The organism is Rubrivivax benzoatilyticus JA2 = ATCC BAA-35 (genome assembly GCF_000190375.1).
Classification (GTDB): Bacteria; Pseudomonadota; Gammaproteobacteria; order Burkholderiales; family Burkholderiaceae_C; genus Rubrivivax; species Rubrivivax benzoatilyticus.
Genome location: NZ_AEWG01000159.1, coordinates 1 through 54,373 on the forward strand (window position 1 = coordinate 1; position 54,373 = coordinate 54,373).

General features: G+C 73.8%; 53 protein-coding genes and 1 tRNA gene (1 of these 54 cut by a window edge). 27 read left to right on the plus strand and 27 right to left on the minus strand.

The genetic code is table 11. The annotated features are described in order from the left end of the window. Positions 1-211 precede the first annotated feature (211 nt). Complete coding sequence (locus tag RBXJA2T_RS18520) at positions 212-1,138, minus strand: septal ring lytic transglycosylase RlpA family protein (RefSeq protein WP_009858961.1); 927 nt, start codon at positions 1,136-1,138, stop codon at positions 212-214. A 153-nt stretch (positions 1,139-1,291) separates the two neighbouring features. Between RBXJA2T_RS18520 and RBXJA2T_RS18525 the strand changes: the two genes are divergently transcribed. Beyond that, positions 1,292-2,581, plus strand: coding sequence for a solute carrier family 23 protein (locus RBXJA2T_RS18525; RefSeq protein WP_009858962.1), 1,290 nt, complete (start codon positions 1,292-1,294; stop codon positions 2,579-2,581). A 134-nt stretch (positions 2,582-2,715) separates the two neighbouring features. Here RBXJA2T_RS18525 and RBXJA2T_RS18530 read toward each other — a convergent pair. Next, positions 2,716-2,790 (minus strand) — tRNA-Arg (locus tag RBXJA2T_RS18530). A gap of 114 nt (positions 2,791-2,904) precedes the next feature. On the opposite strand from RBXJA2T_RS18530, the gene RBXJA2T_RS18535 reads away from it, so the two are divergent. Next, positions 2,905-3,429, plus strand: a complete 525-nt coding sequence (locus tag RBXJA2T_RS18535; RefSeq protein WP_009858963.1) for a c-type cytochrome — start codon at positions 2,905-2,907, stop codon at positions 3,427-3,429. A gap of 49 nt (positions 3,430-3,478) precedes the next feature. On the opposite strand, the gene RBXJA2T_RS18540 is transcribed toward RBXJA2T_RS18535, so the two are convergent. The 4 genes from RBXJA2T_RS18540 to purU are packed head-to-tail and all read right to left on the minus strand — an operon-like array spanning position 3,479 to position 6,348. Next, complete coding sequence (locus RBXJA2T_RS18540; protein ID WP_009858964.1) at positions 3,479-3,997, minus strand: DUF2946 family protein; 519 nt, start codon at positions 3,995-3,997, stop codon at positions 3,479-3,481. 14 nt (positions 3,998-4,011) lie between these two features. Next, positions 4,012-4,980, minus strand: a complete 969-nt coding sequence (locus RBXJA2T_RS18545) for a YheT family hydrolase (RefSeq protein WP_009858965.1) — start codon at positions 4,978-4,980, stop codon at positions 4,012-4,014. A gap of 23 nt (positions 4,981-5,003) precedes the next feature. Beyond that, a complete protein-coding gene (locus RBXJA2T_RS18550; protein WP_009858966.1) occupies positions 5,004-5,456 on the minus strand; it encodes a YybH family protein in 453 nt (150 codons plus the stop codon). A 7-nt stretch (positions 5,457-5,463) separates the two neighbouring features. Continuing rightward, positions 5,464-6,348: a formyltetrahydrofolate deformylase gene (gene purU / locus RBXJA2T_RS18555; RefSeq protein WP_009858967.1), complete on the minus strand. Its 885-nt coding sequence runs from the start codon at positions 6,346-6,348 to the stop codon at positions 5,464-5,466. Positions 6,349-6,492: 144 nt separating this feature from the next. Here purU and RBXJA2T_RS18560 point away from each other — a divergent pair, with 144 nt between their 5' ends. From RBXJA2T_RS18560 to RBXJA2T_RS18580, 5 genes are read left to right on the plus strand one after another with little or no spacing between them, the layout of a single operon-like run. Further along, positions 6,493-9,660: a hybrid sensor histidine kinase/response regulator gene (locus tag RBXJA2T_RS18560; RefSeq protein ID WP_009858968.1), complete on the plus strand. Its 3,168-nt coding sequence runs from the start codon at positions 6,493-6,495 to the stop codon at positions 9,658-9,660. Continuing rightward, entirely contained in the window at positions 9,657-11,402 is a 1,746-nt protein-coding gene (locus RBXJA2T_RS19635) for an ATP-binding response regulator (protein WP_009858969.1), read from the plus strand. The genes RBXJA2T_RS18560 and RBXJA2T_RS19635 overlap by 4 nt, the downstream gene beginning before the upstream one ends. Further along, positions 11,392-12,546, plus strand: a complete 1,155-nt coding sequence (locus RBXJA2T_RS18570) for an HD-GYP domain-containing protein (RefSeq protein ID WP_009858970.1) — start codon at positions 11,392-11,394, stop codon at positions 12,544-12,546. The genes RBXJA2T_RS19635 and RBXJA2T_RS18570 overlap by 11 nt, the downstream gene beginning before the upstream one ends. 20 nt (positions 12,547-12,566) lie before the next feature. Then, positions 12,567-13,868, plus strand: coding sequence for a hypothetical protein (locus RBXJA2T_RS18575; RefSeq protein ID WP_009858971.1), 1,302 nt, complete (start codon positions 12,567-12,569; stop codon positions 13,866-13,868). A gap of 11 nt (positions 13,869-13,879) precedes the next feature. Continuing rightward, complete coding sequence (locus RBXJA2T_RS18580; RefSeq protein WP_009858972.1) at positions 13,880-14,296, plus strand: type 2 periplasmic-binding domain-containing protein; 417 nt, start codon at positions 13,880-13,882, stop codon at positions 14,294-14,296. Here the strand turns inward: RBXJA2T_RS18580 and RBXJA2T_RS18585 are convergent, their stop codons facing one another. The 8 genes from RBXJA2T_RS18585 to alr are packed head-to-tail and all read right to left on the minus strand — an operon-like array spanning position 14,297 to position 21,081. Continuing rightward, the gene (locus RBXJA2T_RS18585) at positions 14,297-15,862 is read right to left on the minus strand and encodes a PAS domain-containing sensor histidine kinase (RefSeq protein WP_009858973.1); all 1,566 of its coding nucleotides are present in this window, start codon (positions 15,860-15,862) and stop codon (positions 14,297-14,299) included. 14 nt (positions 15,863-15,876) lie between these two features. Next, the gene (locus RBXJA2T_RS18590) at positions 15,877-16,080 is read right to left on the minus strand and encodes a zinc-finger domain-containing protein (RefSeq protein ID WP_009858974.1); all 204 of its coding nucleotides are present in this window, start codon (positions 16,078-16,080) and stop codon (positions 15,877-15,879) included. Positions 16,081-16,086: 6 nt separating this feature from the next. Further along, on the minus strand, positions 16,087-17,010 hold the full coding sequence (locus tag RBXJA2T_RS18595) for a branched-chain amino acid transaminase (protein WP_009858975.1): 924 nt from the start codon (positions 17,008-17,010) through the stop codon (positions 16,087-16,089). A 44-nt stretch (positions 17,011-17,054) separates the two neighbouring features. After that, positions 17,055-17,462 carry a hypothetical protein gene (locus RBXJA2T_RS18600; RefSeq protein WP_009858976.1) on the minus strand — a complete coding sequence of 136 codons (408 nt, stop codon included), beginning with the start codon at positions 17,460-17,462 and terminating at the stop codon, positions 17,055-17,057. After that, positions 17,459-18,217 (minus strand): metallophosphoesterase family protein, encoded by a 759-nt coding sequence (locus RBXJA2T_RS18605; RefSeq protein ID WP_050801799.1) that lies wholly within the window; start codon positions 18,215-18,217, stop codon positions 17,459-17,461. The genes RBXJA2T_RS18600 and RBXJA2T_RS18605 overlap by 4 nt, the downstream gene beginning before the upstream one ends. A 2-nt stretch (positions 18,218-18,219) precedes the next feature. Continuing rightward, complete coding sequence (radA, locus tag RBXJA2T_RS18610; protein WP_009858978.1) at positions 18,220-19,572, minus strand: DNA repair protein RadA; 1,353 nt, start codon at positions 19,570-19,572, stop codon at positions 18,220-18,222. 13 nt (positions 19,573-19,585) lie between these two features. Then, complete coding sequence (gene arfB, locus RBXJA2T_RS18615) at positions 19,586-19,993, minus strand: alternative ribosome rescue aminoacyl-tRNA hydrolase ArfB (RefSeq protein WP_009858979.1); 408 nt, start codon at positions 19,991-19,993, stop codon at positions 19,586-19,588. Beyond that, the gene (gene alr / locus RBXJA2T_RS18620) at positions 19,993-21,081 is read right to left on the minus strand and encodes an alanine racemase (protein WP_009858980.1); all 1,089 of its coding nucleotides are present in this window, start codon (positions 21,079-21,081) and stop codon (positions 19,993-19,995) included. The genes arfB and alr overlap by 1 nt, the downstream gene beginning before the upstream one ends. A gap of 140 nt (positions 21,082-21,221) precedes the next feature. Between alr and lplT the strand changes: the two genes are divergently transcribed. Continuing rightward, positions 21,222-22,499 (plus strand): lysophospholipid transporter LplT, encoded by a 1,278-nt coding sequence (gene lplT / locus RBXJA2T_RS18625; protein WP_029718422.1) that lies wholly within the window; start codon positions 21,222-21,224, stop codon positions 22,497-22,499. Beyond that, positions 22,489-23,382, plus strand: a complete 894-nt coding sequence (locus tag RBXJA2T_RS18630) for a DMT family transporter (RefSeq protein ID WP_009858982.1) — start codon at positions 22,489-22,491, stop codon at positions 23,380-23,382. Before lplT ends, RBXJA2T_RS18630 begins: the two co-directional genes overlap by 11 nt. A 4-nt stretch (positions 23,383-23,386) precedes the next feature. Here the strand turns inward: RBXJA2T_RS18630 and RBXJA2T_RS18635 are convergent, their stop codons facing one another. Next, positions 23,387-24,118, minus strand: a complete 732-nt coding sequence (locus tag RBXJA2T_RS18635) for a response regulator (RefSeq protein ID WP_009858983.1) — start codon at positions 24,116-24,118, stop codon at positions 23,387-23,389. A gap of 108 nt (positions 24,119-24,226) precedes the next feature. Between RBXJA2T_RS18635 and RBXJA2T_RS18640 the strand changes: the two genes are divergently transcribed. Next, complete coding sequence (locus RBXJA2T_RS18640; protein WP_009858984.1) at positions 24,227-24,715, plus strand: glutathione peroxidase; 489 nt, start codon at positions 24,227-24,229, stop codon at positions 24,713-24,715. Beyond that, positions 24,712-25,908 (plus strand): amino acid aminotransferase, encoded by a 1,197-nt coding sequence (locus RBXJA2T_RS18645; RefSeq protein ID WP_009858985.1) that lies wholly within the window; start codon positions 24,712-24,714, stop codon positions 25,906-25,908. Before RBXJA2T_RS18640 ends, RBXJA2T_RS18645 begins: the two co-directional genes overlap by 4 nt. Before the next feature lie 3 nt (positions 25,909-25,911). Here RBXJA2T_RS18645 and RBXJA2T_RS18650 read toward each other — a convergent pair whose 3' ends face one another. Then, the gene (locus RBXJA2T_RS18650) at positions 25,912-26,856 is read right to left on the minus strand and encodes a LysR family transcriptional regulator (RefSeq protein WP_009858986.1); all 945 of its coding nucleotides are present in this window, start codon (positions 26,854-26,856) and stop codon (positions 25,912-25,914) included. 130 nt (positions 26,857-26,986) lie between these two features. Here RBXJA2T_RS18650 and RBXJA2T_RS18655 point away from each other — a divergent pair, with 130 nt between their 5' ends. The 14 genes from RBXJA2T_RS18655 (at position 26,987) to RBXJA2T_RS18720 (ending at position 39,377) form a co-directional block, all read left to right on the plus strand. Next, positions 26,987-27,223, plus strand: coding sequence for a hypothetical protein (locus RBXJA2T_RS18655; RefSeq protein WP_230247228.1), 237 nt, complete (start codon positions 26,987-26,989; stop codon positions 27,221-27,223). A gap of 107 nt (positions 27,224-27,330) precedes the next feature. Then, entirely contained in the window at positions 27,331-28,287 is a 957-nt protein-coding gene (locus RBXJA2T_RS18660) for an ABC transporter permease (RefSeq protein WP_009858988.1), read from the plus strand. Continuing rightward, entirely contained in the window at positions 28,284-29,171 is an 888-nt protein-coding gene (locus RBXJA2T_RS18665) for an ABC transporter permease (protein ID WP_029718423.1), read from the plus strand. The genes RBXJA2T_RS18660 and RBXJA2T_RS18665 overlap by 4 nt, the downstream gene beginning before the upstream one ends. 21 nt (positions 29,172-29,192) lie before the next feature. Next, entirely contained in the window at positions 29,193-29,717 is a 525-nt protein-coding gene (locus tag RBXJA2T_RS18670) for a class IV adenylate cyclase (RefSeq protein ID WP_009858990.1), read from the plus strand. Positions 29,718-30,069: 352 nt separating this feature from the next. Then, positions 30,070-31,071, plus strand: coding sequence for a porin (locus RBXJA2T_RS18675; protein ID WP_009858991.1), 1,002 nt, complete (start codon positions 30,070-30,072; stop codon positions 31,069-31,071). A 125-nt stretch (positions 31,072-31,196) separates the two neighbouring features. Next, positions 31,197-32,168 carry an ABC transporter ATP-binding protein gene (locus tag RBXJA2T_RS18680; RefSeq protein ID WP_029718424.1) on the plus strand — a complete coding sequence of 324 codons (972 nt, stop codon included), beginning with the start codon at positions 31,197-31,199 and terminating at the stop codon, positions 32,166-32,168. Beyond that, positions 32,165-32,980, plus strand: coding sequence for an ATP-binding cassette domain-containing protein (locus tag RBXJA2T_RS18685; RefSeq protein WP_009858993.1), 816 nt, complete (start codon positions 32,165-32,167; stop codon positions 32,978-32,980). The genes RBXJA2T_RS18680 and RBXJA2T_RS18685 overlap by 4 nt, the downstream gene beginning before the upstream one ends. Continuing rightward, positions 32,964-34,466, plus strand: coding sequence for an ABC transporter substrate-binding protein (locus RBXJA2T_RS18690; protein WP_009858994.1), 1,503 nt, complete (start codon positions 32,964-32,966; stop codon positions 34,464-34,466). Before RBXJA2T_RS18685 ends, RBXJA2T_RS18690 begins: the two co-directional genes overlap by 17 nt. Next, positions 34,466-35,854 (plus strand): amidase, encoded by a 1,389-nt coding sequence (locus tag RBXJA2T_RS18695; protein ID WP_009858995.1) that lies wholly within the window; start codon positions 34,466-34,468, stop codon positions 35,852-35,854. Before RBXJA2T_RS18690 ends, RBXJA2T_RS18695 begins: the two co-directional genes overlap by 1 nt. Positions 35,855-35,970: 116 nt before the next feature. After that, positions 35,971-37,323 carry a tetratricopeptide repeat protein gene (locus RBXJA2T_RS18700; RefSeq protein ID WP_009858996.1) on the plus strand — a complete coding sequence of 451 codons (1,353 nt, stop codon included), beginning with the start codon at positions 35,971-35,973 and terminating at the stop codon, positions 37,321-37,323. A gap of 10 nt (positions 37,324-37,333) precedes the next feature. After that, the gene (locus RBXJA2T_RS18705; protein ID WP_009858997.1) at positions 37,334-37,714 is read left to right on the plus strand and encodes a DnaJ family domain-containing protein; all 381 of its coding nucleotides are present in this window, start codon (positions 37,334-37,336) and stop codon (positions 37,712-37,714) included. A gap of 61 nt (positions 37,715-37,775) precedes the next feature. Further along, positions 37,776-38,243: an OsmC family protein gene (locus RBXJA2T_RS18710; RefSeq protein ID WP_009858998.1), complete on the plus strand. Its 468-nt coding sequence runs from the start codon at positions 37,776-37,778 to the stop codon at positions 38,241-38,243. Further along, positions 38,240-38,743 carry a GNAT family N-acetyltransferase gene (locus RBXJA2T_RS18715; protein ID WP_009858999.1) on the plus strand — a complete coding sequence of 168 codons (504 nt, stop codon included), beginning with the start codon at positions 38,240-38,242 and terminating at the stop codon, positions 38,741-38,743. Before RBXJA2T_RS18710 ends, RBXJA2T_RS18715 begins: the two co-directional genes overlap by 4 nt. A 325-nt stretch (positions 38,744-39,068) precedes the next feature. Further along, the gene (locus RBXJA2T_RS18720; RefSeq protein ID WP_009859000.1) at positions 39,069-39,377 is read left to right on the plus strand and encodes an H-NS histone family protein; all 309 of its coding nucleotides are present in this window, start codon (positions 39,069-39,071) and stop codon (positions 39,375-39,377) included. Between the two features lie 19 nt (positions 39,378-39,396). Here the strand turns inward: RBXJA2T_RS18720 and glpK are convergent, their stop codons facing one another. Further along, positions 39,397-40,896 carry a glycerol kinase GlpK gene (gene glpK / locus RBXJA2T_RS18725; RefSeq protein WP_029718426.1) on the minus strand — a complete coding sequence of 500 codons (1,500 nt, stop codon included), beginning with the start codon at positions 40,894-40,896 and terminating at the stop codon, positions 39,397-39,399. A 93-nt stretch (positions 40,897-40,989) separates the two neighbouring features. Here glpK and RBXJA2T_RS18730 point away from each other — a divergent pair, with 93 nt between their 5' ends. Continuing rightward, positions 40,990-41,841 carry an AraC family transcriptional regulator gene (locus RBXJA2T_RS18730; RefSeq protein WP_009859002.1) on the plus strand — a complete coding sequence of 284 codons (852 nt, stop codon included), beginning with the start codon at positions 40,990-40,992 and terminating at the stop codon, positions 41,839-41,841. A 279-nt stretch (positions 41,842-42,120) separates the two neighbouring features. Here the strand turns inward: RBXJA2T_RS18730 and RBXJA2T_RS18735 are convergent, their stop codons facing one another. Further along, on the minus strand, positions 42,121-43,938 hold the full coding sequence (locus RBXJA2T_RS18735) for a DUF885 domain-containing protein (RefSeq protein WP_009859003.1): 1,818 nt from the start codon (positions 43,936-43,938) through the stop codon (positions 42,121-42,123). 145 nt (positions 43,939-44,083) lie between these two features. Here RBXJA2T_RS18735 and RBXJA2T_RS18740 point away from each other — a divergent pair, with 145 nt between their 5' ends. Continuing rightward, positions 44,084-45,055 (plus strand): DMT family transporter, encoded by a 972-nt coding sequence (locus tag RBXJA2T_RS18740; RefSeq protein ID WP_009859004.1) that lies wholly within the window; start codon positions 44,084-44,086, stop codon positions 45,053-45,055. Between the two features lies 1 nt (position 45,056). Here the strand turns inward: RBXJA2T_RS18740 and glcF are convergent, their stop codons facing one another. The 9 genes from glcF to RBXJA2T_RS18785 form a co-directional block, all read right to left on the minus strand. After that, positions 45,057-46,301 (minus strand): glycolate oxidase subunit GlcF, encoded by a 1,245-nt coding sequence (gene glcF, locus RBXJA2T_RS18745; RefSeq protein WP_009859005.1) that lies wholly within the window; start codon positions 46,299-46,301, stop codon positions 45,057-45,059. Further along, a complete protein-coding gene (locus RBXJA2T_RS18750; RefSeq protein WP_009859006.1) occupies positions 46,301-46,936 on the minus strand; it encodes a class I SAM-dependent methyltransferase in 636 nt (211 codons plus the stop codon). Before RBXJA2T_RS18750 ends, glcF begins: the two co-directional genes overlap by 1 nt. 2 nt (positions 46,937-46,938) lie before the next feature. After that, positions 46,939-48,033: a glycolate oxidase subunit GlcE gene (gene glcE / locus RBXJA2T_RS18755; protein ID WP_009859007.1), complete on the minus strand. Its 1,095-nt coding sequence runs from the start codon at positions 48,031-48,033 to the stop codon at positions 46,939-46,941. A gap of 2 nt (positions 48,034-48,035) precedes the next feature. After that, positions 48,036-49,562: an FAD-linked oxidase C-terminal domain-containing protein gene (locus tag RBXJA2T_RS18760; protein ID WP_009859008.1), complete on the minus strand. Its 1,527-nt coding sequence runs from the start codon at positions 49,560-49,562 to the stop codon at positions 48,036-48,038. A 99-nt stretch (positions 49,563-49,661) separates the two neighbouring features. Further along, on the minus strand, positions 49,662-51,002 hold the full coding sequence (locus tag RBXJA2T_RS18765) for a serine/threonine-protein kinase (protein ID WP_009859009.1): 1,341 nt from the start codon (positions 51,000-51,002) through the stop codon (positions 49,662-49,664). 105 nt (positions 51,003-51,107) lie between these two features. Then, a complete protein-coding gene (locus RBXJA2T_RS18770; RefSeq protein ID WP_009859010.1) occupies positions 51,108-52,289 on the minus strand; it encodes an FIST signal transduction protein in 1,182 nt (393 codons plus the stop codon). A gap of 11 nt (positions 52,290-52,300) precedes the next feature. Next, positions 52,301-52,864, minus strand: coding sequence for a PhaM family polyhydroxyalkanoate granule multifunctional regulatory protein (locus RBXJA2T_RS18775; protein WP_009859011.1), 564 nt, complete (start codon positions 52,862-52,864; stop codon positions 52,301-52,303). Between the two features lie 46 nt (positions 52,865-52,910). After that, entirely contained in the window at positions 52,911-53,840 is a 930-nt protein-coding gene (locus RBXJA2T_RS18780) for a TraB/GumN family protein (RefSeq protein WP_009859012.1), read from the minus strand. Then, positions 53,837-54,373, minus strand: the 3' portion of a protein-coding gene (locus tag RBXJA2T_RS18785; protein ID WP_009859013.1) for a fumarylacetoacetate hydrolase family protein. Its footprint extends 417 nt past the window's final position; only the last 537 of its 954 coding nucleotides appear in the window; its start codon lies off the right edge, out of view; it ends in the stop codon at positions 53,837-53,839. Before RBXJA2T_RS18785 ends, RBXJA2T_RS18780 begins: the two co-directional genes overlap by 4 nt.

Below are 54,373 nucleotides of genomic sequence, written 5' to 3' on the forward strand. Positions count from 1 at the left end.
ACACGCACCGAGTCGCGCACGCGGCCTGGCAGCGGCGTGGCGGCGGCACAGGCGCCGGCCGGGCCGGCGGTCCCGCGCTGCAGGCGGCCGGGAACGATGAAGGTGATGCTGCGGTCCACGGTGCCCATCTCGCGCCTCTCGTCGTCTCGTCGATGTCGCGGACGAGCATCCGGGAAAGGCTGTGGGCGGACAAGGCGCCGCCGCCGCCAGCCTAGGGGCGGCGTTCGACGACCAGCGGCACGATCAGCAGCCGCGCGCGCACCCGCTCGGCCGCGGCCTGGGCCTCGGCGCGCGTGGCGTAGGGGCCGGCCTGCACGCGGAACGCGACGACGTCGTCGAAGACCGCGACGGCGAGCTCGCCGGCGGCGTCGAGCACCTGGCGGCGCAGCGTCGCGGCGCCCTCGGCCTGGCGGAAGGCGCCGAGCTGCAGCCAGAAGCCCGGCGCGGCGTCGGCCGTCGTGCCGTTCGTGCGGGCTGCCGCGTCGCTCGCCGGCGGGCGCTCGGCGCTGGCGGCCACCAGCGCCATCAGCGGGTCGTCGGCGTCCGGCGGCGCGGCTGCCGGCGCCGGCACGCTCTCGGGCGGCGGCGCGCCGCGGCGCCACAGCCCGGCGCGGATCTCGTCGTGCGTCAGGCGGCGCACCTCGACCGGCGCCACGCCGGCCAGCAGCCCCAGGCGCAGCGCCGCGGTGTAGCTCAGGTCGATGATGCGCCCGGCGACGAAGGGGCCGCGGTCGTTGACGCGCACCACGACCTCGCGGCCGTTGGCCGGGTTGCGCACGACGGCGTAGCTCGGCAGCGGCAGCGTCTTGTGCGCCGCCGTCATCGCGTACATGTCGTAGGGCTCGCCGCTGGAGGTGGACTTGCCGTGGAAGGCGGTGCCGTACCACGAGGCCAGGCCGCGTTCGCTGTACGGCAGGTCGGCGTCCATCGGCACGTAGCGCTTGCCGAACACCTCGTAGGGCTTGTTCGGGCCGCCGCGGCGCAGCGGCTCGACACGCGGCAGCGCGTCGGGGGTCGAGGCCAGGTCGCCGGGCGGCCGGGCCGGCGGGCCGTCACGGCCGGGTTTGGTCGCGCACGCGGCGACCAGCGCGGCGGCGGCGACGACGGCGAGGCGGCAGAGGCGGCGGGTGGCGGACATCGGCGTGCCGCACTGTAGCGGCCGCCGCAGGGCACGCAAGCGTGGCCCGCCCCCGACCGCGCGGGCCGCTGACCTGGCTGCGGGCCGCTGCGGCCGCGGCGGGCCTAGACTCGCGCCCGGCCACGAGCCGAGACCACACGAGAGCAACCCCCGATGAGTTCGATCTTCCGCTGGCGCGAAGTGCGCCCCGCCCCCGGTGCCGTCGTCGCCCCCGACGAGCGCCTGCCCTGGCCGCAGACCGCGGCGATGGGCGTGCAGCACGTCATCGCGATGTTCGGCGCCACGGTGCTGGCGCCGATCCTGATGGGCTTCGATCCCAACCTCGCGATCCTGATGAGCGGCATCGGCACGCTCGTCTTCTTCCTGATCACCGGCGGCAAGGTGCCGAGCTACCTCGGCTCGAGCTTCGCCTTCATCGGTGTCGTCATCGCCGCCACCGGCTACGCCGGGCAGGGCGCCAACGGCAACCTGGGCGTGGCGCTCGGCGGCATCATCGCCTGCGGCGCGCTCTACACGCTGATCGGCCTGATCGTGATGGCCGTCGGCACGCGCTGGATCGAGGCGCTGATGCCGCCGGTCGTCACGGGCTCGGTGGTCGCCGTCATCGGCCTGAACCTGGCGGGCGTGCCGATCAAGAACATGGCGCCGACCTCGTTCGACGCCTGGATGCAGGGCGTGACCTTCGTCTGCGTGGCTGGCGTCGCGGTCTTCACGCGCGGCTTCACGCAGCGGCTGCTGATCCTCGTCGGCCTGATCGTCGCGAGCATCGTCTACGCCGTGCTGACCAACGGCATGGGCCTGGGCAAGCCGATCGACCTGTCGGGCGTGGCCAACGCCGCGTGGTTCGGCGCGCCGTCGTTCACCTCGCCGGTGTTCGACGCCAGCGCGATGCTGCTGATCGCCCCGGTGGCGATCATCCTCGTCGCCGAGAACCTGGGCCACCTGAAGGCCGTCGGCGCGATGACCGGCCGCGACATGAACCCGCTGATGGGCCGCGCCTTCGTCGGCGACGGCGTCGCGACGATGATCTCCGGCTCGGCCGGCGGCACCGGCGTGACGACCTATGCCGAGAACATCGGCGTCATGGCGGCGACCAAGATCTACTCGACCGCGATGTTCGTCTGCGCGGCGCTGATCGCGCTGCTGCTGGGCTTCTCGCCGAAGTTCGGCGCGCTGATCCAGGCCATCCCGCTGGCGGTGATGGGCGGCGTGTCGATCGTCGTCTTCGGCCTGATCGCGGTGGCCGGCGCCAAGATCTGGGTCGACAACAAGGTCGACTTCTCGGACAACCGCAACCTCGTCGTCGCCGCGATCACGCTGGTGCTGGGCACCGGCGACTACACGCTGAAGTTCGGCGGCTTCACGCTCGGCGGCATCGGAACCGCGACCTTCGGCGCCATCCTGCTGTGGGCGCTGCTGGGCAAGAAGGAAGCGCACGGCTGAGTCTCGCCGTCGCCAGTCCGGGGTCAGGTCTCGCGAGACCTGACCCCGTCTTCACGTCTTCAGGAAACGACAACGGCTGCCCGATGGGCAGCCGTTTCATTTTTGGGGCTTTCGGGCGCTGAGAAGCCCGGTGTTGGCGCGACCGGCAAGAATCGAACTTGCGACGCGGCCTTCGGAGGGCCGCATGATATCCACTTCACCACGGTCGCCAGGTGAGCCGGCATTCTAGCCTGGGCCGTCGAGTCCCGGCGCGGCGGCGGCCCGGCCCCGACTGTGGTTGATCACCAGCGAACCCGGCCGGCCGGCCGATGCGACGAATACCGATGAGCGACCACGCCGATCCCACCGCGCCCGAGGGCCCCGCCAAGACCCCGCGCAGCATGACGCAGACCGTCGTGCTGGCCTTCCTGGTGCCGCTGACGCTGCTGCTGCTCGTCGCCGGCTACTTCGGCGCCCAGCCGCGCATGGATGCCGCCGGCGACGCCTTCGAGGAGCAGGCGATCGCGCTGCGCCTGCAGCCGGTGGGCCGCGTCGCGCTGGCCGACGCCGCTCCAGCCGGCGGCGGCGAGCCGCGCAGCGGCGAGCAGGTCTACCAGGCGGTCTGCAGCGCCTGCCATGCCGCCGGCACGCTGGGCGCGCCCAAGTTCGGCGACAAGGCGGCCTGGGCGCCGCGCATCGCGCTGGGCTACGACACGCTGCTGAACTCGGCGCTGAAGGGCAAGAACGCGATGCCGGCGCAGGGCGGCGGCGTGACGTCCGACGAAGAGATCGGACGTGCCGTGGTCTACCTGGCCAACGCCGGCGGCGGCAAGTTCGCCGAGCCGCCGTCGGCCGCCGCGGCGAACTGACGCCGCCGGTCCGCTGCCTGACGGCCGCCTGCGGGCGGCCGTCGCCGTTTCAGGCCGGCTGCGGCGTCAGCACGTAGCCGAAACGCGCCGGCATCTCGGCGAAGGCCAGCTCCTGCGGCAACCAGCGCCCGGCCTCCACCGCCTCGGCGGCGTGGCCCATGTCCAGCGTGTGCACGAGGCCGAAGCCGAGCGGGGTGTCGAGGAACAGCCGGCCGTGTTCGTCCAGCCAGGCGCCGCGCGGCTCGGCCGCCGCGCCGGTGTGGGCCTGAACCCCGAAGCCGGGGTCGACGCGCCAGACGAAGGGCGCGGCCTCCAGCTCGACGTAGACACGCTGCGGCCCGTTCTGGAAGAACCAGGCGCCGGCCTCGTCGGGCAGGTAGTTGCGGTGGATGAACTCGCGCAGCTTGTCGTGCACGATGCGGCTGCCCTTGACCTGCGGGAACGGCCCGGCGGCCTGCACACGCTCGTCGCGCATGTACCAGTCGCCGCGCGCGTCCAGCGCCAGCCAGCCCCAGCAGTGCGGCACGTTCGGCCACTTGCGCAGCGCGGCTTCGACGATCGCGTCCATCGGCCGATGCTGCCTCAGGCGGCGCGAGCCAGCCAGCCGACGACCGCGTCGGCGAAAGGGCGCACGTCGCCCGGAAAGCCGCCGTGCGGGAAGCCGACGTGGCCGCCCTCGGCCGGCTGCCACAGCGTCACGTGCCGGCCGACCTCCGCCGCCCCGGGCAGCGAGTCGCCGGGCACGAAGGGATCGTTGCGGGCGTTGAACACCAGCGTCGGCACACGCACCGCGTGCAGATGCGGCCTGGACGAGGCGCGGCGCCAGTAGTCGTCGGCGCCGGCGAAGCCGTGCAGCGGCGCGGTGAACACGTCGTCGAACTCCCACAGCGTCGTCGCGCGCAGCAGGCGCTCGCGGTCGAACAGCCCCGGGTGCTGCTGCCACTTGGCCAGCGCCCGCGGCTTCATCGTCTGCAGGAAGCGGCGGGCGTAGACGGCGCGGTTGAAGCCGCGGTCGATGGCCCGGCCGGCGGCCGTCAGGTCCACCGGCGCCGACACCGCGGCGACGGCGCTGACGGTGGCCGCGGCGGCGTCGCCGTGCTCCTCGGTCCAGCGCAGCAGCGCGTTGCCGCCCAGCGAGACGCCGGCGGCCAGCAGCGGCCGGTTCTCTCGCGCCCGCAGCCGCTCGAGGATCCAGCCGATCTCCTCGAAGTCGCCCGAGTGGTAGGCGCGCGGCGCGAGGTTGAGCTCGCCCGAGCAGCCGCGGAAGTGCGGCACCGTGAAGGCCCAGCCGGCAGCGCGTGCGGCGAGCGCGAAGGCGATCGCGTAGCGGCTCGTCGACGAGCTCTCCAGGCCGTGGAACAGCACCAGGCGCGGCGCGCCGGGCGTGGCGGCGTCGAGGTGGTCGAGGTCGACGAAGTCCTCGTCGGGCGTGGTCCAGCGCTCGCGCCGGTACGGCGGCGTCTCGCGTTGCCAGGGGCGCGAGAACAGCGACGGCCAGATCGTCTGCAGATGGCCGCCGGGCAGCCAGCGCGGGGCGCGGTAGTCGTGCATCGCGGCGCGGGCTCCGGGCCCGCTCAGTGCAGCGTCGTCGGCGCCGGTTCGGGCGGCGGCCGCTCGTCGGGGCCGGCGGCGGTGGCGTGGTGCACCACGATGCGCCAGCCCAGCGGCGTCTTCAGGTAGACGTTGGTCGCCAGCATGCGCAGCTCGCTGCGGCCGCGAGCGGAGTCGACGAGGATGCGTTCGACCAGGTGGTGCACCGCGACCTCGGCGCGCTGCAGCCGGTGCACCGCGTCGTAGGACACCGCGATGCCGCCGTCGGCGAGCAGGGTCTCGTAGCTGGCGCGCACGGCGGCGGTGCCGACGACGCGCCCGCCGCCCGGATGCACGCAGAGCACGTCCTCGTCGTCGGCCCACAGCGCCATCATGCGGCCGACGTCGCCGCCGGCCATCGCCTCGTAGAACGCGGCCTCGGCGTCCTCGGGCGTCAGCGCGATCGTCGGCGCCGCGGGCGGCTTCGGGCGCGCCATCGCCGCCTCAGCGGAAGACCACGCTCTTGTGGCCGTTGAGCAGCACGCGGCGCTCGACGTGCCAGCGCACCGCGCGGGCCAGCACGCGGCACTCGATGTCGCGGCCGACGGCGGTGAAGTCCTCGGCCGACAGCGTGTGGTCCACGCGCTCGACGTCCTGCTCGATGATCGGGCCTTCGTCGAGGTCGGCGGTGACGTAGTGCGCGGTCGCGCCGATCAGCTTGACGCCGCGCGCATGGGCCTGGAAGTACGGCCGCGCGCCCTTGAAGCTGGGCAGGAAGCTGTGGTGGATGTTGATCGCCCGGCCGCGCAGCACCTCGCAGAACTCGGGGCTGAGGATCTGCATGTAGCGCGCCAGCACGACGAGGTCGATGCGCTCGCGGTCGATGATCGCCTCGACCTCGCGCTCCTGGGCGCGCTTGGTCTCGGCGCTGCTGCCGCCGACCAGCGGCAGGTGCACGAACGGGATGCCGTAGCTGTCGGCCAGGCCGGCGAAGGTCGTGTGGTTGGAGACGATCGCCGGGATCTCCACCGGCAGCTGGCCGCTCTTCCAGCGGAACAGCAGGTCGTTCAGGCAGTGGCCGTGCTGGCTGACCATCAGCAGCAGCCGCGGGCGGCGCGAGACGGCGTGGAAACGCACGTCCATCTGGTGCTGCTCGCGGGTGTGGGCGAACAGCCGGTCCAGCGTCTGCACGTCGGCCAGCTGTTGCGGCGCCTCGAAGTGCACGCGCATGAAGAACAGGCCCGTCGCGTCGTCGCCGTCGAGGTCGCCGAACTGCTGCGAGTCGATGATGTTGCAGCCCGCCTGGTACAGCAGCCCCGAGACGGCGAAGACGATGCCTTTGGTGTCCCGGCACGAGAGCGTGAGGACGAACTGGTTTTCCGCAGCCATCCCGGCATTGTAGGGACCGCCGCGCGGCGTTCTTTCGCGGCATCCGTCACGGCGCCCGGCGGGGAAGTCCCTCAGCTCCGGGTGCATTCGTTCGATATCCCTCCGGATGTGCCCCGCTGCGTCCGCCCCCCTGCCGAGCCGCCGATGAAGCTGCGATCGATCTCGCGTGGCTTCTCCGCCGCGGTCCTGCTGACGCTGCTGGCCAACATCCTCGTCTTCTGGGGGCTCGTCTTCCCGGCCAACGAGGCGATGCGCCGCGCCACCGACGACCGCGACCGCGCGCTCGGCTTCGTGCAGCAGATCGAGAACGAGAACACGCTGCTGGCCGAGCTGGTGCAGGGGTTCACCGCGCGCACCGACCGCCAGGGCGACCTGCGCTACTTCAACACCTACTACGAGATCCTCGCCGTGCGCGACGGGCGCTCGCCGGCGCCCGAGGGCGTCGACCCGATGCTCTACTGGCGCGAACGCATGCGCGTGCGCGACGTCGCCGCGGCGCGCACCGGGCCCAGCGTGCCGATGCTCGAGCGCATGTCGCGGCTGGGTTTCGTGTCCGAGGAACTGGCCGCGGCCGGCCGCATGCTGGCCGCGGCGCAGTACATGCAGGAGCTGGAGAAGATCGCGATGGCCGCGACCCAGGGCCTGTTCGACACCGCCGCCGGCGACTTCGTCGACGACGGCCATCCCGACCTGCCCTATGCCTTCGAGCTCGTGCGCTCGCGCGAGTACGAGGACCGCCGGCTGATGCTGGCCGAGGCCGTCAGCGAGCTGCGCGCCCAGGTGCGCGCGCGCACCGACGCGGCGATCGCCTCGTCGCGCGAGCAGCTCGCCGCCGGCATCCAGGCGGCCGTCGTCACCAATGCGGCGCTGGCGGCGCTGTTCTACGCCGTCGTGCTGGTGCTGCGCCGGCGCGTGCTGCAGCCCATCGGCACGCTCAGCGCCGTCGCGCGCCAGATCGCGCGCGGCGAGTACGGCGAGCGCACCCGGCGCCACGAGCGTGGCGTCGAGGAGCTCGCCGGGCTGGGCGATGCGCTGGACGCGATGGCCAACCGCTTCCAGGCCGACATCGCCGCGCGCGAGCAGGCCGGCCGCGAGCTGCAGCTCGCGCGCGAGGAGGCCGACGAGGCCAACGAGGCCAAGTCGCGTTTCGTGCGCAACATGAGCCACGAGATGCGCACGCCGATGAACACCATCGTGCTCGGCCTCACCCACCTGTCGCTGCAGACCGACCTGAGCGGCGAGCAGCGCGACTTCGTCGACAAGGCCCAGGCGGCCTCGCGCATGATGCTGGCGCTGATCAACGACGTGCTCGACTTCTCCAAGATCGAGGCCGGGCGCATGACGATCGAGTCGGCGCGCTTCTCGCTCGAGGAGGTGGTCGGCCAGGCCGTCGAGCTCGTGCGCCAGCCGGCGCAGCACAAGGAGCTGGAGCTGCTGTGCGACTGGGCCGACCCGTCGCTGCTCGTCGACCGCGGCACGCTGCGCGGCGACGCGCTGCGGCTGCAGCAGGTGCTGACCAACCTGCTGTCCAACGCCGTGAAGTTCACCTCCCGTGGCCAGGTCCGCCTGACCGTCGACAGCGCGACGAGCGGCGACGACGCCGTCGTCGATCTGCTGCTCGTCGTCGAGGACACCGGCATCGGCATGAGCGCCGAGCAGATCGGCCACCTGTTCCGCGAGTTCGCCCAGGCCGACGTCTCGATCACGCGCCACTACGGCGGCACCGGCCTCGGGCTGGCGATCACGCGGCGCCTGGTCGAGCTGATGGGCGGCACGATCGCGGTGCGCAGCGAACCGGGTGTCGGCAGCCGCTTCGAGGTGCGGCTGACGCTGCCGCGCGAGCGTGCAGCCGAGGCCCCCGCGGCCTCGCCGGAAGCGGCGGCGGCGCGTGTGCTCGTCGTCGACGACCAGCCCGACACGCGCCTCGTGCTGCTGGGCCAGCTGCACACGCTGGGCGTGGGCTCGGCGGGGCGCCTGGCCGGGGCCGGCGATGCCACCCAGGCGCTGGCGCTGGTGCAGGCGGCGGCGCGCGAGGGACGGCCCTTCGATTTCGTGCTGCTGGACTGGATGCTGCCCGACGCCGACGGCGCCGCGGTGCTGTCGCGGCTGCACGAGCTCGACCCGCGCACCCGCATCGCCGTCGTCTCGGCCTACGGCACCGACGAGGTGCGCCAGTGCGCCCGGGGCCTGGGTGCGACCGACTTCATCGCCAAGCCGGTGCTGCCGGCCGATCTGCGGCGGCTGTTCCGCCCGGCCGAGGCGGCGCCGCCTGCGCCTGCCGCCGCCGGCGCGGGGCTGGGCGGCCTGCGCGTGCTGCTCGTCGAGGACCATCCGCTGAACCAGGAACTCGCCGCCGCGCTGCTGCGCCGCCGCGGCGCCGTGGTCACGATCGCCGACAACGGCCTGGTGGCGCTGGAGACGCTCGCCGCGCGTGGCGCCGACGCCTTCGACGTCGTGCTGATGGATGTGCAGATGCCGGTGCTCGACGGCCTCGAGGCGACGCGCCGCCTGCGCCGCGACCCGCGTTTCGACCGCCTGCCGGTGGTCGCGATGACGGCGCACGCGCTCGACGAGGAGCGCCGGCGCTGCCTGTCCGCCGGCATGCAGGACCACATTGCCAAGCCGCTGGACGTGGCCGTGCTCGAGGTGGCGCTGGCGCCGTACCGGCGCGCGCCGGCGCCCACCGACGCGGCACCGCCGCCGCCGCCGGTCGTCGCCGCTCCGCTGCCGTCGCTGCCGTCGCTGGACACCTCGCGGGCGCTGCAGCAGTTCGACGGCAACGTCGCGTTGTTCAGGCGCACGCTGGCCGGCTTCGCCGCCGAGTACGGCGACGGTCTGCACGCCTGGGCCGCCTGGCTTGCCGACGGCCGCTGGCCCGAGCTGCGCCGCGCCGCGCACACGCTGCAGGGGCTGGCCGGGACGATCGGCGCCGTGGCCCTGCGCGAGCACGCGCTGGCGCTCGAGCGCGCCGCCGCGGCGCAGGCCGGCCCGCAGGCCGAGACGGCGCTGCTGCCGCTGGGCGACACGCTGGCGCAGGTGGTGGCCGAGATCGACGCCGCGCTGGCCGCCCCGCCGCCGTGGCTGGTCAGCGCCCCGGCGCCGCTGCGCGACGGTGCCGAGGTCGCGCCCGAACAGGCGCTGCGCCGCCTGCGCGAGCTGCTCGAGGCCGCCGACAGCGAGGCGCTCGAATGCTGGCGCACCCAGCAGCGCGCGCTGCGCGCGGCGCTCGCGCCGCCGGTGATGCGCCGGCTGACGCAGGCCATGGCGGCGCTGGACTTCGACGCCGCGCTGGACGCGCTGCCGCCGCCATGACGGCGTGGCGCAACCCGCCGCTGGCGGCGCTGCTGGCGGTCCTGCTGGCCTGGGCCGGCCTGGCCGTGCCGGGGCTGCTGACGCCGCTGCAGGCGGCGAGCTTTCCGGCGCTGGCGCTGCTGCTGGCCGTGCTCGCGTCGGCCTGGGAACGCTGGCCGGTGCACCGCCGCGTGCTCGGGCGCGTGGCGCTGGCGGCGCTCGTGCTGCAGGTGCTCGCGAGCGCGCTGGCCGCCCCGGACGCCCCCGAGGGCGCTGCGACCTGGGCGCTGCGGCTGACGCTGCTGCCGGCACTGGTGCTGCTGCTGCGCGCCTGGCCGGCCGCGAGCCTGCCGCAGCGCGATCCGCTGCCGGCCCCGGTGCCCGCGCCTGCGCCGGCCGCCGACACCGGCTCCCGGGCGCCGGCGGACTTCCTCGCCACGCTCGGGCACGAGGTGCGCACGCCGATGAACGCCATCGTCGGCCAGACCCGGCTGGCGCTGGAGGCCGAGCTGGCGCCGGCGCAACGCCGCCGTCTCGAGGAGGTCGCACGGGCCTCGCAGCAGTTGCTGGACCTCTTCGGCGCGATGACCGCGCTGGCGGCGCTGGACGGCGGCCGCCTGCAGCTGGCCTGCGCACCGCTGCGTGTCGAGGATCTCGTGGCCGAGGCCTTTGCCGCGGCGCGCGTGCTGGCGCGCGGCAAGCCGGTGGAGCTGCACTGCCGCTTCGAGGCTCCGGCGCTGCTGGGCGCCGCCGGCTGGCGCCTGGGCGACGCGGCGCAGCTCGGCCGCGTGCTCGGCCAGTTGCTGGGCAACGCGGTGAAGTTCACCGACGCCGGCCACGTGCGGCTGGCCGTCGGGCTGGACGGCGAGCGCCTGCGTTTCACCGTCACCGACACCGGCGTCGGCCTGGATGCGGCGCAGCTGGCGGCGTTGTTCGAGCCGCTCGCGCAGGCCGACGGCTCGGCCACGCGCCGCCACGGCGGCCTGGGGCTGGGGCTGGCGCTTGCGCGGCGGTTGGCCGAGCGCATGGGCGGCCGGCTGGACGCGCGCAGCACGCCGGGCCGCGGTTCGTGCTTCGAGCTGCAGGTGCCGCTGCCGCCGGCGCCGGCCTCGCCCGGCGAGGCGGCCGTCGAGGCCGGCTGCCCGCTGCTCGTCGTGCAGGCCCACGACGAGGCGCGTGCCGCTCTGGTGCAGATGCTGCACGCGCTGATGCCGCAGGCGCGCGTCGACGAGGCCGTCTCCGGACGCCAGGCCCTGGCCTGCGTGCGGCGGGCCGCGTCCGCCGACGGCGACTACGGCCTGCTCGTCGTCGACTGGGTGCTGCCCGACATGGACGGTGCCGAACTGCTGCGCCATCTGCGCAGCGCCGGCGCCCGGCCGCGGCGCACCGTGCTGCTGGTGCCCTTCGACGGCCCGGCGGTGCAGCAGGCCGCCGGCGGGCTGGGCGTGGGTGCGCTGCTGCCCAAGCCGGTGCTGCCGTCGGACCTGCGCCGCCTGCTGGCCGGCGCGGCGCCGGCTGCCGAGCCGGCGTCGGGCGACGGCCGGCCCGCGGGGCTGGAACTGCTGCAGCAGCTCGGCGAGCTTCTGGACGACAACGACGCCCGGGCCGTCTCGATGTGGGAGTCGCATGCCTCGGACTTCATCGGGCTGCTGCCCGCCGCCGAGGCCGAGCAGCTCAGCGGCGCGATGTCGCGATTCGAGTTCGACGCGGCACTGGCGGCGCTGCGCCGCACCGCGCCCCGGAAAGGCCCCGATGAACGTTGACGCCCCGGCGCCCGGCGCCGACCCGCCGCTGCGCCGCCCGGTCGTGCTCGTCGTCGACGACACGCCGGCCAACCTGACGCTGCTGGCCCAGGTGCTGAACCGGGACTACCAGGTGAAGATCGCGATCAACGGCCGGCGCGCGCTGGAGATCGCCGGGCGCAGCCCGCCGGACGTCATCGTGCTCGACGTCATGATGCCCGAGCTCGACGGCTACGAGGTCTGCCGCCGGCTCAAGGCCGACCCGCTGCTGGCCGACGTGCCGGTGCTGTTCCTGACGGCGCTGACCCGGCCCGAGGACGAGACGCAGGGTTTCCGTGTCGGTGGCGCCGACTTCATCCACAAGCCCTTCAATCCCGAGACGGTGCTCGCGCGCGTGGCCACGCAGCTCAAGCTGAAGGTCGCGCGCGACGTGCTGCGCGACCGCAACGCGCACCTGGGACAGGCGCTGGAGCGCCGCTGCCGCGAGGCCGAGCGGCTGCGCGAGACGACGCTGTTCCTGATGCTCGGCCTGGCCGAGTTCCGCGACAACGAGACCGCCAACCACATCAAGCGCACCGAGGAGTACGTGCGCACGCTGGCCAGCTGGTACGCCGCACGGCCCGGCGCGCCGGCCGACCTGAGCGCCGCGGCGATCGACGAGCTGGCCAAGGCCGCGCCGCTGCACGACATCGGCAAGGTCGCCATCCGCGACGCGATCCTGCTCAAGGACGGCCCGCTCAGCGCCGATGAATGGGCCAGCATGAAGACCCACACGGTGCGCGGCGCCGAGCTGCTGCAGAAGGCGATCGACCGGCTCGGCCACGATGCCGGGCCGATGCTGGTCTACGCCAAGCAGATCGCTCGCCACCACCACGAACGCTGGGACGGCAGCGGCTATCCCGACGGCCTGGCCGGCGAGGACATCCCGCTGGCGGCGCGGCTGATGGCGGTGGCCGACGTCTACGACGCGCTGACCACGGCGCGCCCGTACAAGCCGGCCTGGGACCACCGGGCGGCGATGGACTGCATCGTGCAGGGCGCCGGCCGCCACTTCGACCCGGTGCTCGTCGAGGGCCTGCGCGCCTGCGAGGCCGCCTTCGTCGAGATCGCCACCGAACTTCGCGATGCCGGCGACGACGGCAGCTCCCCGCCGCCGGCGCCCTGAGGCGGCGGCCACCCGACACGATGAAGAACAACAAGCCCTTGCGGGCGCTCGCCGCCGCCGCCGTCGCCGCCACCGTCAGCCTGCCCGCCGCGGCGCTGGACCTGTCCTGGTCGGGCTTCGGCACGCTGGGCTGGGCGCAGTCCAACCGCGGCTGGGCCGTCGAGCGCAGCATCGACCGCGGCGGCAGCGCCGAACGCGACACGCTGGTCGGCCTGCAGCTCGACGCGCGCCTGGCCGAGCGCTGGAGCGCGACGCTGCAGCTCAAGGCCGCCGAGTCGCTGGAGCGAGACCACCGCTGGGACGTGACGCCGGCCTGGGCCTTCCTCGCCTGGCGGCCGGACGACGACTGGCTGCTGCGCGCCGGCCGCATGCGGCTGCCGCTGTACCTGTACTCCGAGATCCTCGACGTCGGCGCCACCCAGGACATGGTGCGGCTGCCCACCGAGATGTACTCGATCGCGCCGTCCAACGAGTTCGACGGCCTGTCGGCGACCCGGACCTGGGCGCTCGGCGACGACGAGCTCTCGCTGGACGCCTATGGCGGCCGCGCCCGCACCACGGCGCGCTTCTGGGCGCGCGACGGCCTGGCGCCGGCCAAGCCCGCGGGGGCCAACTTCGTCGAGGTCGAGGTGCACGCGGTCGGCGCCGCGCTGACGCTGCGCCAGCCCGACACGCTGTGGCGTGCCGGCATGCACCACGTGCGCACCGCGCAGACCGACGGCTCCCGCATCCCGGTGACGCTGCCCTGGGTCGAGCTGGCGCCCGGTGTCGGCTTCTACAAGACCGACGACTCGATCCCCTACGGCCCGCCGGTCGAGGCGGTGTCGACGATCACCAACCTGATCTTCACGCTCGGCGTCGAGCACCGTTTTGCGGCGCACTGGCGGGTTGCGGCCGAGTACGCGCGCGACATCCAGCACGACACCGAGCTGGGCTCCAACACCTCGGGCGGCTACGTGGCGCTGTTCCGCGAGTTCGGCGCGCTGACGCCGTACCTCGCCTGGTCGCAGCTGCGCTCGACGCGCGGCACGCGCGACTGGTATCGCCGCCTGACCGCCCACCCGCTGCCCGAGAGCCTCCCCGGGGCCGGGCCGATCAACGCCGCGCAGCGCCTGACGGCCGAGACGATCTGGGCCGCCGACCAGCGCTCGGTCGCGCTCGGCGCGTCCTGGACTCCGGCGCCCGGTCACAAGCTCAAGGCGGAGTGGAAGCGCACCGCGATCGGCCAGATGAGCCGCCTGGTCGACACGCCGGCGGACGCCGGGACGATCCACGACACGCACGTGGACGTCTGGTCGATCAACTACGGCTTCGCCTTCTGAGGGCGCGTCGGATGCGTCGCCGCCTCCTCCTCGTCGCCGGGCTGCTGCCGGCCTGCAGCGCCTGGGCCGGACCGCCCGTCGACATCGTCGTCATCGCCCATCCGGGCATCGTGCGCGTGGACCTGCCGACGCTGCAGCGGCTGTACACCGGGCGCGCCGTCGAGGTCGGCGGCACGGCGGCCAACGTCGTCAACGCGCCGCCGGGCACGCCGTCGCGCGAGCGTTTCCTGTCGCAGGTGGTGCAGCTCGACGACGGCCGCTACATCGCCTACTGGACGGTGCGCCGCCATGTCGGCAAGGGCGTGCCGCCGCGCGAGCTGCGCAGCAGCGCGGAGATCATCGCCTACGTGCAGGCGACGCCCGGCGCGATCGGCTACATCCCGGTGTCCGAGCTGCGGCCCGGCCTGAACGTCGTGCTGCGGCCCTGATCAGGCCGCCGGCAGCGTCACGGTGAAGCTCGAGCCCCGGCCGGGTTCGCTGTCGACCTCGATGCGCCCGCCCATCAGCACGACCAGGTCCTGCGTCAGCGCCAGGCCGATGCCGGTGCCTTCGACGCGGCCGCGCACCGCACGGCCGCGGTAGAAGGGCTCGAACAGGCGCTCGCGCTCGTCGCGCGCGATGCCGATGCCGGTGTCGTGCACCGCCAGCGGCTGCCAGCGGCCTTGCGGGGCCGCGATCTCCAGCTCGACGCGGCCGCCGGCGCGGTTGTACTTGATCGCGTTGGTCAGCAGGTTCAGCAGCACCTGACGCAGCCGCGTGCCGTCGGCGCGCACGCGCGCACCGGGGGCGGAGTCGGCCAGCGCCAGCGTCACCTGGGCGCGTTCGGCGCTGCCGGCGACCATCGCCAGCGCCTCCTCGGCCAGCGGCCGCAGCGGCACCGCGGCCAGGCGCAGCTCGATGCCGCCGGACTCGATGCGCGTCAGGTCGAGCAGGTCGCCGATCATCTGCAGCAGGTGCTCGCCGGCTTCGCGGATCAGCTTGATCCGGCGCTGCTGGCTTTCGCTCGGCGGCTCGACCGGATCGCTCTCGAGCAGTTGGGCGAAGCCGAGCACCGCGTTCAGCGGCGTGCGCAGCTCGTGGCTCATGCGCGACAGGAACTCGGTCTTGGCGCGGTTGGCGGCCGCGGCGACCGCGGCGTCCTGGCGCGCCTGCTCCAGCTCGCGGCGTTCGGTGGCGTCTTCGAGGTAGCCGTGCCAGACGGTCGAGCCGTCGGCCTGGCGGCTCGGCGTCGCCTCGCCGCGCACCCAGCGCAACTGGCCGGCGCGGCGCACGCGGAACTCGGCGCGCCAGGGCTCGAGCGTGCGTGCCGAGGCGCGGATCGCCGCGCGCAGCGGGCCGCGGTCTTCGGGCTCGACGCAGTCCAGCAGCGCCCGCCCGTCACGCGCCAGTTCGGCCGGCTCGATGCCGAACAGCGCCCGGCAGCGTTCGCTGGCGTAGGGGAAGGTGATCCGGCGCTCGGGGTCGGCGTGGATCTGCACCAGCGTGCCCGGCACGTGGCGCGCGATGCGCGCCAGCCCTTCCAGCGCCTGCTGCGCCGTGTCGGCCAGCTCGCGCAGCTCGGTGATGTCGGTCTGCGTGCCCAGCATGCGCCGCGGGCGGCCGTCGGCGCTGCGCTCGACGATGCGGCCGCGCTCGCGCACCCAGCGCCAGCGGCCCGCGGCGTCGCGGATGCGGTAGCAGTGTTCGTAGACGTCGACCTCGCCGCGCGCGTGGCGCAGATAGGCCTCGTGGTTGGCGGCCAGGTCGTCGGGGTGGATCAGCCGGTCCCAGTCGGCCTGGGTGGGGCCGATGTCCCCGGGGCGGTAGCCCAGCATCGCCAGGCCTTCTTCGACGTCGCTGAGCCGGTCGGTGTCCAGGTCCCAGCCCCAGACGAAGGTGCCGGTGCCGGCCAGCGCGGCGTGGAACAGCGCGTGGCGCGCATCGCCGTCGTCGCCCGGTTCGGGCGGGGGCGTCGGGGCAGCCTGCTCCGGCGAGGGGGGCGGCTGCGTGCCCACCTCGCCGTGCCTCCTCAGTGGCCGGAAGCGTGCACGCCCGGCGCCAGCTTGTAGACCGTGCCGCAGTACGGGCAACGGCCTTCGCCAGTGGTCGCGACGTCGATGAAGACGCGCGGGTGGTTGCTCCACAGCGGCATCTTCGGGTTCGGGCAGAACACGACGCCCGGCCCGGCGAGGTCGGCCGCCTGGACCTCGACAGTGGCTTTGGGTTCGTTCATGTCAGTTCAGACCTGGGTGAGCCATTCGGCGTATTTCGGGTTGCGGCCGTTGACGATGTCGAAGAAGGCCGCCTGGATCTTCTCCGTGACCGGGCCCCGCGCGCCAGCCCCGATCTGGATGCGGTCGAGCTCGCGGATCGGCGTGACTTCGGCGGCGGTGCCGGTGAAGAAGGCCTCGTCGGCGACGTAGACCTCGTCGCGCGTGATGCGCTTCTCGACGACGTCGATGCCCAGGTCGCGACAGATCGCGAAGATCGTGTTGCGCGTGATGCCGTTGAGCGCGCCGGCCGACAGGTCGGGCGTGTAGACGGTGCCGCCGCGCACGATGAACAGGTTCTCGCCGGCGCCTTCGGAGACGAAGCCCGAGGCGTCGAGCAGCAGCGCCTCGTCGTAGCCGTCGTCGGTGGCCTCCATGTTGGCCAGGATCGAGTTCGTGTAGTTGCTCACCGCCTTGGCCTGCGTCATCGTGATGTTGACGTGGTGGCGGGTGTAGCTGCTGGTCTTGACGCGGATGCCGCGGCGCAGACCTTCCTCGCCGAGGTAGGCGCCCCAGGGCCAGGCGGCGATCATCAGGTGCACGGTGTTGCCCTTGGGGCTGACGCCGAGCTTCTCGGAACCCAGCCAGGTCAGCGGGCGCAGGTAGCAGCTCTCCAGCTTGTTGGCGCGCACGACCTCGCGCTGCGCGTCCATCACCTCCTGCAGCGAGAAGGGGATCTTCATGCGCAGGATCTTGGCGCTGTTGAACAGGCGCTCGGTGTGCTCCTGCAGGCGGAAGATCGCCGTGCCCTGGGCGGTGTTGTAGGCGCGCACGCCCTCGAAAGCGCCGCAGCCGTAGTGCAGCGTGTGCGTCAGGACGTGGATCTTGGCGTCGCGCCAGTCGACCAGCGCGCCGTCCATCCAGATCTTGCCGTCGCGGTCGGACATCGACATGGTGGTTCCTCGGGAATTGAGAGCGGTTCTAGAGACGGACGATTCTAGGCGGCGGGGTGCGTGCCGGCATCGGGGCCTGCGGTGGCGCGCAGCAGCTGCCAGCGGCCGACGCGGCCGCCGGTGAAGGCCACGTGCACCGCGTCGCCGCCGGCGTCGCGCCAGGCGAAGGTCTCGGGGTCGTCGCCGACCTTCTCGCCGATGCTGCCGGTGAGTTTCATCACCTGCAGCATCGACAGGCCGGGTTCGAGCTTCGCATGCAGCGCCACGGCGCTGGCCACGCTGGCCCGCGGGCGCTTGGCCGCCTGCTGCATCGCGCGCAGCGCGCGGCTGAACTGCAGCAGCAGCCAGAACACGGTGACGGTGATGCCGAGCACGACACCTTGCCAGCCCCAGCCGACATAGCCGGCGGCGATGGCGGCGGCGGCCAGCGCCCAGCCGATCCAGGCGTTCATCGTCCTTCTCCCGATTCGGATTCGCGCCGGCCGACGCGGCCGCTGCGCAGCGCGTCGGCCCAGTCGCCGCGGCCCCGGGCCTCGGCGCGGCGGGCGGCGCTCTCGTGGTCGTAGTCGACGGCGCGCAGCGTCGCCGTCCAGCCCGTGGGGCCGAGCTCCAGCCAGGCGTAGCGCGCCTGCGGCGTGCCGGTCTCGGCGACGTGCGGTGCCGGCTGGTCGTGGTCGAAGGCCGGCAGGCCGACGCTGCCGGGGTTGAGCACCGTCGTCGTGCCGACGCGGCGCTGGCGCGGCAGGTGGCTGTGGCCGCAGAGCAGCCCGGCCGGCGCCGCGGCCGGCAGGCGCTGGGCGATCTCGGCCTCGTCGGCCTCGTGCAGGCCGTCGGCGCGCACGCTGTGCAGCAGGTATTCCAGGTCGCTGCGGCCGCTGCCGTGCACGGCGAGCACGTCGGCATGTGGCGCCATCGTCGGCGGCAGCGCCGCCAGCCAGGCGAGTTCGGCCTCGCCCAGCGCGTCGTGGGCGAAACGGTCGCTGGCGCCCAGGTGGTCGTGCGGCGGCGTCAGCAGCTGGCGCTCGTGGTTGCCGGCGATCGTCGGCCAGCCCAGCGCCATCAGCCGGCGCGCCGTTTCCAGCGGCCACAGCGGGCCGGACACGATGTCGCCCAGGTTCAGCCAGCCGTCGACTGCGCCGGCGTCGGCGATCACCGCCTCGAGCGCCGGCAGGTTGCCGTGGATGTCGGAGACGACGGCCCAGCGCATCGTCACAACCCGCGCACGATGTCGATCGCCTGCTCGATGCGCTCGACGGCGTGCACCGTCAGGCCTTCGATCGGCTTCTTCGGCGCATTCGCCTTGGGCACGACGGCGACCGAGAAGCCGAGTTTGGCGGCTTCCTTCAGCCGTTCCTGGCCACGCGGCGCCGGGCGCACCTCGCCGGCCAGGCCCACTTCGCCGAAGGCGACGAAGCCGCGCGGCAGCGGCCTGCCGCGCAGCGAACTGGTGATCGCCAGCAGCACCGCCAGGTCGGCCGCCGGCTCGCCGATGCGCACGCCGCCGACGGCGTTGACGAACACGTCCTGGTCCATGCACGAGACGCCGGCGTGGCGGTGCAGCACCGCCAGCAGCATCGCCAGGCGGTCGCGGTCCAGGCCCACCGACAGCCGCCGCGGGCTGGCGCCGCCGCTGTCGACCAGCGCCTGGATCTCGACCAGCAGCGGGCGTGTGCCTTCCAGCGTGACGAGCACGCAGGAGCCCGACACCGGCTCGCCGTGCGCGGACAGGAAGATCGCGCTCGGGTTGCTGACGCCGCGCAGCCCCTTCTCGGTCATCGCGAAGACGCCGATCTCGTTGACGGCGCCGAAGCGGTTCTTGATCGCCCGCACCAGGCGGAAGCTGGAATGCGTGTCGCCCTCGAAGTACAGCACCGTGTCGACGATGTGCTCCAGCACCCGCGGCCCGGCCAGCGCGCCTTCCTTGGTGACGTGGCCGACGAGCACCATCGCGCAGCCGCCGGTCTTGGCGACACGCGTCAGCTGCGCCGCGCATTCGCGCACCTGGGCCACCGAGCCCGGTGCCGACGTCAGCTGGTCGGAATACAGCGTCTGGATCGAGTCGATGACGCAGAAGGCCGGTTGTTCGGCGTCCAGCGTCGCCAGGATCTTCTCCAGCGAGATCTCGGCGACGACACGCACCTTGGCGCCCGACAGGCCGAGCCGGCGCGCGCGCAGCGCGACCTGGGCGCCCGATTCCTCGCCGGTGACGTAGAGCACCGGCATCTGCGCCGACAGCGCGTCCAGCGCCTGCAGCAGCAGCGTGCTCTTGCCGATGCCGGGGTCGCCGCCGATCAGCGTCACGCCGCCGGCGACGATGCCGCCGCCGAGCACGCGGTCGAGCTCCTCCTGGCCGGTCGGCGTGCGCGCCACGTCGGCGGCGTCGATGTCGGCCAGCGTCGCCACCGGCTGGCTCCTGGCCAGCGCCTGGAAGCGGTTGTTCTTCGTCGCCGGCTCGGCCAGGCCCTCGTCGAGCGAGTTCCAGGCGCCGCAGGCCGGGCACTTGCCCAGCCACTTGGGGCTGGTGCCGCCGCACTCGCGGCAGGTGTAGATCGTTTTCGCCACGGGGGTGATGCTGTCAGAAGTCGCGCACGCGGCCGCGTCCGGCCTTGACCTGGGCGTCGCGCGCCTTGCCCTGCAGCCGGCGCTGCTTGGACGACCAGGTCGGTTTCGTCGCCCGGCGTTCGGTGGGCACCTCGGCCGCGGCGTCGACCAGCGCCTGCAGCCGCGCCAGCGCGTCGGCCTGGTTGCGCGGCAGGCTGCGGTGGGTCTGGGCCTTGATGACGACGACGCCGTCGGCGCCGATGCGCTGGTCGGGTGTCGCCAGCAGGCGCTCCTTGATCGGATCGGGCAGCGACGAGGCGCGGATGTCGAAACGCAGGTGCACCGCGTTCGAGACCTTGTTGACGTTCTGCCCGCCGGCGCCCTGGGCGCGGATCGCCGCGAACTCGACTTCGCGCCGGTCGATGCGCGGCGCGCCGGCCATCAGTCTTCGGCGACGCGCATCGTCACGCGCGGCGCGACGGCGCACATCAGCTCGTAGCCGATCGTGCCGGCGGCACGTGCCACCTCGTCGATCGGCAGCACGCTGCCGCCCGGGCCGCGACCCCAGAGCGTGACTTCGCTGCCGATGCCGGCGTCGGGCAGCTCGCTCAGGTCGACCTCGAGCATGTCCATCGACACCCGGCCGATGGTGCGCGTGCGACGGCCGTTCACCAGCGCCGGCGTGCCGGTGGGGCACAGGCGCGGGTAGCCGTCGGCGTAGCCGCAGGCGACGATGCCCACGCGCATCGGCCCCGGCGCGGTGAAGCTGCTGCCGTAGCCGACGGTGTCGCCGGCGGCCAGGGTCTGCGTGGCGATGATGCGCGAGCGCAGCGTCATCGTCGGCTGCAGGTCCCAGTGCGCGATGTCGTGTTCGGGGAAGTCCGGCGCGCTGCCGTACAGCAGGATGCCGGCGCGCACCCAGTCGTTCTTCACGCCGTGGCGCAGCAGCGCGGCGCTGTTGGACAGGCAGCGTTCGCCGGGCAGGTCCTGCGTCGCGGCCTCGAAGGCCGCGATCTGGTGGGCGATGCCGCGCGGGCCGTCGGCGTCGGAGAAGTGCGTGATCGCCGAGATCTCGTCGACCTGCGGCAGCGCGCCCAGCCGCGCCCAGGCGCCGCGGAAGGCCGCCGGCGTGAAGCCCAGGCGGTTCATGCCGCTGTTCATCTTCAGGAACACGCGGTGCGGGCGATGTGTCTTGTGCGCTGCCAGCCAGTCGATCTGCTCGTCGCAGTGCACCGCGTGCCACAGGTCCAGGCGCGAACAGAGTTCCAGGTCACGCGGTTCGAACACGCCCTCGAGCAGCAGGATCGGCCCGCGCCAGCCCAGCGTGCGCAGGCGCTCGGCTTCGTCCAGGTCCAGCAGCGCGAAGCCGTCGGCGCCGCGCAAACCGTCGTACGCACGCTCGATGCCGTGGCCGTAGGCGTTGGCCTTGACGACCGCCCAGACGCGCGCGTCGGGGGCCTGGGCGCGGGCGCGCTGCAGGTTGTGGGCAAGGGCGGGGACGTGGACGAGGGCTTCGATCGGGCGCGGCATGGCCGGGCCATTTTGCCAGCCGACTCGTGGGTTTCGCCCTTCGGAACGGCGTTGGCCGCGTGCTATAAACCGCCTGCCCGAAAGGATGGAGAGACAGGACTGGCGCCCGGAACCGGCGTTCCCGGCTGCGCGCGCGACAGATGAAAAAAGGTTTCTCGACCATCATGTCGGCGCAGTTCTGCAGTTCGCTGGCCGACAACGGGCTCACCGTCGCCGCGATCGAACTCCTGCGCAGCAGCCAGGCGCCCAGCTGGCACGTGCCGGTTCTCGCGGTCGTCTTCGCGCTCTTCTACGTCGTGCTCGCGCCCTTCCTCGGCGCCTTCGCCGACGCGATCCCGAAGGGCCGCGTGATGCTGATCTCCAACGGCATCAAGATCGTCGGCTGCCTGCTGATGCTGTTCGGCGGCCACCCGCTGCTGGCCTACTCGATCGTCGGCCTGGGCGCGGCGGCCTACTCGCCGGCCAAGTACGGCATCCTCACCGAACTGCTGCCGCCGTCGCAGCTGGTCAAGGCCAACGGCTGGATCGAGGGCCTGACGATCGCCAGCGTCATCCTCGGCACCGTGCTCGGCGGCCAGCTCGTCGGGCCGCACATCGCGCCGGTGCTGCTGGGCCTGGACCTGCCGTTCGTGGACACCGGCGTCGACATGCCGGCCGAGGCCGCGATCTGCGTGCTGCTCTTCGTCTACGCGCTGGCGGCGCTGTTCAACCTCTACATCCCGCGCACCGACGCGCCGCTGCAGCCGCTGCCGTCCAACCCGCTGTGGCTGGTGCGCGACTTCTCGCGCTGCAACGCCCGCCTGTGGTCGGACAAGCTGGGCCAGATCTCGCTGGCGACGACGACGATGTTCTGGGGCGTCGGCGGCAACCTGCGCATCATCGTCTTCCCCTGGGCCGCGGCGGCGCTGGGCTACTCGACGACGCAGGCCTCGTCGCTGGCCGGCGTGGTGTCGATCGGCGTGGCCGCCGGGGCCGTCGTCGCGTCGATGCGCATGCGGCTGGACCGCGCCACCGCGGTGATCCCGCTGGGCGTGCTGATGGGCGTGCTGCTGATGGGGCTCAACCTGATCCGCGACCTCTACGTCGCGATCCCGTTCCTGCTGCTGCTGGGCGCTGCCGGCGGCTACCTCGTCGTGCCGATGAACGCGCTGCTGCAGCACCGCGGCCACAACCTGATGGGCGCCGGGCGCTCGATCGCGGTGCAGAACTTCAACGAGCAGGCCTGCATCCTGGCGCTGGGCGCCTTCTACGCCGGCATGACACGTTTCGAGCTCTCGGCCTTCGCCGCGATCACGGTCTTCGGCCTGGTCGTCGCCGGCATCATGGAGACGATCCGGCGCTGGCATCGGCGCAACCTGCTGCAGCACCGCGACGAGGTCGAGCGCCTGCTCGTGATCGCCCGCACCGATGGCCATTGACGTCGCCGCGCCGCGCGCCGGCAGCCCTGGCGCGGCGGCGCCGGCGCTGGCCTTGCTGGCCAACGCCTTCGTCTGGGGCGTCTCGTGGTGGCCGCTGCGCGAACTGCAGGCGCTGGGCCTGCACCCGCTGTGGGCCACCGTGTTCGTCTACGGCAGCGTCGTGCTGGCCATCAGCGCCTGGCGGCCGTCGGCCTGGCCCGAGCTGTTGCGCACGCCGGTGCTGTGGGTGCTGGTGGCCGCCGCCGGCACGACCAACGCCACCTTCAACTGGGGCGTGACCGTCGGCGACGTCGTGCGCGTCGTGCTGCTGTTCTATCTGATGCCGCTGTGGACGGTGCTGCTGGCGCGGCTGCTGCTCGGCGAGCGTATGACACGCGCGGCGGCGTTTCGCGTCGCGATGGCGCTGGTCGGCGCGGCCGTCGTGCTCTGGCCCGAGGGCGGCGGCCTGCCGCTGCCGCGCACGCTGCCCGAGTGGCTGGGCATCGCCGGCGGCTTCAGCTTCGCGCTGAACAACGTGATGCTGCGCCGCGAGGCGCACCGGCCGCAGTCGGCGCGCGCACTGGCGATGTTCCTCGGTGGCGTCGTCGTCGCCGGGCCGCTGGCGGCGATGCTGGCCCTGAACGGCGTCGTGCCGCCGCCGCCGGCCCCGGCACCGGGCTGGATCGCCGGTGCGCTGCTGCTGGCCGTGTGTTTCCTCGGCGGCAACCTGGCGCTGCAGTACGGCGCGGCGCGCCTGCCGGCCAACGCGACGGCGGTGGTCATGATCACCGAGGTGCTGTTCGCCTCGGCCTCGGCGGTGCTGCTGGGCGCGGCGGCGATCACGCTGCCGCTGGTCATCGGGGGCACGCTGATCGTCGGCGCGGCGCTGCTGGCCGCGCGCTGACGTCTCAGTGGCTGGCCGGTGCCGCGGCGCGCGGCGGCCGCGACACCAGCCGGCTCAGCTCGTCGTCGTCCAGCGGCTTGCCCAGGTAGGCGTCGGCCCCGGCGAGCGCGCCGCGCACGCGGTCGACCTCGCCGTGCTGGGCCGAGACCAGCACCAGCACCGCGTCGCGTGCGCCCGGGCTGGGCTGGCGGCGCAGCCTGCGGCACAGCGCGAGGCCGTCGAGCTCGCTGGCCTCGCCGAGCTCGACATCGACGAAGACGAACTCGAAACGCTGGCGCGCCAGCCGTTCGAGGGCCTGGCCGCTGGTGCGCGCCGCGACGCTGGGCAGGCCCAGGCGCTGCAGCCGGCCGGCGAGGTGGCGTGTCGCGGCTTCGCAGTCGTCGACGATCAGCGCCTGCGGCAGCGCCGGCATGTCGGCCGTCGCCGCCGCGCCGCGCAGCGCGACGATGGCGTCGAGTTCACGCAGCAGCAGCAGCGCGTCCAGCGGCCGCGGCATCCAGGCGGCTGCACCTTCGGGGGCGTGGCGGCCGACGAAAACCGCGTCGCCGACGCGTGCGCCGGCGCTGGCCGTCAGCACGGCGTCGACGTTGTCGGCGTCGACGACCAGGAAGTCGGCGTCCTCCGGCGTGGCGACCTGCACGTAGCCCGGCTGTCGCGAGCCCGCCAGGCGCACGCAGCTGGCCAGCGTGCTGCGCTCGAAGGCGCTGAAACCGAGCAGATGGAGGCGGTGCAGCATGGCGGCGGCAGGGGTCTGCGGCGATGCTGCGCGGCGGCGGTTCGCGCTGTCAACGCCGGTCGTGGGATGGGGGCTTACGATGCACGTTTCGTCACGATCGGAGCGCTCATGGCCGCGACCCTGTCCGATTTCGACGCCGTCACGATCGACGGCCGCCCCGCACCGTTGTCCGCCCACGCCGGCCAGGTGGTGCTCGTCGTCAACACCGCCAGCCGCTGCGGCTTCACGCCGCAGTTCGCCGGGCTCGAGGAGCTGTGGCAGCGCTACCGCGAGCGCGGTCTCGTGATCCTCGGCTTCCCGAGCAACGAGTTCGGCGGCCAGGACCCGGGCAGCAACGACGAGATCGCCTCGTTCTGCCAGCTCAACTACGGCGTCAGCTTCCCGATGATGGCCAAGGTGAAGGTCAACGGCGGCGATGCGCATCCGTTGTGGCAATGGCTCACCGCCGAGGCGCGCGGCGTGCTCGGCACCCAGGCGGTGAAGTGGAACTTCACCAAATTCCTCGTCGGCCGCGACGGACGCGTGCTCAAGCGTTACGCGCCGACCGACTCCCCGGCCTCGCTGGCCGCCGACATCGAGAAAGCGCTTTCGGCATGACCGTCTTCTCCCACCTCGAGCCCTACGCGGGCGACCCGATCCTGTCGCTGAACGAGGCCTTCGGCCGCGACCCGCGCCCGGCCAAGGTCAACCTGTCGATCGGCATCTACTTCGACGACGCCGGCCGCATCCCGGTGCTGGACTGCGTGCGCCAGGCCGAAGCGCAGCTGCTGGCCGAAGCCGGCCCCAAGCCCTACCTGCCGATGGAGGGGTCGGCTCCGATGCGCGCCGCGGTGCAGGCGCTGCTGTTCGGCGCCGGCAGCGCCGCGGTCGCCGAAGGCCGCGTTGCGACGCTGCAGACCATCGGCTCCAGCGGCGGCCTGAAGGTCGGCGCCGACTTCCTGCGGCGCTGGTTCCCGCAGTCCACCGTCTGGGTCAGCGACCCGACCTGGGACAACCACCGCTCGATCTTCGAGGGCGCCGGCATGGCCGTGAAGGCCTATCCGTACTACGACGCGGCGACCGGCGGCGTGGCCTTCGAGCGCCTGTGCGAGACGCTGCGCGGCCTGCCTGCCGGCGACGTCGTGCTGCTGCACGCCTGCTGCCACAACCCGACCGGCGTCGACCTGTCGCGCCTGCAGTGGGGCGAGATCGTCACCCTCGTGCGCGAGCGCGGGCTGATCCCGTTCCTGGACATCGCCTACCAGGGCTACGGCGACGGCATCGAAGAGGATGCGCACGCGATCCGCGCGCTGGCCGACGCCGGGCTGTCGTTCTTCGTCTCGAACTCGTTCAGCAAGAGCATGAGCCTGTACGGCGAACGCGCCGGGGCGCTGTCGGTGGTCTGCGCCGACCGCGCCGAAGCCGAACTCGTGCTCGGCCAGATGAAGGCCACGGTGCGCCGCAACTACTCCAGCCCGGGGCTGCACGCCGCCGGCGTCGTCGCGCGCGTGCTCGGCGATCCGGGTCTGCGTGCGTCCTGGGAGGCCGACGTCGCGGCGATGCGCGAGCGCATCCTGGCGATGCGCCGCGCGCTGCACGAGGTGCTCTGCGCGCGCAAGCCGGGGCGCGACTTCGGCTACTTCCTCAGCCAGCGCGGCATGTTCAGCTACACCGGGCTGCTGCCCGAGCAGGTCGACCGGCTGCGCGAGGAGTTCGGCGTCTACCTCGTGCGCTCGGGCCGCATCTGCGTGGCCGGGCTCAACAGCGGCAACGTCGAGCGCACCGCCGAGGCGATCGCCGCGGTCGTCTGAGGCTCACTCGGCCGGCACCTCCCGGCCGACCGCCTGCTGCACCAGCTGGCGCAGCCAGCGGTGTGCCGGGTCGGCGTCCTGGCGCACCGGCCAGACCATCTGCACGCCCACCGGCGGCAGCGTCACCGGCCCCGGCAGCGGCCGCGTGACCAGCCGGTGCGAGGTGCCGGTGGCGGCGACGAAGGACAGCGGCAGCACCGTGATCAGGTCCGACTGCGTGACGACGCGGCCGGCAGTGAAGTACTGGTTGACGGTCAGCACGATGCGCCGCCGCCGGCCGAGCGCCGCCAGCGCCTCGTCGATCATGCCGTGCGGCCGGCCCGAGAAGCTGACCAGCAGGTGGTGCGCCTCGCAGAAGGCGTCCAGCGTCAGCGTGTCGGCCAGCGGGTGGCCGCGGCGCATCACGCAGACGTAGTGGCTGCGGTGCAGCTGGCGGTGCAGCAGGCCGGTCTGCGCACCGCCGGCGACGAGCGCGGCGATCGCCTCCGGGAAGTGGCCGACGGCGAGATCGGCCTCGCCGTCGCGCAGCATCGCGCGCGGGTCGCGGCTGGTCAGCGGCACGATGCGCAGGTTGACCCGGGCCTGCCGCGACTCGATCGCGCGCACGAACATCGGCGTCAGCACGGCGGCCGGTGCATCCGGCATCGTGATGCGGAAGTTCGCCTCCTGGGTGCGCGGGTCGAACTCCTCCGGCGCCAGCGCCCGCTGCAGCTCGCCCAGCCCCTCGCGCACCACCGGCCACAGCGCCTGCGCGCGCGGAGTCGGCTTCATGCCGTGCGCACCACGCACGAACAGCGGCTCGCCGACGGCCTCGTGCAGGCGCTTGAGCGAATGGCTGGCGGCCGGCTGCGTCACCGAGAGCACCTGCGCCGCCCGCGTCAGGCTGCCTTCGGTCATCACCGCGTCGAAGACACGAAGCAGGTTCAGGTCCAGCGTGCGGAAGTTCATGAACCGATTCTGATATGAACGCTGCTTATGTGCCAGATGCAGAACATTCAGTAGATCGTGATCGGGTAAACCCTGAAAATGCCTTCATCGCAGCCCCACGAGGGCTGTGCCGACAGGAAACAAGATGGGCATGTACGTTGAAGTTCAATCGGTCGCACCGGCGCAGGACACCCCTCGCGGCGCCTTGATCGCGGCCGAGCTGTTCTCCCGCCTGATGAAGCGGCTGGCGCATCACCCGGAGACCCCGGCGCGTGTGCACGACATCGCGTCGGTCCGTGAGCTGGCGCACCAGGTCGAGAACACCGACCCCGGCTTCGCCGCCGACCTGTACGCCGCTGCCGCCCGCCACGAAGGCCTGGGCGACTGATCACCCCCCGGCGGCCCGCGCGGCCGCCACCCCCGGCCCCGCCGCCTCGTGCGCCGGGGCCGTTCTTTCGCCGGGCCGCCCGGACGCATCGGGCATCATTGCCCGCGATGTCCGTGTTCCTGCTGCGCCGCTTCGCGACCTTCGTGCTGACGCTCGTCGCGGCGTCGATGATCGTTTTCGTGGTGCTGGAATGGCTGCCCGGCAGTGCCGCCGAGGTGGTGCTCGGCGAGACCGCGACGCCCGAGGCCGTGGCCGCCCTCGAGGCCCGGCTGGGCCTGGACCGGCCGGCGCCGCAGCGTTATGCCGAGTGGGTCGGCGCCCTGCTGCAGGGCCGCACCGCCGACAGCATCGCCTATGACACGCCGACCGCCGAGCTGATCGCCGAGCGCCTGCGCGTGTCGCTGCCGCTGGCGGCGCTGGCGATGGTGCTGACCGCCGTGGTCGCTCTGGCCGCGGGCGTCTACGCCGCGGCGCGCCGCGGCCGCGCCGGTGACGTCGGCGTGATGATCGCCACCCAGCTCGGGCTGGCGGTGCCCGGCTTCTGGCTGGCGATGCTGCTGATCCTGCTGTTCGCGGTGCAGCTGCAGTGGGTCGGTGCCGGCGGTTTCCCGGGCTGGAGCGAAGAGGAGGGCGGCGGCGTCGTCGAGGGCCTGAAGGCGCTGCTGCTGCCGGCGCTGGCGCTGGCGGCGGTGCAGGCGGCGATCCTGGCGCGCGTCACGCGCTCGGCGGTGCTCGACACGATGGGCGAGGACTACGTGCGCACCGCGCGGGCCAAGGGCCTGTCGCGGCGCCAGACGCTGCACCGCCACGTGCTGCGCAACGCCGCGATCCCGGTGCTGACCGTCGCCGGCCTGCAGTTCGCCAACCTCGTCGCCGGCACCATCGTCGTCGAGAACGTGTTCGTGCTCCCCGGGCTGGGCCGGCTGGTGTTCCAGGCGGTGGCCAACCGCGACCTCGTCGTCGTGCGCGACGTCGTGCTGCTGCTGGCGGCGCTGGTCGTCGCCGTCAACTTCGTCGTCGACGTGCTCTACGCGCTCGTCGACCCGCGGCTGCGGCACGCATGAGCCCCGGGGCTCATTCCCGCCTGGCGGGGCCGGCCGGCGTCTCCTTCGCCGCGCGGGCGCGGCGCAGTCCGGGCTTCGTGCTCGGCGCGCTCCTGGTCGGCAGCGTGCTGCTGCTGGCGCTGGTCTCGCTGGTCTGGACGCCGTGGGCGCCGGACGAGCTGGACATCGGCGCGCGGCTGCAGCCGCCGTCCGCGGCGCACTGGCTGGGCACCGACAGCCTCGGGCGCGACATCGTCTCGCTGCTGATGGCCGGCGCGCAGACCAGCCTGCTCGTCGGCGTCGTCGCGGTGGCCATCGGGCTCGTCCTGGGCGTCACGCTCGGCTGCGTGGCCGCCGCGCGCCGCGGCTGGCTCGACGAACTGCTGATGCGTGCCGCGGACTTCACCTTCGCGTTTCCGGCGCTGCTGTCGGCGATCCTGCTCGCCGCGGTCTACGGTCCGGGACTGGCGACCAGCGTCGTCGCCATCGGGCTGTACAACGTGCCGGTGTTCGCCCGCGTGACGCGCGGCGCCGCGCTCGGCATCTGGGCGCGCGAGTACGTGCTCGCCGCGCGCGCCGCCGGCAAGGGCGGCTGGCGCATCACGCTCGACCACGTGCTGCCCAACATCGCCGCGGCGCTGGTCGTGCAGGCGACGATCGCCTTCGCCACCGCGATCCTCGCCGAGGCCGCGCTCAGCTACCTGGGCCTGGGCACGCAGCCGCCGCGGCCGAGCTGGGGACGCATGCTCAACGAGGCGCAGACGCAGTGGTTCCAGGCGCCGATGCAGGCCGTCTACCCGGGCCTGGCGATCATGACCACGGTGCTCGGCCTGAACCTGCTGGGCGACGCCTTGCGCGACCTGCTCGATCCGAGGCTGGCGCGTGGCCGCGCCGTGGCGCGATGATCGTGTCCGGGCAGGCAGCGCATGGCACGCAACATCGAGATCAAGGTCCGGGTCGGCTCGATCGACCCGCTGCGCGAGCGGGCACGGGCGCTGGCCGGCGGCGTGCTGACCCGCCTCGAGCAGGACGACGTGTTCTACGCCGTGCCCACCGGGCGGCTCAAGCTGCGCCGCCTCGGTGACGGCACGGCCGAGCTGATCCACTACGAACGCCCCGACACCGACGCGGCCCGCGCCTCGGACTACGAGCGTGTGGGCGTCGGCGGCACGGCCGACGCGCTGCACCGGGTGCTCGGCCGCGGCCTGGGCGTGCGCGCCCGCGTGCGCAAGCAGCGCTGGCTGGCGCTCGTGGCTGGCGCCCGGCTGCATCTCGACCGCGTCGAGGGTCTGGGCGACTTCGTCGAGGTCGAGGTCGTGCTCGCCGAAGACCAGTCCGATGCCGACGGGCAGCGCATCGCCGAGGCCCTGCTGGAGGCGCTCGGTTTGGCCGCGGCGCCCCGTGTGGCGCCGTCCTACGCCGATCTTCTGGCCTCGCAAGGCCCGCGCTGAGCGTGGAACCGGTCTTCGGCGTTGCGCTGCAGCAACGTCCTGGGCTGTTGCGTGAACGCAGCAGCCGCCGTCTGCAGCCGGTGTCGAACTGGCGCGCGGGTGCTTGCCCAGGCGCGCGCAAACTGTCATATGGGCCCGTTACGCGGGGGCGCGCGCCGCGCAAGCGCGAGTAAGCGCTTGTCATGACGAATTGGCGAAGGCAATCGGGGTTTATTATTTCTCCTGGCGTAGCGCACTATTGCAATAGAAGAGCTAGTTGAGCCTCCGGACGGTTCGTAGCCTCTCGTTCGCTGAGGTGCCGCCTCGCTGCGGCCTGTGTGTCTGAATCTCCATCCCCCAACGAGGAATCCAAATGAAGAAGTCCCTCATCGCTCTGGCCGTCCTGGCCGCTGCCGCCGGCAGCGCGTCGGCCCAGTCGTCGGTCACCGTGTTCGGTGTCCTGGACGTCGCCTACCGTCATCTGGACAACGACACCGCCGGCACGCGTGACGTGCTCGGCAGCAGCGGCCTGAGCACCGGCCGCCTCGGCTTCCGCGGCGTCGAAGACCTGGGCGGCGGCCTGAAGGCCGGCTTCTGGCTCGAGTCCGAAGTCAAGCCGGACGAAGGTTCGCAGCCGAACGCCCGCTTCTGGCACCGCCGTGCGACGGTCAGCCTGATCTCCGACTCGCTGGGCGAAGTGCGCCTGGGCCGTGACTTCGCGCCGACCTACTCGGCGCTGGCCGACTTCGACGCCTTCGGCACGACCGGCATCGGCGACACCACCCGCATCTACAAGGTCTGGGGCAGCGTCGACTCCAAGGTCCGTAACGACAACCAGGTCACCTACTTCCTGCCGGCCAACCTCGGCGGCGTGTACGGCCAGCTGTCGGTCGCCGCTGGCGAAGGCACCGCGGGCAAGAAGTACTACGGTGGTCGCCTCGGCTACGCCGCCGGCCCGCTGAACGTCAACGTCGGCTACGGCCAGACCGAAGTCACCAACAGCGACGTCAAGCTGACGGTCATCGGCGGCTCGTACGACCTCGGCGTCGCCAAGCTGATGGCCGCCTACCAGCAAGGCAAGTACCAAGGCAACAAGGACAAGCATTACACCGTCGGCGCGACCGTGCCGGTCGGTGCCTTCGTGCTGCGCGCCGCGTACTCGAAGAGCAAGTCCAACGACGCCACCGACCGCGATGCCGACCGCATCGCCCTGGGCGCCGTCTACAACCTGAGCAAGCGCACCGCGCTGTACGGCACCTATGCGGTGATCGACAACGACGACGCCGCCAAGTTCACGGTGTCCAACGACTACTCGACGATCGACGCCGGCGACAAGTCGCAAGGCCTGGAAATCGGCATCCGCCACTCGTTCTGATCGAACGGTCGCCGGCGGCCACGGCCGCCGGTCGATCCGGAGTGGCGACACTCCCCGAAGCCCCCGCGCCCCGGCGCCGGGGCTTTTTTCATGCCGTCCCGACGACGGCGCTATCGTTGCCGCCCGTGTCCGCTCCCCTGCTTGCCGTCGACGACCTGCGTGTCCGGTTGCCCACGCCCGATGGCGCCCATGCCGCCGCGATCGACGGCATCTCGTTCACGCTCGGCCGAGGCGGCACGCTGGGCCTGATCGGCGAGTCCGGCTGCGGCAAGTCGCTGACCGCGCTGGCGCTGATGGGCCTGCTGCCCGAGGCCGCGCGCACGAGCGGCTCGATCGTCCTCGACGGCCGCGAGCTGACGACGCTCGCCGAACGCGACTGGTGCGCGCTTCGCGGCGACCGCCTGGCAATGGTGTTCCAGGAGCCGATGACGGCGCTGAACCCGCTGCACACCGTCGGCCGCCAGATCGCCGAGCCGCTGCGCCTGCACCGCGGGCTGTCGGCGGCGGCTGCGCGCGCCGAGGCGCTGCGGCTGCTCGAACGGGTGCACCTGCCCGACGCGGCGCGCCGGCTCGACGCCTACCCGCACCAGCTCTCCGGCGGCCAGCGCCAGCGTGTCGTCATCGCGATCGCGCTGGCCTGCGCGCCCGACCTGCTGATTGCCGACGAGCCGACGACCGCGCTCGACGCCACCGTGCGCCGCGAGGTGCTGGACCTGATCGCCGAACTGCGTGCCGCCACCGGCATGGCGCTGCTGCTGATCAGCCACGACCTCGGCGTGATGGCGCAGTCGGTCGAGCGCCTGCTCGTGATGTACGCTGGCGTCGTCGTCGAGAGCGGCCCGACGGCCGCCGTCTTCGAGCGCCTGGCGCATCCGTACACGCGCGCGCTGTTCGCCGCCCAGCCGCGCCTGGGCCTGCCGCGCGGCACCCGCCTGGCGACGATCCCCGGCCGCGTGCCGGCGCTGGGCCGTCGCCCCGCCGGCTGTCCCTTCGCCGAGCGCTGCCCGCAGGCCGTTGCCGAGTGCCGCGCCGCGCTGCCGGCGCCGGTGGCCGTCGGCCCGGGCCACGAGGCGCGCTGCATCCGCGTGCACGCATGACGGCGCCGCTGCTGCAGGTCCACGGGCTCGGCAAGCGCTACCGCCTGCCGCGCGAACAGCTCTTCGCGCCGGCGACCGAACTGCAGGCGCTGGCCGACGTGGACTTCACGCTTGAAGCCGGGCGCACGCTGGGCATCGTCGGCGAATCGGGCTCGGGCAAGAGCACGCTGGCGCGCCTGGTGATGGCGCTCGAGGCGCCGAGCGCCGGCCACGTGCGGCTCGACGGCGAGGACCTGCACACGCTGGCGCCCGAGGCGCTGCGGCGCGCACGCGCCAAGTTCCAGATGGTCTTCCAGGACCCGTACGGCTCGCTGGACCCGCGGCGCAGCGTGCTGCAGACCGTCACCGAGCCGCTGGCCGTGCTGCACGGCGCCGGGCGTGACGAGCAGCTCGCACGCGCCGTCGAGGTGCTGGAAGCCGTCGGCCTGGGCCCGGCCGATCTGCCGAAGTACCCGCACGAGTTCAGCGGCGGCCAGCGCCAGCGCATCGCGATCGCACGCGCCCTCGTCACGCGGCCGAAGCTGATCGTCGCCGACGAGCCGGTCAGCGCGCTCGACGTCTCGGTGCAGGCGCAGGTGCTGAACCTGATGCAGGACCTGCAGCAGCGCTACGGCGTCGCCTATCTGTTCATCAGCCACGACCTGGCCGTCGTCGACCTCGTCAGCGACGAGGTGCTGGTGCTGTACCGGGGCCGGGTCGTCGAGCGCGGCACGCCGGAGCGCCTGTTCCGCGCCCCCGAGCACCCGTACACGCGCCGGCTGCTGGCCGCGGCCCTTGGCGCAGAATCGCGCGGCCATGAATCCCACCCGTAGAACCGTCAACACGCTGCTGGCCGGCCTGCCGCTGGCCGCGGCGCAGCCTCTTGCGCAGGCCCAGGCGGCGAAGAAGCGCCTGGTGCTCGGCATGGTGCTCGAGCCGCCCGGCCTGGACCCGACCGTCGCGCCGGCCGCGGCGATCGGCGAGATCGTGCACTACAACGTGCTCGAAGGGCTGACGAAGATCGGCATGGACGGCAGCGTGTCGCCGCTGCTGGCCGAGTCCTGGACCGTCTCGCCCGACGGCAAGAGCTACGTCTTCCGGCTGCGCCGCGGGGTCGCCTTCTCCGACGGCGCGGCCTTCGACGCCGAAGCCGTGCGCTGGAGCTTCGAGCGCGCGCGCGCCGAGGGCAGCACGAACAAGGCGAAGAAGGCGGTGTTCGACAACATCGCCCGCATCACCGTCGAGAACCCGCAGACCGTCATCCTGACGCTGACCCACGCCGATGCGGCGCTGCCGTTTCGCCTCGGCGAGAGCAGCGCCGTCATCCTGCACCCGGCCAGCGCCGCGAATGCCGCGACGCGGCCGGTCGGCACCGGGCCGTACCGCGTCGACGACTGGAAACGCGGCGTCAGCGTCACGCTGGCCAAGTGGGCCGGCCACCGCGACGCCGCGCGCGTGGCGCTGGAGCGTGTCGTCTTCCGCTTCATCAACGACCCGGCGGCCCAGGTCGCGGCGCTGCTGGCCGGCGACGTCGACGCGATGCCGCGTTTCGCCGCGCTGCAGGCGCTGCCGCAGCTGCGTGCCGACCGGCGTTTCGTCGTCGAGGTCGGCGCCACTGCCGGCAAGGGCATCCTGGCGGTCAACCACCGCCGCAAGCCGTTCGACGACGTGCGTGTGCGCCGCGCGCTGACGCACGCCATCGACCGCCGCGCCTTCATCGCCGGCGCCCAGGAAGGCCTGGGCACGCCGATCGGCAGCCATTTCGCGCCCACCGACAGCGGCTACGTCGACCTGTCGGGCCTCGTCGCCTACGACCCCGACAAGGCGCGTGCGCTGCTGAAGGACGCCGGCGTGACGACGCCGCTGCAGGTCACGCTGACGCTGCCGCCGCCGCCGTACGCGCGCAAGGGCGGCGAGATCGTCGCCGCGATGCTGGCCAAGGTCGGCGTCGTCGCGAAGATCGAGAACGTCGAGTGGGCGCAGTGGCTGTCGGGCGCGTTCAAGGGCCAGTTCGACCTCACGCTGATCAACCACGTCGAGCCGCTGGACTACGCCACCGCCTACGCCGACCCGAAGTACTACTTCGGCTACGACAGCGCCGACTTCCGCCGCCTCGTGACGACCCACGCCGCGAGCAACGACGCACGCGAGAAGGCGCGGCTGTGGCGCGAGATCCAGCGCAAGCTGGCCGACGACGCGGCCAGCGTCTTCCTCTGGAACCCGGCGCAGGTGGCGGTCTGGCGCAAGGGCCTGCGCGGGCTGTGGACACGCTCGCCGATCTTCGCCAACGACCTCGCCGCCGTCTCCTGGGGCGGCTGATGGCGGCGCTGCACACGCTCGACGCCGCGACGCTGGCCACGCTGTACCGGCGCGGCGAGCTGTCGCCGGTGGAGGCCACGCGGGCCGTCATCGAGCGTGTCGAACAGCTCGAACCCACGCTGCACGCGACCTGGGGCTTCGACCCCGACGGCGCGCTCGCCGCGGCGGCCGAGTCGGAACAACGCCACCGCCGCGGCCGGCCGCTGTCGGCGCTGGACGGGGTGCCGGCGATGCTCAAGGAGAACGTCGGCACACGCGGCTGGCCCAAGCCGCTGGGCTGCGCTGCCGTCGAGGCCGCACCCGAAGCCGAGGACTCGCCGCCCGCGGCGCGCCTGCGCGAGGCCGGCTGTGTCTTCGTCGCGCGCACGACGATGCCCGACTACGGCATGTTGTCCTCGGGGCTGTCGAGCCTGCACGCGGCGGCACGCAACCCGTGGAACCCGGCGCTGACGCCCGGCGGCAGCAGCGCCGGCGCGGGCGCCGGGGCCGCCGCCGGTTACGGCCCGCTGCACGTCGGCACCGACATCGGCGGTTCGATCCGCCTGCCCGCCGGCTGGTGCGGCGTCGTCGGCTTCAAGCCCAGCCTGGGCCGTGTGCCGATCGTGCCGCCGTACGCCGGCCGCTGCGCCGGGCCGATCACGCGCACGGTGGCCGACGCCGCGCTGCTGATGGCCGAGCTGTCGCGCCCCGATGCGCGCGACGCGACCAGCCTGCCGCCGCAGGCCATCGCCTGGGACCGGCTCGACGATCTGGACCTGCGCGGCCTGCGGCTGGGCCTGCTGCTCGACGCCGGCTGGGGCCTGGCGCCGCAGCCGTGCCACGTCGAGGTCGTCACCGCCGCGGCACGCGCCTTCGAAGCCGCCGGCTGCATCGTCGAGCCGCTGGCGCCGTTCACGACGCCCGAGATGGCCGAGGGCATCGACCTGTTCTGGCGCATGCGCTCGTGGCTGGACCTGCAGGCGCTGCCGCCCGAGCGGCGCGAGCGTGTGCTGCCGTTCATCCGCGACTGGGCCGGCCGCGGGGCCGGCTACAGCGCCGCCCAGGTCTTCGACGGCCACGCGCAGATGGCCGCGCTGCGCGACGCCGCGGTCGCCGCCTGCGCGCGGTTCGACTTCGTGCTCTCGCCGGTGGCGCCGGTGCCGGCCTTCCCGGCGCTGCACGCCAGCCCGACGAACGACCCGGCGCGGGCGATGGCGCACATCGGCTTCACGCTGCCGTTCAACATGAGCGAGCAGCCGGCCGTCGCGGTGCCGGCCGGCCTGACCGCCGACGGCCTGCCGGTCGGGCTGCAGATCGCCGGCCGGCGCCACGACGACCTCGGCGTGCTGCAACTGGCGCGCGCCTGGGAACGGCTGCGGCCGCCGCTGCCGGCCGGGCCGCCGATCTGAGGCCGGACGCAGGACGCCGGAAGGCGTTCTGCGCCTGCCGAAGGCCCGAGCGCGATGGCACGCGCGAGGACTGAGCCCCGCCGGGGCGTGTTACAGGCTCGCGCTACAGTCCCGCCATGGCGTTTTTCGATCTGCGAGGCAATCCCGTCGGCTGCGGTGTCGCCGCGGCGCGTGATGCCGCGGAGTCGGCGCTGTGGCGGCTGATGTCGTTCTACGACTCGCCGCTGGCCGATCTCGACGCGGCGATCGCGGCCGATCCCGGCTGGGCGATGCCGCACCTGATGAAGGCGGGCTGGCTGCTCGCCGCCACCGACCCCGGCGAACTCGGCGCGGTGGCCCGACACCTGGACGCGGCGCGCGAGCGTCTGGGCGGTGCCGGTGTGCGCGAGCGGGCCCACCTCGAGGCGCTGCAACTGGTGTTCGAAGGCCGCTGGCACAACGCCTGCCGCCGCTGGGACGACCTGCTGCTCGAGTACCCGCGCGACGCGCTGGCGCTGCAGTGGACGCACCAGTGGGACCTGCACCGCGGCGACAGCGCCGGCATGCGCATGCGCCCGGCGCGTTCGCTGCCCGACTGGGACGCCGACGACCCGCTGTACCCCTTCGTGCTCGGCCTCTACGCCTTCGGGCTGGAGGAGTGCAACCTGTACCCGCAGGCCGAGGAGGCCGCGCGCCAGGCGCTGCAGGCCGACCGCCGCGTCACCTGGGCGGTGCACGCCGTGGCCCACGTGCTGGAGATGCAGGGCCGGCACGACGAAGGCTCGGCCTGGCTGCGTCTGCACCAGCACGACTGGGCCGACGGCAACGCCTTCGCGTCGCATCTGTGGTGGCACAAGGCGCTGTTCCGCGTCGAGGCGATGGACTGCGCCGGTGTGCTGCGCCTGGTCGACGGCCACCTGACGGCCGAGACGCTGACGACGACGCCGCAGCGTGTCGACGCCGCGGCGATGCTGTGGCGGCTGCACCTCGTCGGCGAGGACGTCTCGGCGCGTGCGCTGGCGCTGGCCGACGCCTGGGCCGAGGCCGACGACGAGCCCGGCCACTACGCCTTCAACGACCTGCACCGTGTCATCGCGCTGCTCGCCGCCGGCCAGGTCGGCCGCGCCGAACGCTGGGTGGCGCGCTGCGCCGAACGTGCGCTCGCCCTCGACGACGCGCGCCGCGTCAACCACACGATGGCACGCGAGGTCGGCCTGCCGTTGATGCGCGCCTTGCTGGCCTTCGCGCGCGGCGACTTCGACGCCGCGGCCGACAGCCTCTACCCGGCGCGCATGTCGGCGCCTGCGCTCGGCGGCAGCCATGCGCAGCGCGACCTGATCGACCAGACTCTGCTCGCCGCGGCGGTGCAGGGCCGGCGGCGCGACCTCGGCCGCGCGCTGCTCAACGAGCGCCTGATGGCCAAGCCGGCGACGGCGCTGACGCGCCACTGGGTGTCGCGCCTGGGCCTGGCGCGCGAGGCGCGCGCCTGAGGACGCGGGCATGGCGACGCGGCGTGAAGACGAGCGCCTCGAGCGCCTGCGCACGCTGGACGAGCAGATCGCCGACGCGCTGCGCGAGAGCCAGGACAACGGCGAGCTGAAGTCCGCGCCCAGCTGGGGCCGGCCGCTGGCGCTGGACGACGGCTACGACCAGACGCCCGACGGCCTGAAGATGCCGTTCAAGATCCTGAAGGACGCCGGCCACGTGCCGGCCGAGGTCGAGCTGATGCGCGAGATCGCCGCGCTGCAGGCCGAGCTCGACGCCGCGCCGGCGGCCGAGGCCGACACGCCGGCCTGGCGCGCCAAGCGCCAGCGTGTCGCCGAGAAGCGCCAGCTGCTGGCGTTGCGTCTCGAACACCTGCGCCGCAGCGGCAGCCTCTGATCGCCGTCCGGGCGGCGTGTGCAGGCGCACAATGCCGTGGTCCAGTCGTCCGCGAGGGGCCATGTCCGAACACCACGCCCAGGTCGAATGGCGGCGCCAGCCCGCCGAGGCCTTCACCGACCAGCGCTACAGCCGCTTGCATGCGCTGCGTTTCGACGGCGGAGCCGAGATCGCCGCCTCGGCTTCGCCCGGTGTCGTGCCGTTGCCGTACTCCAACGCCAGCGCCGTCGACCCCGAGGAGCTGTTCGTCGCCTCGCTGGCCAGCTGCCACATGCTGTGGTTCCTGTCGCTGGCGGCCAGCGCCGGCTGGCGCGTCGACTCCTATGTCGACGATGCCGTCGGCACGATGGGGCGCGACGAGCAGGGCCGGCCCTTCCTGACCACCGTGACGCTGCGCCCGCGTGTGCGTCTGGCCGGCGACGCCGTGCCCGAAGCGGCCCGCCTGGCGGTGCTGCACCACCGTGCGCACGAGGCGTGTTTCATCGCCAACTCGGTGAAGACCGAGGTGCGCCTGGAGCCGCAGCCATGACGCGGCTGCGCACCGCGCGCCTCGTGCTGCGCAGTTTCGGCCCGGCCGACGTCGAGCCCTATGCCGAGATGTGCGCCGACGCCGAGGTCATGCGCCACATCGGCGCCGGCGGCCCGGCCGGGCGCGACGTCGCCTGGCGCCAGGTGGCGATGTTCATCGGCCACTGGACGCTGCGCGGCCACGGCATGTGGGCCGTTGAGCGCCAGAGCGACGGCCGCATGCTCGGCCGCGTCGGCTTCATGCACCCCGAAGGCTGGCCCGGCTGCGAGCTCGGCTGGCTGCTCGCGCGCGACGCCTGGGGCCAGGGCTACGCCGAGGAGGCGGCACGCGCCGCGCTCGCCTGGGGCCGCGACGTGCGCGGCATCGTCTCGCCGATCAGCCTGATCCGGCCTGCCAACGAGCGCTCGATCCGCCTCGCCGAACGCCTGGGTGCGGTGGCCGACACCGAGATCGACTTCCTCGGCGACCGTGCCGTCGTCTGGCGCCACGTCGCGCCGTAACGGGCCGGCCGCACGGCGCATTGCATTTCATCTGCCGGACGAACGCTGGCCCATAAGCGCCGATCACACGGCCTCGTCAATGGCCGGTGCGCCCGTCAATTCAGCGAAATTGCGGTCGCGATTCGAGCGTTTCATGGGGCCCGCTGACGAATTGCATTGGCGATGGCCGGCGCCACGGCATTCGGATCGCCGTCGTGGTAAGTTCCGCGCTGCGCGGGCCGCCGGCCCGCGCGAATCACCCGCCGTCGTCGGCAGGCGGGCGGGCCGGTCAACGTAACCGGCCCGTGGGGAGGACGTTGGCGGCTGCGTCCAGCACGGAATGAAAATGACGAAAACATACAGCCAGGTTCTCCAGCAGATCGAATCGCTGAAGGCCGAAGCCGAGAAGATCCGGCGTCGTGAACTCGACGCCGTCATCACCACCATCCGCGAGCAGATCGCCCAATACGGCCTCACCGCCGCCGATCTCGGCCTCGTGGCCGCCAAGCCGCGTGCGCGCAAACGCAAGCTGGTCGTCGCCAAATACCGCGACGAAGCCGGCAATACCTGGGTCGGCCGCGGCAAGCGCCCGCAATGGGTTCGCGACGCATTGGCCGCCGGCAAGACGCTGCGCGACCTCGAGTCCAAGGCCTGAGGCGGCGCGCCGCCGGCGCTCATTCGGCGACGGTCTGGCGCACGGCGCGTTCCCAGCGGGCCATCAGCTCGGCGGCGCGGTCGCGCGCCATCGTCGGCAGGAAGCGGCGCTCGGCCTGCCACAGCGCCGCCAGCTCCGCGCGGTCGCGCCAGATGCCGACGCCCAGCCCGGCTAGGTAGGCCGCGCCCAGCGCGGTCGTCTCCGTGACCTGCGGGCGCAGCACCGGGATGCCCAGCAGGTCGGCCTGGAACTGCATCAGCAGATCGTTGACGCAGGCGCCGCCGTCCACGCGCAGTTCGGTCAGCGGCCGGCCGCCCGGCTGCGCCGCGGCGTCGCGTGCCATCGCCTGCAGCAGCGCCGCGCTCTGGAAGGCGATGCTCTCGAGCGCCGCGCGCGCGATGTGCGCGACGGTGCTGCCGCGTGTCAGGCCGACGATGGTGCCGCGCGCGTCGGCGTTCCAGTACGGCGCGCCCAGGCCGGTGAAAGCCGGCACGAACATCACGCCGCCGGCGTCGGGCACGCTCTCGGCCAGCGCCTGCACCTCGCCGCTGGCGCGGATCGCCTGCAGGCCGTCGCGCAGCCACTGCACGACGGCGCCGCCGATGAAGACGCTGCCTTCCATCGCGTACTCGCGTGCCGTGCCGGTGCGCGCCGCGGCGGTCGACACCAGGCCGTTGGCCGAACGCTCGAAACGCTCGCCGGTGTGCATCAGCATGAAGCAGCCGGTGCCGTAGGTGTTCTTCGCCAGGCCGGGCTCGAAACACGCCTGGCCGAACAGCGCCGCCTGCTGGTCGCCGGCGACGCCGGCGATCGGGATCGGTGCGCCGAACAGCCCGGCGTCGGTCTCGCCGAAGGCATGGCTGGATGGCAGCACCTGCGGCAGCAGGCTGTCGGGCACGTGCAGCGCGGCCAGCAGCCCGTGGTCCCAGGTGTCGTGGCGGATGTCGTAGAGCATCGTGCGCGACGCGTTGCTGACGTCGGTGGCGTGCACGCGGCCGCCGGTCAGCTTCCAGATCAGCCAGCTGTCGACGGTGCCGAAGGCCAGTTCGCCCTGCGCCGCGGCGAGATGCGCACCGTTGACGTGGTCCAGGATCCAGCGGATCTTGGTCGCCGAGAAATACGGGTCGATGACCAGCCCGGTGCTGCGCCGCACCGCGTCCTCCAGGCCGCGCTCGCGCAGCTGGGCGCACAGCGGCTCGCCGCGGCGGTCCTGCCAGACGATGGCGTTGCACACCGGCAGGCCGGTGCGGCGGTTCCAGACGACGGTGGTCTCGCGCTGGTTGGTGATGCCGATCGCGGCGATGTCGTGTGCCGTCAGGCCGGCGCGGGCGATGGCCTCGCGTGCGGTGGCGAGCTGGCTCTGCCAGATCTCCTCGGGGTCGTGCTCGACCCAGCCGGGCTGCGGGTAGTGCTGGCGGAACTCGCGCTGCGCCAGCGCGACGATGCGCCCGGTCTCGTCGAAGACGATGCTGCGCGAGCTGGACGTGCCCTGGTCGAGCGCGAGGACGTGGCGGGACATGCGGTGCTCCTGTTCGGTGCCGGCGAGCATAGGAGCGGCGCGCCGCCGGCGGAAGCCATCGCCCGCGGGCCGCGGTAGATTGCGGCACCCGCCATGACGATCACGCCCGCCGCGTCCATGCCCGGCGTCCCGCAGGCTTTCGAGGCCCGCGAGGACGCCGCCGAGTTCCGCCGCCCGGCGCACCGCCCGGGCGTGGAGCTGTACCGCGCGGCGATCGTGCGCCATGCCTTCGAGCCGCACGCGCACGACGGCTTCGGCGTCGGTGCGATCGAGGCCGGTGCCGAACGTTTCCGCTACCGCGGCAGCGAGCTGCTGGCGCCGGCCGATTCGCTGGTGCTGATGAACCCCGGCGAGCTGCACACCGGCCGCGCCGAGACCGAGGCCGGCTGGCGCTACCGCATGGCCTATGTCGACGAGGCGCTGGTCCAGGCGCTGACCGGCGAGCGCTGGTGTTTCGCCGACGCGGTGGCGGCCGACGCGCCGCGTGCGCGACGTGTCGGCCGGCTGCTGGCCGCGCTGTGGCAGGCCGCCGACGAGCCGCTGGCCTTCGACGGCCTGCTCGCCGAGCTGCTGGACGTGCTGCGCCCGCACGCCCGTGCCGACCGCGCCGCGGCACGCGAGGCGGCACCGCGTTTCGGCGTGGTGCTGGACTGCATGCAGGCGCGCCTGGCCGAACGCCTGACGCTGGAGGAGCTGGCCGCCGTGGCGGGGCTGAGCCCCTTCCACTTCCTGCGCTGCTTCCGCGAGGCGCAGGGCGCGACGCCGCAGCAGGTGCTGATGTCGCTGCGCCTGCAGGCCGCGCAGCGCCAGCTCGCCGCCGGCGTCGCGCCGGCCGAAGTCGCCGCAGCCACCGGGCTGGCCGACCAGGCGCACCTGACACGCGCCTTCGCGGCGCGTTACGGCGTCACGCCGGCGCGTTACCAGCGGCAGGTGCGCGCGCGCTAGGAGTCTGCGCGGCTTCTGCCGCGCAGACTCCTAGCTTGCGGCTGTCACGCACAGCTCCCCCGAGCCCCCTCCGGGAGGGTGCTCCAGCTCGTTCCACCACACCCTCCAGCCTCCCTCCGCGAGGGAGGCTCCAGTCAGCTTGACGAGCCGCTTTGCCGTGCCGCGTTGCAGGGGGCGGCGGGGCTCGCCCTCAGCGCCGCGCCTCGCGCCCTCGGGAGTCGATGGCGTCGCTTTCAGCGTCGCCGCGCCTCGCGCCCTTGGGAGTCGATGGCGTCGCTTTCAGCGTCGCCGCGCCTCGCGCGCGATCCACTCGTCGACCAGCGTTTCCAGCGTCGACAGCGGCAGCTCGCCCTGGTCGATCAGCGCGTTGTGGAAGCGGCGCAGGTCGAACTTCGGCCCCAGCCGGGCCTGGGCGCGCGCGCGCAGCTCGTCGAGCTTCAGCCGGCCGACCATGTAGCCCAGCGCCTGGCCGGGGTCGGAGGTGTAGCGGTCGACCTCGGCCTCGACGAAGGGGCGGTCGACGCCGGTGCGCTCGACCATGAAGTCGATCGCCTGCTGGCGGCTCCAGCCCCGGGCGTGGAGGCCGGTGTCGACGACCAGGCGCGCGGCGCGGAAGGCCTGCCACTGCAGGTGGCCGAACAGGCTGTACGGATCGTCGTAGGCGCCGAGCTCGCGCATCAGCGTCTCGGCGTACAGCGCCCAGCCTTCGACGTAGGCGGTGTAGCCGCCGCCTTCGCGGCGGAAGTCGGGCAGGTCGCTGAGCTCCAGCGCGCGTGCGCCCTGCAGGTGATGGCCCGGCACGGCCTCGTGCGCCACCAGCGTGGCCATGCCCCAGGTCGTCTGCTGGCGCCAGCCGACGAGGTTGGCGTTGAACCAGCCCGGCCGGCTGCCGTCGGCGGCGCCGCCTTCGTAGAACTCGGCGGCATCGGGGCCCAGGTGCTCGGGCATGCCGCGCACGCCGTAGGTGCCGCGCGGCAGCTCGGCGAACAGCCGCGGCATCTCGGCGTCGAAACGCTTGGCGATCGCGCGGTAGCGCTGCAGCAGCTCGTCGGGGCCGGAGACGAAGAAACGCGGGTCGGTGTTGAGCCACTTCACGAAGGCCGCGAAGTCGCCGGTGAAGCCGGTCGAGCGTTTCACGTCCTCCATCTCGGCGCGCAGCTGGGCCAGCTCGCGCAGGCCGAGCGCGTGGATGGCGTCGGCGCCCAGGGCGGTCGTCGTGCGCTGGCGCACCAGCATCTCGTAGACGCGTGCGCCGTCCGGGTAACGCGCCAGCGAGCCGTCGGCCGGCGCCTTCGCGCGGTACTCGCCGGCGACGAACTCGCGCAGCCGGCGCATCGCCGGCACGACGTCGCGCTCGATCGCCTCGCGGGCCTGGGCCTCCAGCGCCGCACGCTCGGCCGCGGGCAGTGTCGGCGGCAGGCGGCGCCAGGGCTCGAAGAACGGGCCGGCGGCCGGGTCGGCCGGGAGCTGGGCGTCGATCTGCGCCAGCGCACGGTCGAGCACCGGCGCCGCCGGCACCCAGCCCAGCGCCAGGCCGCGGCGCATCAGCGCGATCTCCTGGTCGATGCGCCGCGGCAGCGCCGCCATGCGGGCCAGCACCTTGGCGGCGTCGGCGCGGCCGGTCATCGGCATCATGCGCAGCAGGCTGGAGAACTCGGACTGCACGCCGCCCATCGCGGCGATGCGCAGGCTGCGCCAGCCTTCGAAGGGCTGCTCGGCGAGGTGGCGTTCGCGCTGCTCGATGAACAGGTCCAGCGAGACGCGGTCGGCCGGCGACAGCCGCGCGCGCGGGATCGCCCGCGCCTCGGCCAGCCAGCGGCGTTCCTGGGCCAGGGCCGCCTGTTCGGCCTCGGGCGACACCTCGCCGAGCCGGTCGTCGTAGCGGTGGTCGCCGCGCCAGGTGGCCCACTCGGGGTAACGGCGCGCGCTGTCCTCCCACTGGCGCGCGAACAGCGCGTGCAGCGTGCGGGTCGCGCCGACGTCGGCCTTGGTGGTGGCCTTGGCGGTGGTGGCCGCCGGGGCGGCGAGGGCGGTCGGGGTGGTGGCGGCGCTGCCCAGCGTCAGGGCGGCGGCGACGGCCAGCAGGCGAAGCGGCATCGGGAGGTCTCGTGGACGGCGAAGCCGTCGATTCTGGCGGCGGCCGGGCCGGCGCGCCGCCGGTGCGACGAAGCGCGGCGGGCGCCGACGAAGCTGGCGCAATCCGGTACAAGACCGCCGCCGGCCGCTGCGGCACGATCGCCCCATGTCCCACCGTGCCGCGCTCGTCTCCGGAACCCTGTTCGCCCTCGCCGCCGGGCTGATGTGGGGGCTGATCTTCGTCGCCCCGCTGCTGCTCGCGGCCTACCCGCCGGCGATGCTGTCGGTCGGGCGCTACCTGGCCTTCGGCCTGATCGCGCTGCCGCTGGCCTGGCTGGACCGCGCGCGCATCCGCGAGCTGACCCGCGCCGACTGGGCCGACGCGCTGCGTCTGGCAATGGTCGGCAACCTGCTCTATTACCTGCTGCTGTCCTCGGCGATCCAGCGCGCCGGCGGGCCGCTGCCGACGATGATCATCGGCACGCTGCCGCTGGTCATCGCGGTCGCCTCCAATCGCCGCAACCGGCACCGCGACGGGCTGCTGTCGTGGCGCCAGCTGGCGCCCTCGCTGCTGCTGATCGGCGCCGGGCTGGCGCTGGTCAACCGCGCCGAGCTGGCGCAGCTCGCGCCCGACGCCGACCGCGGCCGTTACGCGCTCGGCGCGCTACTGGCCGTCGGCGCGATGGCCTGCTGGACCTGGTACCCGATCCGCAACGCCGACTGGCTGCGCGCCCACCCCGAGCGCTCGCCGTCGACCTGGGCCACCGCGCAGGGGCTGGCGACGCTGCCGCTGGCGCTGGCCGGGGCGCTGCTGCTGGCCGCGGCGTCGGCGGCCGGCTGGGTCGAGCTCGGCGGGCCGCTGGGGCCGACGCCGTGGCGCTTCGTCGGCCTGATGCTGGTCGTCGCGCTGCTGTGCTCCTGGCTGGGCACGCTGTGCTGGAACGAAGCCAGCCAGCGCCTGCCGACGACGCTGGCCGGGCAGCTGATCGTCTTCGAGTCGCTCGCCGGCCTGGCCTACGCCTTCCTGCTGCGCGGCCAGTGGCCGCCGGCCGACACGCTGGCCGGCATCGTGCTGCTGATCGCCGGCGTCGCCTGGGCGCTGCGTGCGAAGCCGCAGCCGGTGCCGGCCGCCGCCTGAATCACGCGATCAGCTCGTCCAGCAGCTCGATCCAGTGCCGCACCGGCGTTTTCGTGCCGCCCTGCAGGTGCTGGATGCAGCCGAAGTTGGCCGAGACGATGACGCCGGCTTCCAGCGGCTCCAGCTGCGCCAGCTTGCGCCGGCGCAGCGCCTGCGACAGCTCGGGCTGCAGCACGCTGTAGGTGCCGGCCGAGCCGCAGCACAGGTGGCTCTCGCTGCCCGCCAGGCGCACGTCGAAACCCAGCTCGCGCAGCCCGTCCTCGACGCCGCCACGCAGCTTCTGGCCGTGCTGCAGCGAACACGGCGGGTGGTAGGCGACGCGCGTGCCGGGCGCGATCTTCAGCCGCGGTTTGAGCGCCGCGACGATGTCGGGCAGCAGCTCGCCGACGTCGCGCGCCATCTCGGCGACGCGGCGCGCCTTGTCGGCATAGGCCGGGTCGTGGGCCAGCGCCAGGCCGTACTCCTTGACCGTCGTGCCGCAGGCCGAGGCGTTGAGCACCAGCGCCTCGACGCGCCCCTGCGAGGTCAGGCCCTCGATCAGCGGCCACCAGGCGTCGATGTTGCGGCGCATGTCGGCCAGCGAACCCTCGGTGTCGCCGAGGTGGCCGCGGATCGCGCCGCAGCAGCCGGCTTCGTCGGCCACCAGGGTCTGGATGCCGGCTGCGTCGAGCACCCGCGCGGTCGCCGAGTTGATGTTCGGCGCCAGGGAGGGCTGCACGCAGCCCAGCAGCATCAGCACCTTGCGCTTGTGTTCGCGCTGCGGCCAGAGCCTGGCGCGTGCGCCCGGCGCGGCGGTGACCTTGTCCTTCACGCGCGCCGGCAGCAGCGGCCGCAGCGCGCGCCCGGCGGCGACCGCTGGGCCGAAGGCCGGGGAGGTGAGGCCTTCCTTCAGCAGCCAGCGTGCCGTGCGTTCGCCGCGCGGGCGCTCGACACGCTGCTCGACGAGGTGGCGGCCGATGTCGACCAGGCGGCCGTACTGCACGCCGCTGGGGCAGGTGCTCTCGCAGTTGCGGCAGGTCAGGCAGCGGTCCAGGTGCAGCTGGGTGCTGCGCGTGACCGGCGCGCCTTCGAGCAGCTGCTTGATCAGGTAGATGCGGCCACGCGGGCCGTCGAGCTCGTCGCCGAGCAGCTGGTAGGTCGGGCAGGTGGCGGTGCAGAAGCCGCAGTGCACGCACTGGCGCAGGATGGCCTCGGCCTCCTCGCCTTCGGGTGTGCCGCGGAACTCCGCCGACAGATGGGTCTGCATCAGGCGAGGGTGTAGGTCAGGACCCAGAAGTGCTCGCGCTCGGTCCAGAGCAGGTCGCGGGCGCGTGTGCCGGCGGCGGCGACGGCCTCTTCGCGGGTCGGGTAGTTCTTGAGGATCTCGTGCTCCGAGCCGTCGTCCAGGCGGCGGCGCTGCCAGGTGTCGCCCTGGGCGTCGGTGCGGGCAATCGGCGTGCTGCGCCCGGGCACGAAGGTGTTGTCCAGCAGCATGACGCGGGCACCGGGCTCGAGGCGCGTGTGCAGCGCCTGCAGCCAGGGCGCCCAGCGTGCGCGTTCCAGGTGGCTGCACCAGCAGCCGGCGAAAGCGCCGTCGAAGCGTTCGTCGCCGAGGTGGGTGAAGTCGGTCGCGTCGCCGAGGCGCCACTCGACGCTTGGCGGCACCGGCTTGGCGCGGGCGACGGCCAGCGGGCCGGGGTTCAGGTCGGTGGCCAGCCAGCGCCGCGCGTCGCGCGCGCCGTGCGGTGTCCACCAGCCGGTGCCGCAGGCCAGTTCGAGCACCGAACGCCCGGCGAAGGCGGTGGCGAGTTCGGCTTCCAGCACGCGCAGCTCGTCCTGGCGCTCGGGGCGGCGGTAGATGCGTTCGTACTCGGCGGCGCGGCGTTCGTAGTAGTCGAGCATCGTCAGAGGTCCGGGAACAGCCGGCCGGGGTTGAAGACGCGCGCCGGGTCGAAGGCGTCCTTCAGCTGGCGGTGCAGCCGGTCCAGCGGCGGCTTGGGCGGCGTGAACACCGGGCCGTCGGCGGTGCCGCGCCAGCGCGTTGCGTGGCCGCCGGCGGCTGCGGCAGCAGCCCGCACCGCGGCGGCCGGCAGCGGCGTGCACAGCCAGCGCTGACCGCCGCCCCATTCGATCAGCTGCTCGCCGGCCAGGCCCAGCGGCGGCGCGGTCGGCGGCAGCGACAGCCGCCACAGCGCGGCGCCACGCTCGACCGCGGACCGCGCGCCGGCGAAGAATTCGTCCTGCTGGTCGCGCAGCCCGGTCCAGAAGGCGTCGGCGAGCGTCGGCTCGATCGGCTCGCCGCCCAGCTTCTCGTAGGCCGACTGCACCGCGGCGGCGGCGCCGGCCAGGCGCAGCACCAGCGTGCCGTCCCACCAGGCGCTGGCCGAGATCGGCAGCGGCTGCGCCGACCACGCGGCCAGGCGCTGCAGCGCCTCGGCCTCGCCGAACTCGTAGCGCAGCGTGGCCACCGCCGGCGGCCGCGGCAGCACCTTCAGCGAAACCTCGCAGATCAGGCCCAGCACGCCCAGCGAGCCGGCGAGCAGCCGCGGCACGTCGTAGCCGGCGACGTTCTTCATCACCTGGCCGCCGAAGGTCAGCACCTCGGCGCGGCCGCTCAACATCGTCGTGCCGAGCACGAAGTCGCGCACGCTGCCCGAGGCGGCGCGGCCGGGGCCGGCCAGGCCCGCGGCGACCATGCCGCCGACGGTGCCACTGGCGGCGAAGCGCGGCGGCTCGAAAGCCAGCCACTGGCCCCGTTCGGCCAGCGCCGCCTCCAGCTCGGCCAGCGGCGTGCCGGCGCGGGCGGTGACGACGAGCTCGCTCGGTTCGTAGGAGCTGATGCCGGCCAGCTCCGCCGTCTCCAGCGGCTCGCCGGCCGGCGTCTCGCCGTGCCAGCGTTTGGTGCCGCCGCCGACGATCTCGAGCTTCGTGCCGTCGGCCGCCGCGGCCCGCACGCGTTCGACCAGGCGGCCCAGCGCCGCGTCCTCGTGTGCCGTCATCGTCAGAAACGCTCCAGTTCGGCGAAGGCCAGCAAGCCGCGCCGCACGTGCTGCTTGCCGCCTTCGACGCAGCGCACCAGCGTCGGGATCACCTTGCCGGGGTTCAGCAGCCCGGCCGGGTCGAAGGCGGTCTTCAGCGCCGCCATCTGGGCGCGTTCCTCGGGGCTGAACTGCACGCACATGCTGGCCAGCTTCTCGACGCCGACACCGTGCTCGCCGGTGATCGTGCCGCCCAGGCGCACGCTGGTCTCCAGGATGTCGGCGCCGAAGGCCTCGCAGCGGCGCAGCTGGTCGGGGTCGTTGGCGTCGTAGAGGATCAGCGGGTGCAGGTTGCCGTCGCCGGCATGGAAGACGTTGGCGCAGCGCAGGCCGTAGGTCTGCTCCATCTGCTGGATGGCGAGCAGGATGTCGGCGAGCCGCTTGCGCGGGATCGTCGAGTCCATGCAGAGGTAGTCGGGGCTGATGCGGCCCGAGGCCGGGAAGGCGTTCTTGCGCCCGCTCCAGAAGCGCAGCCGCTGGGCTTCGTCGCGGCTGACCTCCAGCCGCGTCGCGCCGCAGCCGGTCAGCACGTCCAGCATGCGCTGGATCTCCTCGGCCACCTCCTCGGGCGTGCCGTCGCTCTCGCACAGCAGGATGGCCTCGGCCGTCAGGTCGTAGCCGGCGTGCACGAAGTCCTCGACCGCGGCGGTCATCGGCTTGTCCATCATCTCCAGCCCGGCGGGGATGATGCCGGCGGCGATGATCGCCGCCACCGCGTCGCCGGCGCGGCGCACGTCGTCGAAGCTGGCCATGATGCAGCGCGCCAGCTGCGGCTTGGGCACCAGGCGCACCGTGACCTCGGTGGCGACGGCCAGCATGCCTTCGCTGCCGATGACCGCGGCCAGCAGGTCCAGCCCCGGCGCGTCCAGCGCCAGGCCGCCGAACTCGACCGGCTCGCCTTCGGCGGTGAAGCCGCGCACACGCAGCACGTTGTGGATCGTCAGCCCGTACTTCAGGCAGTGCACGCCGCCGGAGTTCTCGGCGACGTTGCCGCCGATCGTGCAGGCGATCTGGCTCGACGGGTCGGGTGCGTAGTACAGGCCGTGCGGCGCCGCGGCCTCGCTGATGGCGAGGTTGCGCACGCCGCACTGCACGGTGGCCGTGCGCGCCAGCGGGTCGACGGCGAGGATGCGGTTGAACTTGGCCAGCGACAGCGTCACGCCCAGCGCGTGCGGCATCGCGCCGCCCGACAGCCCCGTGCCGGCGCCGCGCGCGACCACCGGCACGCCCAGCGCGTGGCAGGCGCGCAGCACGCCCGCGACCTGGGCCTCGGTCTCGGGCAGCGCGACGGCCAGCGGCAGTTGCCGGTAGGCGGTGAGGCCATCGCACTCGTAGGGCGTGGTGTCTTCGCGCTGCCAGAGCAGCGCGTGCGCCGGCAGGACCTTGCCGAGCGCGGCGACGACCTCGGCCTGGCGGCGGGCGCGCGTGGCGGCGTCGGGCGGGGCCTCGGCGGCGGGCATCGCGGCGTCGGCGGGCAGGGGAGCGTTCATGCGCGGCGGGGGCTGGCGGCGGGCTGCGGGGGACTGTAGCAAGCGCGGCACGCCCCGCGCCGCCCCGGGGTCAGGGCTTGCAGGGGCGGCGTGCGGCGCTCAGGCCGGCTCCTGCGACGGGGCGGGCGGGCTGTCGGCCGGTGGCGGCGCCGTCTCGGTCGCCGCGGGCGGCGGGGCGACGATGGCGGGTGCGGTGGCGGCCGGGGCCGGCGGCAGCGGCCGAGCGGCCTCGTGCGTCTCCTTCCACCACACGCCCAGCCCCAGCGCCGCGGCGAGCGCGAAGGCCGCAAACATCCAGCCGGCGACGCCGTCGCGTGGTGGCGGCTCCAGCGAAGGCGCGGCCCGCTCGTGCATCGCCGCCGGCTCGCGCCGGGGCGGCGCCGGCGGGAGGGTGTCGATGACCCGCTGGATCAGGTCGACGGTGGCCGCGTCGGGTGCCCGCGCGGGCGGGACGTCGGCGGCGGAGAAGGAGAACGGCGCCAGCGGCGGCGCCGAGCGCGCTGCCGGCCGCCGCGGCGGCCCGTGGGCCAGCCAGGCGGCGAAGTCGACGATGCTCTGCGGCCGCGCGCCGATGTCGGGCGACACCGCGGCGTCCAGCGTCGCCAGCAGCGCGGCGCCGTAGCGTGCCGACGGGTGGTCGAAGAACAGGCGCTCGACGACGCCGGACAGCGGCTCCGGCGTGCGGCCGGCCGGTGGCGGCAGCAGGCCGGTGATCGCGAAACGCGCGAGCTGGGCCAGCGCGTAGACGTCGGTCCAGGCGCCGACGCGGGTCGCGTCGCTGTCGAGTTCGGGCGCGCTGAACCCGGGTTCCAGCGCCGTCAGCCCGCCGCGTGCGATGGTGCGCTCGGCGTACCCGGGCCCGAGCAGCAGCGGCCGGTCGTCGTCGAGCAGCAGCACGCCGGCCGGGTGCAGGCCGCCGTGCACGCCGTTGACGCGGTGCCACTCGTGCAGCGCGGCCAGCAGCGCGTCGAGCAGCGCACGCAGCGCCGGCTCGTCGGGCGGGCCGCTCATCTCGCGGCGCAGCTCGGCCAGCGGCCGGCCGGCATACCAGGGCATCACCAGGCAGGCGCCGCCGTGCGCCGGCAGCAGGTGCAGCACGCGCGCGATCGACGGATGGTCGCAGCGCGCCAGCCGCCGCCCCTCGTCGATGAAGGCGCGCAGCCCGCGCTCGAAGGCCTCGGCCTGCGCCGGCTCGGCCGGCCCGATGTCGCCATCGGGCCCGCGCCGCGCGATCGCCGCCGGCAGGTACTCCTTCAGCGCCACCGGCACCTCCAGGCCGTGGTCCCAGCCGCGGTAGACGATGGCCGTGGCGCGCAGCGCGACGACGCCGCGGAACTCGAAGCCGTCGATGCGGTGGCCCGGCGGCCAGGCGCTGACGCCGGGCAGCGGGGGCTGGGCGGCCTGGGCGAGGCGTTCGGGGGTGGTCGGCTGGTCGTTCATCGCGCGCGTTCCGGCCCGTGAAGGTAGCCGTGCCGGCGCGGCGACGCTGTAAGCCCTTGTTCCGGCGCCCGGGCCGCCGCCGCGCCGGGCGGCTGAGCTCCGCCTTCAGGCGCGGCCGGTGAAGACCGTCAGCACCCCGGTGTAGCCGTAGACGTGGCGGTGGGCGATCTCGCCGCCGGCGAAGAAGCCGACGAGCGGCACGTCGCCGAGCGCGTGGCGCACGATCTGCAGCTCGGCCGAGGGGCCGCCGAAGTGCGGCCCGCCGCGGCCGGCGCAGCTGACGTAGATCGCGCCTTCGATGCGCCGCGCCGGGGCGGCCTCGGCGCCGTCGGCCGCCGGGTGCAGCTCCTCGCGGATCTCGCTGCACACGCGCACCAGGTCGCGCCGTGCGGCGTCGACGTCGCGGGTGCAGAACGCCAGCCGCATGCCGGGCTCGACGATGTCGGCGACCGCCACCGCGCGCCGGCCCGGGTCCAGGCCGACGAGGTGGCGCACGCGCACGTCGGCCCCGAACTGGCCGCCGCGGCCGACGGCCTGCTGGTCGCCGTCGGTCAGGCCGGCGAGCGTGGCCCGCAGCCGCGGCAGCGCCTGGCGCGGGTCGTGGTCCGCTTCCAGGCCCAGGTCGTGCAGCAGGCAGGGCAGGGCGGGCGCGCCGTCGAGCTCGGCGACGATGTTGCGCTCGGCGCGCGTGATCGTGCGCACCGGGCCCACCGGCTGGCAGCCCTGCGTGACGCGTGACAGCAGCGCCACGTCCTCGCTGAAGGCGACGCCCGACAGCCCGCCCTGCCAGACGCCGTCGGCCAGCTGCACGGCGTTGCCGCGCGAGGCCGCCAGGCCGCCGAACAGGTAGCCGCTGTCGACGCGGTCGCTCAGCTCGGCGATCAGCTCGGCCAGGTCGGGGGTCGCGGCGTCGGCGTGCACCAGCGCGCTGTAGGCGGCGATGCGGTGCAGCGGGCGCACGCCGGAGAAGACCTCGAAGCAGCCCGCCGGCAGGTCGCACAGCATCAGCGCCAGCGCCGGCTCGTCGAAGTACTCGACGCCGCTGGCGGCGACGCCGACACCGACGCTGCCGACCCAGGCGACGCCGGGCCAGCGCTGGCGCAGGTCTTCCAGCAGCGCCTCGGCCTGCGCCGCGTAGGCGTCGGTGAAGTAGGCGAAGCCCAGCGTCGGCGGCCCGCTGGGGCCGGCCTCGAGCGCGGCCCGCTGCGCGTCGATCTGGGCCGCGGCCAGCGCCAGCGCCATGCGCCAGTCGGGGTGGGTGGCGTGTCCGGTGACGAAGCTCGGCATCGGGGCGCGGCTCAGGTCGAGCGTTTGCGTCGTGGCGCGGCCGCGCGTGGGGCGGCCGGGTGCGCCGCCGCCTTCCTGGCGGCCTTCTTCGCCGGAGCGGGCGCGGGTGCCGGGGCCGGTGTCGCGGCGCTGCGCACGTCCTGCATCGCGGCGCTGGCGATCTCGCCGAACTGCTGGGTGAGCGCGCCCCACCACTGCATCGGGTCGATGCCCGGCGGCGGCGGGGGCGGCGTTTTGGCGGCGGGTTCCGGCGTCGCCGCAGCCGCCGCGGCCGGCGGGCGCGGCTTCAGCGCCTCGCGCAGGTCGGGCATCGGCACGTTCATCGAGCGCAGCGTCGACAGCGTCATGCGCTGCACCTCCAGCGCCTGGATCGTCGTGCCCAGCAGGCGCGCGTTCTGCTCGAGCCAGAACTGCACCGTGCGCAGCTCGCCGATGCGTTTTTCCAGCTCGTCGGGGTTCAGCGTCGGCGCGATCCACTGGCCGATGTTCGGCATCCCGGCCCCGGCGTTCTGCAGCAGGCCCTGCAGGAAGTCGTAACCCGGCAGCATCTTCGCGAAGTCGGTCGGTCCCGTCATCCCTGTCTCCTGGCGGCGTGGTCGGCCGATTGTGCGCTGCGGCCGTTCAGCGTGCCGGCACCGGCCGCACGGCGAAGCCGCGTTCGGCGAGCAGCCGCGGCAGCCCCTGGTCGCCGACCATGTGCAGCGCGCCGACGGCGGCGAACACGCGCGCGCCGCGTGCATGCAGCGCGGCGATGCCGTCGGCCAGGCCGGGGTTGCGCGCGTCGACCATCTCGCGCATCGCGGCGCGGTCGCCGTCGTCGGCGATGCAGTCGCACCAGCGTTCGTAGTCGGCCAGCGTGGCGACGTCGGCCTCTTCCCAGGCCCGGGCCAGGCGCGCCAGCGCGGCCGTGCCGCGGCCCGACTCCAGCGGCGCCAGCGTGCGTTCGACCAGCCCGGCGATCGCTGCGGCGTCACGCGGCAGCAGCACCGCGAGCTGCTGCTCGACGCGCTCCAGCGCCACCAGCGGCCGGCCGCGGTCGCGCGCGCTGCGCGCCAGCGCGCCTTCCTGGCCCCAGGCCGGGTCCAGCCCGGCGCGGCGCGCCTCGGCCAGCGTCAGCACGATGGCCTGCATCGCCGGGTGCAGCGGCGCCAGCGCCCGCGTGTCGAGGCAGGCGGCACGCAGCGCGTCGGCCAGCCGCCGGGCCAGCGCCGGCGGCAGCGGCGGTGTCGGGCGCAGCGCCTCGGCCATCAGCTGGCGCTGCACGCCGGGGTCTTCGGGGTCGAGCTCGAGCGCGACGAGGTCGCTGGCCTCCAGCGCCGCGGCCACTCGCGGCCCGGGCGTCGTCCACCCGGCCTTGCCGACGTGCAGCGTGCCGTACAGCCAGGAGCGGCGGCCGTCGCGTTCGATCTCCCACAGCGGCCCGCGGTCGGCCAGCGCTGCGGGCTGCGGGTCCGGCGGTGGCGGGCAGTCCTGGGCCAGCGCCGGCGGCAGCAGCCACAGCGCGGCCAGCGTGGCGGCGATGCGGCGGCGCCAGCGCGCCAGCGGGCTCATTCGTCGCGCTCCGAGACACGCTGCTCGAGCGCGCCGAAGACGCTGGCGCCATCGGCGCCGAAGGCCTCGACGCGCACCGTGTCGCCGAAGGCCAGCCAGGGCGTGGCCGGCTCGCCGCCCGCCGCGGCCTCGACGGCGCGGCGCTCGGCGATGCAGCCGGCGCCGTCGGCGGCGTCGCGGGCCCCGACCGGGCCGGTGCCGACGATGGCCCCGGCGCCCAGCGTGCGTGTCGTCGCCGCACGCGCGATCAGGTGGCCGAAGTGCCAGCGCATGCCGGCGGCGGCGTCCAGGCGCGAGAAGCGCCGGCCGTTCAGTCGGGTCTCGATGGCCAGCTGCAGCTTGCCGCCGCGCCAGGCCTCGCCCAGTTCCTCGGGCGTCACGGCCACCGGCGCGAAGGCCGCCGGCGGCGCGGCCGCGGCTTCCTCGCCGCTGCGCCAGGCGTTGGCCAGCAGCACCAGCCGCACGCCGTCGAGCGCGCGGTCGGCCGGTGTGCCGGCCTCGACGTCGCCGGTGACGACGGCCAGCTGCGGCCC

Bases quoted from the DNA above. Each gene is read 5' to 3' on its own strand.
- RBXJA2T_RS18580 (WP_009858972.1), top strand. From the start codon at position 13,880: ATGCGTCGCCGCCTCCTCCTCGTCGCCGGGCTGCTGCCGGCCTGCAGC.
- RBXJA2T_RS18760 (WP_009859008.1), bottom strand. From the start codon at position 49,562: ATGAACGCTCCCCTGCCCGCCGACGCCGCGATGCCCGCCGCCGAGGCC.
- RBXJA2T_RS18730 (WP_009859002.1), top strand. From the start codon at position 40,990: ATGACGATCACGCCCGCCGCGTCCATGCCCGGCGTCCCGCAGGCTTTC.
- RBXJA2T_RS18715 (WP_009858999.1), top strand. From the start codon at position 38,240: ATGACGCGGCTGCGCACCGCGCGCCTCGTGCTGCGCAGTTTCGGCCCG.
- glcF (WP_009859005.1), bottom strand. From the start codon at position 46,301: ATGCAGACCCATCTGTCGGCGGAGTTCCGCGGCACACCCGAAGGCGAG.
- RBXJA2T_RS18630 (WP_009858982.1), top strand. From the start codon at position 22,489: ATGGCCATTGACGTCGCCGCGCCGCGCGCCGGCAGCCCTGGCGCGGCG.
- RBXJA2T_RS19635 (WP_009858969.1), top strand. From the start codon at position 9,657: ATGACGGCGTGGCGCAACCCGCCGCTGGCGGCGCTGCTGGCGGTCCTG.
- RBXJA2T_RS18525 (WP_009858962.1), top strand. From the start codon at position 1,292: ATGAGTTCGATCTTCCGCTGGCGCGAAGTGCGCCCCGCCCCCGGTGCC.
- glpK (WP_029718426.1), bottom strand. From the start codon at position 40,896: ATGTCCCGCCACGTCCTCGCGCTCGACCAGGGCACGTCCAGCTCGCGC.
- alr (WP_009858980.1), bottom strand. From the start codon at position 21,081: ATGCCGCGCCCGATCGAAGCCCTCGTCCACGTCCCCGCCCTTGCCCAC.
- RBXJA2T_RS18765 (WP_009859009.1), bottom strand. From the start codon at position 51,002: ATGAACGACCAGCCGACCACCCCCGAACGCCTCGCCCAGGCCGCCCAG.
- lplT (WP_029718422.1), top strand. From the start codon at position 21,222: ATGAAAAAAGGTTTCTCGACCATCATGTCGGCGCAGTTCTGCAGTTCG.
- RBXJA2T_RS18590 (WP_009858974.1), bottom strand. From the start codon at position 16,080: ATGAACGAACCCAAAGCCACTGTCGAGGTCCAGGCGGCCGACCTCGCC.
- RBXJA2T_RS18775 (WP_009859011.1), bottom strand. From the start codon at position 52,864: ATGACGGGACCGACCGACTTCGCGAAGATGCTGCCGGGTTACGACTTC.
- RBXJA2T_RS18540 (WP_009858964.1), bottom strand. From the start codon at position 3,997: ATGGACGCGATCGTCGAAGCCGCGCTGCGCAAGTGGCCGAACGTGCCG.
- RBXJA2T_RS18595 (WP_009858975.1), bottom strand. From the start codon at position 17,010: ATGTCGATGTCCGACCGCGACGGCAAGATCTGGATGGACGGCGCGCTG.
- arfB (WP_009858979.1), bottom strand. From the start codon at position 19,993: ATGGCCGGCGCGCCGCGCATCGACCGGCGCGAAGTCGAGTTCGCGGCG.
- RBXJA2T_RS18690 (WP_009858994.1), top strand. From the start codon at position 32,964: ATGAATCCCACCCGTAGAACCGTCAACACGCTGCTGGCCGGCCTGCCG.
- RBXJA2T_RS18660 (WP_009858988.1), top strand. From the start codon at position 27,331: ATGTCCGTGTTCCTGCTGCGCCGCTTCGCGACCTTCGTGCTGACGCTC.
- RBXJA2T_RS18550 (WP_009858966.1), bottom strand. From the start codon at position 5,456: ATGGCGCGCCCGAAGCCGCCCGCGGCGCCGACGATCGCGCTGACGCCC.
- RBXJA2T_RS18685 (WP_009858993.1), top strand. From the start codon at position 32,165: ATGACGGCGCCGCTGCTGCAGGTCCACGGGCTCGGCAAGCGCTACCGC.
- RBXJA2T_RS18665 (WP_029718423.1), top strand. From the start codon at position 28,284: ATGAGCCCCGGGGCTCATTCCCGCCTGGCGGGGCCGGCCGGCGTCTCC.
- RBXJA2T_RS18535 (WP_009858963.1), top strand. From the start codon at position 2,905: ATGAGCGACCACGCCGATCCCACCGCGCCCGAGGGCCCCGCCAAGACC.
- RBXJA2T_RS18600 (WP_009858976.1), bottom strand. From the start codon at position 17,462: ATGAACGCCTGGATCGGCTGGGCGCTGGCCGCCGCCGCCATCGCCGCC.
- RBXJA2T_RS18520 (WP_009858961.1), bottom strand. From the start codon at position 1,138: ATGTCCGCCACCCGCCGCCTCTGCCGCCTCGCCGTCGTCGCCGCCGCC.
- RBXJA2T_RS18645 (WP_009858985.1), top strand. From the start codon at position 24,712: ATGACCGTCTTCTCCCACCTCGAGCCCTACGCGGGCGACCCGATCCTG.
- purU (WP_009858967.1), bottom strand. From the start codon at position 6,348: ATGGCTGCGGAAAACCAGTTCGTCCTCACGCTCTCGTGCCGGGACACC.
- RBXJA2T_RS18740 (WP_009859004.1), top strand. From the start codon at position 44,084: ATGTCCCACCGTGCCGCGCTCGTCTCCGGAACCCTGTTCGCCCTCGCC.
- RBXJA2T_RS18655 (WP_230247228.1), top strand. From the start codon at position 26,987: ATGTACGTTGAAGTTCAATCGGTCGCACCGGCGCAGGACACCCCTCGC.
- RBXJA2T_RS18780 (WP_009859012.1), bottom strand. From the start codon at position 53,840: ATGAGCCCGCTGGCGCGCTGGCGCCGCCGCATCGCCGCCACGCTGGCC.
- RBXJA2T_RS18735 (WP_009859003.1), bottom strand. From the start codon at position 43,938: ATGCCGCTTCGCCTGCTGGCCGTCGCCGCCGCCCTGACGCTGGGCAGC.
- RBXJA2T_RS18545 (WP_009858965.1), bottom strand. From the start codon at position 4,980: ATGCACGACTACCGCGCCCCGCGCTGGCTGCCCGGCGGCCATCTGCAG.
- RBXJA2T_RS18560 (WP_009858968.1), top strand. From the start codon at position 6,493: ATGAAGCTGCGATCGATCTCGCGTGGCTTCTCCGCCGCGGTCCTGCTG.
- RBXJA2T_RS18705 (WP_009858997.1), top strand. From the start codon at position 37,334: ATGGCGACGCGGCGTGAAGACGAGCGCCTCGAGCGCCTGCGCACGCTG.
- RBXJA2T_RS18575 (WP_009858971.1), top strand. From the start codon at position 12,567: ATGAAGAACAACAAGCCCTTGCGGGCGCTCGCCGCCGCCGCCGTCGCC.
- RBXJA2T_RS18695 (WP_009858995.1), top strand. From the start codon at position 34,466: ATGGCGGCGCTGCACACGCTCGACGCCGCGACGCTGGCCACGCTGTAC.
- RBXJA2T_RS18605 (WP_050801799.1), bottom strand. From the start codon at position 18,217: ATGCGCTGGGCCGTCGTCTCCGACATCCACGGCAACCTGCCGGCGCTC.
- RBXJA2T_RS18770 (WP_009859010.1), bottom strand. From the start codon at position 52,289: ATGCCGAGCTTCGTCACCGGACACGCCACCCACCCCGACTGGCGCATG.
- glcE (WP_009859007.1), bottom strand. From the start codon at position 48,033: ATGACGGCACACGAGGACGCGGCGCTGGGCCGCCTGGTCGAACGCGTG.
- RBXJA2T_RS18650 (WP_009858986.1), bottom strand. From the start codon at position 26,856: ATGAACTTCCGCACGCTGGACCTGAACCTGCTTCGTGTCTTCGACGCG.
- RBXJA2T_RS18720 (WP_009859000.1), top strand. From the start codon at position 39,069: ATGACGAAAACATACAGCCAGGTTCTCCAGCAGATCGAATCGCTGAAG.
- RBXJA2T_RS18635 (WP_009858983.1), bottom strand. From the start codon at position 24,118: ATGCTGCACCGCCTCCATCTGCTCGGTTTCAGCGCCTTCGAGCGCAGC.
- RBXJA2T_RS18750 (WP_009859006.1), bottom strand. From the start codon at position 46,936: ATGCTCGACTACTACGAACGCCGCGCCGCCGAGTACGAACGCATCTAC.
- RBXJA2T_RS18570 (WP_009858970.1), top strand. From the start codon at position 11,392: ATGAACGTTGACGCCCCGGCGCCCGGCGCCGACCCGCCGCTGCGCCGC.
- RBXJA2T_RS18700 (WP_009858996.1), top strand. From the start codon at position 35,971: ATGGCGTTTTTCGATCTGCGAGGCAATCCCGTCGGCTGCGGTGTCGCC.
- RBXJA2T_RS18710 (WP_009858998.1), top strand. From the start codon at position 37,776: ATGTCCGAACACCACGCCCAGGTCGAATGGCGGCGCCAGCCCGCCGAG.
- RBXJA2T_RS18640 (WP_009858984.1), top strand. From the start codon at position 24,227: ATGGCCGCGACCCTGTCCGATTTCGACGCCGTCACGATCGACGGCCGC.
- RBXJA2T_RS18675 (WP_009858991.1), top strand. From the start codon at position 30,070: ATGAAGAAGTCCCTCATCGCTCTGGCCGTCCTGGCCGCTGCCGCCGGC.
- RBXJA2T_RS18670 (WP_009858990.1), top strand. From the start codon at position 29,193: ATGGCACGCAACATCGAGATCAAGGTCCGGGTCGGCTCGATCGACCCG.